Origin of the sequence: Streptomyces sp. NPDC047117, from assembly GCF_040643545.1 — a bacterium.
In the GTDB taxonomy this organism is placed as follows: Bacteria; Actinomycetota; Actinomycetes; order Streptomycetales; family Streptomycetaceae; genus Streptomyces.
In genome coordinates this window covers 1-55,832 of the sequence record NZ_JBEYUN010000011.1, presented here as the reverse complement: position 1 = coordinate 55,832, position 55,832 = coordinate 1, and the positions used below count along the sequence as shown (strand labels likewise).

53 protein-coding genes and 2 pseudogenes are annotated in these 55,832 nt (G+C 72.2%); 26 read left to right on the top strand and 29 right to left on the bottom strand.

Features of this window, described 5'->3' with window-relative positions; translation table 11 throughout:
* Window positions 1-428: 428 nt before the first annotated feature.
* From ABZ840_RS22020 to ABZ840_RS22005, 4 genes are all read right to left on the bottom strand, one after another.
* The gene (locus tag ABZ840_RS22020; RefSeq protein WP_361561775.1) at window positions 429-1,346 is read right to left on the bottom strand and encodes an AraC family transcriptional regulator; all 918 of its coding nucleotides are present in this window, start codon (window positions 1,344-1,346) and stop codon (window positions 429-431) included.
* 108 nt (window positions 1,347-1,454) lie between these two features.
* The gene (locus ABZ840_RS22015; RefSeq protein ID WP_361561774.1) at window positions 1,455-2,363 is read right to left on the bottom strand and encodes a zinc-binding dehydrogenase; all 909 of its coding nucleotides are present in this window, start codon (window positions 2,361-2,363) and stop codon (window positions 1,455-1,457) included.
* A gap of 672 nt (window positions 2,364-3,035) precedes the next feature.
* Window positions 3,036-3,959: an SDR family oxidoreductase gene (locus ABZ840_RS22010; protein ID WP_361561773.1), complete on the bottom strand. Its 924-nt coding sequence runs from the start codon at window positions 3,957-3,959 to the stop codon at window positions 3,036-3,038.
* Window positions 3,960-4,045: 86 nt separating this feature from the next.
* Window positions 4,046-4,822: an SDR family oxidoreductase gene (locus tag ABZ840_RS22005; RefSeq protein ID WP_361561772.1), complete on the bottom strand. Its 777-nt coding sequence runs from the start codon at window positions 4,820-4,822 to the stop codon at window positions 4,046-4,048.
* 87 nt (window positions 4,823-4,909) lie between these two features.
* On the opposite strand from ABZ840_RS22005, the gene ABZ840_RS22000 reads away from it, so the two are divergent.
* The 5 genes from ABZ840_RS22000 to ABZ840_RS21980 all read left to right on the top strand — a co-directional run bounded on the left by ABZ840_RS22000 (window position 4,910) and on the right by ABZ840_RS21980 (window position 9,496).
* Window positions 4,910-5,725 (top strand): enoyl-CoA hydratase family protein, encoded by an 816-nt coding sequence (locus tag ABZ840_RS22000; RefSeq protein ID WP_361561771.1) that lies wholly within the window; start codon window positions 4,910-4,912, stop codon window positions 5,723-5,725.
* Window positions 5,722-6,591 (top strand): CoA-transferase, encoded by an 870-nt coding sequence (locus tag ABZ840_RS21995; protein WP_361561770.1) that lies wholly within the window; start codon window positions 5,722-5,724, stop codon window positions 6,589-6,591. The genes ABZ840_RS22000 and ABZ840_RS21995 overlap by 4 nt, the downstream gene beginning before the upstream one ends.
* Window positions 6,588-7,349: a CoA-transferase gene (locus tag ABZ840_RS21990; protein WP_361561769.1), complete on the top strand. Its 762-nt coding sequence runs from the start codon at window positions 6,588-6,590 to the stop codon at window positions 7,347-7,349. Before ABZ840_RS21995 ends, ABZ840_RS21990 begins: the two co-directional genes overlap by 4 nt.
* On the top strand, window positions 7,346-8,434 hold the full coding sequence (locus tag ABZ840_RS21985) for a nitronate monooxygenase (protein ID WP_361561768.1): 1,089 nt from the start codon (window positions 7,346-7,348) through the stop codon (window positions 8,432-8,434). Before ABZ840_RS21990 ends, ABZ840_RS21985 begins: the two co-directional genes overlap by 4 nt.
* Window positions 8,435-8,566: 132 nt before the next feature.
* The gene (locus tag ABZ840_RS21980; RefSeq protein ID WP_361561767.1) at window positions 8,567-9,496 is read left to right on the top strand and encodes a tyrosine-protein phosphatase; all 930 of its coding nucleotides are present in this window, start codon (window positions 8,567-8,569) and stop codon (window positions 9,494-9,496) included.
* Window positions 9,497-9,513: 17 nt separating this feature from the next.
* On the opposite strand, the gene ABZ840_RS21975 is transcribed toward ABZ840_RS21980, so the two are convergent.
* Complete coding sequence (locus ABZ840_RS21975; RefSeq protein WP_361561766.1) at window positions 9,514-10,416, bottom strand: EamA family transporter; 903 nt, start codon at window positions 10,414-10,416, stop codon at window positions 9,514-9,516.
* Between the two features lie 69 nt (window positions 10,417-10,485).
* On the opposite strand from ABZ840_RS21975, the gene ABZ840_RS21970 reads away from it, so the two are divergent.
* On the top strand, window positions 10,486-11,349 hold the full coding sequence (locus ABZ840_RS21970; RefSeq protein ID WP_361561765.1) for a LysR family transcriptional regulator: 864 nt from the start codon (window positions 10,486-10,488) through the stop codon (window positions 11,347-11,349).
* Window positions 11,350-11,363: 14 nt separating this feature from the next.
* Here ABZ840_RS21970 and ABZ840_RS21965 read toward each other — a convergent pair whose 3' ends face one another.
* From ABZ840_RS21965 to ABZ840_RS21950, 4 genes are read right to left on the bottom strand one after another with little or no spacing between them, the layout of a single operon-like run.
* Window positions 11,364-12,521: an acetyl-CoA C-acetyltransferase gene (locus ABZ840_RS21965; RefSeq protein ID WP_361561764.1), complete on the bottom strand. Its 1,158-nt coding sequence runs from the start codon at window positions 12,519-12,521 to the stop codon at window positions 11,364-11,366.
* A gap of 39 nt (window positions 12,522-12,560) precedes the next feature.
* Entirely contained in the window at window positions 12,561-13,175 is a 615-nt protein-coding gene (locus ABZ840_RS21960; RefSeq protein ID WP_361561763.1) for a TetR/AcrR family transcriptional regulator, read from the bottom strand.
* Between the two features lie 21 nt (window positions 13,176-13,196).
* Window positions 13,197-13,982 (bottom strand): SDR family oxidoreductase, encoded by a 786-nt coding sequence (locus tag ABZ840_RS21955; protein ID WP_361561762.1) that lies wholly within the window; start codon window positions 13,980-13,982, stop codon window positions 13,197-13,199.
* The gene (locus ABZ840_RS21950; RefSeq protein ID WP_361561761.1) at window positions 13,979-15,145 is read right to left on the bottom strand and encodes an acyl-CoA dehydrogenase family protein; all 1,167 of its coding nucleotides are present in this window, start codon (window positions 15,143-15,145) and stop codon (window positions 13,979-13,981) included. Before ABZ840_RS21950 ends, ABZ840_RS21955 begins: the two co-directional genes overlap by 4 nt.
* Before the next feature lie 46 nt (window positions 15,146-15,191).
* Between ABZ840_RS21950 and ABZ840_RS21945 the strand changes: the two genes are divergently transcribed.
* From ABZ840_RS21945 to ABZ840_RS21930, 4 genes are read left to right on the top strand one after another with little or no spacing between them, the layout of a single operon-like run.
* On the top strand, window positions 15,192-16,043 hold the full coding sequence (locus tag ABZ840_RS21945; protein WP_361561760.1) for an enoyl-CoA hydratase: 852 nt from the start codon (window positions 15,192-15,194) through the stop codon (window positions 16,041-16,043).
* Window positions 16,043-17,221: an acyl-CoA dehydrogenase family protein gene (locus ABZ840_RS21940; RefSeq protein ID WP_361561759.1), complete on the top strand. Its 1,179-nt coding sequence runs from the start codon at window positions 16,043-16,045 to the stop codon at window positions 17,219-17,221. The genes ABZ840_RS21945 and ABZ840_RS21940 overlap by 1 nt, the downstream gene beginning before the upstream one ends.
* Window positions 17,221-18,267, top strand: a complete 1,047-nt coding sequence (locus ABZ840_RS21935; protein ID WP_361561758.1) for an acyl-CoA dehydrogenase family protein — start codon at window positions 17,221-17,223, stop codon at window positions 18,265-18,267. Before ABZ840_RS21940 ends, ABZ840_RS21935 begins: the two co-directional genes overlap by 1 nt.
* The gene (locus ABZ840_RS21930) at window positions 18,264-19,334 is read left to right on the top strand and encodes an acyl-CoA dehydrogenase family protein (protein WP_361561972.1); all 1,071 of its coding nucleotides are present in this window, start codon (window positions 18,264-18,266) and stop codon (window positions 19,332-19,334) included. The genes ABZ840_RS21935 and ABZ840_RS21930 overlap by 4 nt, the downstream gene beginning before the upstream one ends.
* On the opposite strand, the gene ABZ840_RS21925 is transcribed toward ABZ840_RS21930, so the two are convergent.
* Window positions 19,331-19,999, bottom strand: a complete 669-nt coding sequence (locus ABZ840_RS21925; protein ID WP_361561757.1) for a GPP34 family phosphoprotein — start codon at window positions 19,997-19,999, stop codon at window positions 19,331-19,333. The two genes, ABZ840_RS21930 and ABZ840_RS21925, sit on opposite strands and share 4 nt — an antisense overlap.
* A 240-nt stretch (window positions 20,000-20,239) precedes the next feature.
* On the opposite strand from ABZ840_RS21925, the gene ABZ840_RS21920 reads away from it, so the two are divergent.
* The gene (locus ABZ840_RS21920; protein WP_361561756.1) at window positions 20,240-20,980 is read left to right on the top strand and encodes a MerR family transcriptional regulator; all 741 of its coding nucleotides are present in this window, start codon (window positions 20,240-20,242) and stop codon (window positions 20,978-20,980) included.
* 18 nt (window positions 20,981-20,998) lie between these two features.
* On the opposite strand, the gene ABZ840_RS21915 is transcribed toward ABZ840_RS21920, so the two are convergent.
* Entirely contained in the window at window positions 20,999-21,625 is a 627-nt protein-coding gene (locus tag ABZ840_RS21915; RefSeq protein ID WP_361561755.1) for a PadR family transcriptional regulator, read from the bottom strand.
* Between the two features lie 207 nt (window positions 21,626-21,832).
* Between ABZ840_RS21915 and ABZ840_RS21910 the strand changes: the two genes are divergently transcribed.
* The 5 genes and pseudogenes from ABZ840_RS21910 to ABZ840_RS21890 form a co-directional block, all read left to right on the top strand.
* Window positions 21,833-23,446: a FadD3 family acyl-CoA ligase gene (locus ABZ840_RS21910; protein ID WP_361561971.1), complete on the top strand. Its 1,614-nt coding sequence runs from the start codon at window positions 21,833-21,835 to the stop codon at window positions 23,444-23,446.
* Window positions 23,447-23,489: 43 nt separating this feature from the next.
* The gene (locus ABZ840_RS21905; protein ID WP_361561754.1) at window positions 23,490-24,134 is read left to right on the top strand and encodes a PadR family transcriptional regulator; all 645 of its coding nucleotides are present in this window, start codon (window positions 23,490-23,492) and stop codon (window positions 24,132-24,134) included.
* A gap of 177 nt (window positions 24,135-24,311) precedes the next feature.
* Complete coding sequence (locus ABZ840_RS21900; RefSeq protein WP_361561753.1) at window positions 24,312-25,259, top strand: alpha/beta hydrolase; 948 nt, start codon at window positions 24,312-24,314, stop codon at window positions 25,257-25,259.
* 544 nt (window positions 25,260-25,803) lie between these two features.
* A complete protein-coding gene (locus ABZ840_RS21895; protein WP_361561752.1) occupies window positions 25,804-26,004 on the top strand; it encodes a hypothetical protein in 201 nt (66 codons plus the stop codon).
* 419 nt (window positions 26,005-26,423) lie between these two features.
* Window positions 26,424-26,597, top strand: a pseudogene (locus ABZ840_RS21890) (site-specific integrase); the annotation flags it as partial.
* A 101-nt stretch (window positions 26,598-26,698) separates the two neighbouring features.
* Here ABZ840_RS21890 and ABZ840_RS21885 read toward each other — a convergent pair.
* Window positions 26,699-27,046 (bottom strand): hypothetical protein, encoded by a 348-nt coding sequence (locus ABZ840_RS21885; RefSeq protein WP_361561979.1) that lies wholly within the window; start codon window positions 27,044-27,046, stop codon window positions 26,699-26,701.
* A gap of 383 nt (window positions 27,047-27,429) precedes the next feature.
* Here ABZ840_RS21885 and ABZ840_RS21880 point away from each other — a divergent pair, with 383 nt between their 5' ends.
* Window positions 27,430-28,386, top strand: a complete 957-nt coding sequence (locus tag ABZ840_RS21880) for an alpha/beta hydrolase (protein WP_361561751.1) — start codon at window positions 27,430-27,432, stop codon at window positions 28,384-28,386.
* Between the two features lie 61 nt (window positions 28,387-28,447).
* Window positions 28,448-28,771: an immunity 53 family protein gene (locus ABZ840_RS21875; protein WP_361561750.1), complete on the top strand. Its 324-nt coding sequence runs from the start codon at window positions 28,448-28,450 to the stop codon at window positions 28,769-28,771.
* 183 nt (window positions 28,772-28,954) lie between these two features.
* On the opposite strand, the gene ABZ840_RS21870 is transcribed toward ABZ840_RS21875, so the two are convergent.
* Window positions 28,955-29,518 (bottom strand): hypothetical protein, encoded by a 564-nt coding sequence (locus ABZ840_RS21870; RefSeq protein WP_361561749.1) that lies wholly within the window; start codon window positions 29,516-29,518, stop codon window positions 28,955-28,957.
* A 108-nt stretch (window positions 29,519-29,626) separates the two neighbouring features.
* Window positions 29,627-30,343 carry a TetR/AcrR family transcriptional regulator gene (locus ABZ840_RS21865; protein ID WP_361561748.1) on the bottom strand — a complete coding sequence of 239 codons (717 nt, stop codon included), beginning with the start codon at window positions 30,341-30,343 and terminating at the stop codon, window positions 29,627-29,629.
* A 249-nt stretch (window positions 30,344-30,592) separates the two neighbouring features.
* Between ABZ840_RS21865 and ABZ840_RS21860 the strand changes: the two genes are divergently transcribed.
* Window positions 30,593-32,104 (top strand): APC family permease, encoded by a 1,512-nt coding sequence (locus ABZ840_RS21860; RefSeq protein ID WP_361561970.1) that lies wholly within the window; start codon window positions 30,593-30,595, stop codon window positions 32,102-32,104.
* 101 nt (window positions 32,105-32,205) lie between these two features.
* Complete coding sequence (locus tag ABZ840_RS21855; RefSeq protein WP_361561747.1) at window positions 32,206-33,858, top strand: amidohydrolase; 1,653 nt, start codon at window positions 32,206-32,208, stop codon at window positions 33,856-33,858.
* Between the two features lie 21 nt (window positions 33,859-33,879).
* On the opposite strand, the gene ABZ840_RS21850 is transcribed toward ABZ840_RS21855, so the two are convergent.
* Window positions 33,880-34,950, bottom strand: a complete 1,071-nt coding sequence (locus tag ABZ840_RS21850) for a glutathione S-transferase C-terminal domain-containing protein (RefSeq protein ID WP_361561746.1) — start codon at window positions 34,948-34,950, stop codon at window positions 33,880-33,882.
* A gap of 134 nt (window positions 34,951-35,084) precedes the next feature.
* Window positions 35,085-35,882 carry a putative protein N(5)-glutamine methyltransferase gene (locus ABZ840_RS21845; RefSeq protein ID WP_361561745.1) on the bottom strand — a complete coding sequence of 266 codons (798 nt, stop codon included), beginning with the start codon at window positions 35,880-35,882 and terminating at the stop codon, window positions 35,085-35,087.
* Between the two features lie 520 nt (window positions 35,883-36,402).
* Here ABZ840_RS21845 and ABZ840_RS21840 point away from each other — a divergent pair.
* The 4 genes from ABZ840_RS21840 (at window position 36,403) to ABZ840_RS21825 (ending at window position 38,118) form a co-directional block, all read left to right on the top strand.
* Complete coding sequence (locus ABZ840_RS21840; protein ID WP_361561744.1) at window positions 36,403-36,807, top strand: rodlin; 405 nt, start codon at window positions 36,403-36,405, stop codon at window positions 36,805-36,807.
* Window positions 36,808-37,000: 193 nt separating this feature from the next.
* Window positions 37,001-37,420: a CBS domain-containing protein gene (locus ABZ840_RS21835; RefSeq protein ID WP_361561743.1), complete on the top strand. Its 420-nt coding sequence runs from the start codon at window positions 37,001-37,003 to the stop codon at window positions 37,418-37,420.
* Between the two features lie 180 nt (window positions 37,421-37,600).
* Window positions 37,601-37,876, top strand: a complete 276-nt coding sequence (locus tag ABZ840_RS21830) for a hypothetical protein (protein WP_361561742.1) — start codon at window positions 37,601-37,603, stop codon at window positions 37,874-37,876.
* A gap of 50 nt (window positions 37,877-37,926) precedes the next feature.
* Window positions 37,927-38,118, top strand: a complete 192-nt coding sequence (locus ABZ840_RS21825; protein WP_361561969.1) for a hypothetical protein — start codon at window positions 37,927-37,929, stop codon at window positions 38,116-38,118.
* A 70-nt stretch (window positions 38,119-38,188) separates the two neighbouring features.
* On the opposite strand, the gene ABZ840_RS21820 is transcribed toward ABZ840_RS21825, so the two are convergent.
* The 3 genes from ABZ840_RS21820 to ABZ840_RS21810 form a co-directional block, all read right to left on the bottom strand.
* Window positions 38,189-38,917, bottom strand: coding sequence for an FCD domain-containing protein (locus ABZ840_RS21820; RefSeq protein WP_361561741.1), 729 nt, complete (start codon window positions 38,915-38,917; stop codon window positions 38,189-38,191).
* A gap of 97 nt (window positions 38,918-39,014) precedes the next feature.
* The gene (locus tag ABZ840_RS21815; RefSeq protein ID WP_361561740.1) at window positions 39,015-40,760 is read right to left on the bottom strand and encodes an IlvD/Edd family dehydratase; all 1,746 of its coding nucleotides are present in this window, start codon (window positions 40,758-40,760) and stop codon (window positions 39,015-39,017) included.
* Between the two features lie 151 nt (window positions 40,761-40,911).
* A complete protein-coding gene (locus ABZ840_RS21810) occupies window positions 40,912-41,703 on the bottom strand; it encodes an N-acetyltransferase (protein WP_361561739.1) in 792 nt (263 codons plus the stop codon).
* A 435-nt stretch (window positions 41,704-42,138) separates the two neighbouring features.
* On the opposite strand from ABZ840_RS21810, the gene ABZ840_RS21805 reads away from it, so the two are divergent.
* Window positions 42,139-44,421 carry a glycosyltransferase gene (locus tag ABZ840_RS21805; protein WP_361561738.1) on the top strand — a complete coding sequence of 761 codons (2,283 nt, stop codon included), beginning with the start codon at window positions 42,139-42,141 and terminating at the stop codon, window positions 44,419-44,421.
* A gap of 84 nt (window positions 44,422-44,505) precedes the next feature.
* Here ABZ840_RS21805 and ABZ840_RS21800 read toward each other — a convergent pair whose 3' ends face one another.
* From ABZ840_RS21800 to ABZ840_RS21785, 4 genes are all read right to left on the bottom strand, one after another.
* A complete protein-coding gene (locus ABZ840_RS21800) occupies window positions 44,506-45,534 on the bottom strand; it encodes a hypothetical protein (RefSeq protein WP_361561737.1) in 1,029 nt (342 codons plus the stop codon).
* Window positions 45,535-46,052: 518 nt separating this feature from the next.
* Complete coding sequence (locus ABZ840_RS21795; protein WP_361561736.1) at window positions 46,053-46,568, bottom strand: GNAT family protein; 516 nt, start codon at window positions 46,566-46,568, stop codon at window positions 46,053-46,055.
* A gap of 88 nt (window positions 46,569-46,656) precedes the next feature.
* Complete coding sequence (locus tag ABZ840_RS21790) at window positions 46,657-48,345, bottom strand: AMP-binding protein (protein WP_361561735.1); 1,689 nt, start codon at window positions 48,343-48,345, stop codon at window positions 46,657-46,659.
* Between the two features lie 82 nt (window positions 48,346-48,427).
* Window positions 48,428-49,192: a crotonase/enoyl-CoA hydratase family protein gene (locus ABZ840_RS21785; protein ID WP_361561734.1), complete on the bottom strand. Its 765-nt coding sequence runs from the start codon at window positions 49,190-49,192 to the stop codon at window positions 48,428-48,430.
* Window positions 49,193-49,423: 231 nt separating this feature from the next.
* Here ABZ840_RS21785 and ABZ840_RS21780 point away from each other — a divergent pair, with 231 nt between their 5' ends.
* Window positions 49,424-50,494, top strand: coding sequence for an MBL fold metallo-hydrolase (locus ABZ840_RS21780; RefSeq protein WP_361561733.1), 1,071 nt, complete (start codon window positions 49,424-49,426; stop codon window positions 50,492-50,494).
* A 9-nt stretch (window positions 50,495-50,503) separates the two neighbouring features.
* Here the strand turns inward: ABZ840_RS21780 and ABZ840_RS21775 are convergent, their stop codons facing one another.
* The 6 genes and pseudogenes from ABZ840_RS21775 to ABZ840_RS21750 form a co-directional block, all read right to left on the bottom strand.
* Window positions 50,504-51,676 carry a thiolase family protein gene (locus ABZ840_RS21775; RefSeq protein ID WP_361561732.1) on the bottom strand — a complete coding sequence of 391 codons (1,173 nt, stop codon included), beginning with the start codon at window positions 51,674-51,676 and terminating at the stop codon, window positions 50,504-50,506.
* Window positions 51,677-51,724: 48 nt separating this feature from the next.
* Entirely contained in the window at window positions 51,725-52,483 is a 759-nt protein-coding gene (locus ABZ840_RS21770) for an SDR family NAD(P)-dependent oxidoreductase (protein WP_361561731.1), read from the bottom strand.
* A gap of 120 nt (window positions 52,484-52,603) precedes the next feature.
* Window positions 52,604-53,761, bottom strand: coding sequence for an acyl-CoA dehydrogenase family protein (locus ABZ840_RS21765; RefSeq protein ID WP_361561730.1), 1,158 nt, complete (start codon window positions 53,759-53,761; stop codon window positions 52,604-52,606).
* A gap of 545 nt (window positions 53,762-54,306) precedes the next feature.
* The gene (locus ABZ840_RS21760) at window positions 54,307-54,849 is read right to left on the bottom strand and encodes an SUKH-4 family immunity protein (protein ID WP_361561729.1); all 543 of its coding nucleotides are present in this window, start codon (window positions 54,847-54,849) and stop codon (window positions 54,307-54,309) included.
* 155 nt (window positions 54,850-55,004) lie between these two features.
* Window positions 55,005-55,610 carry a TetR/AcrR family transcriptional regulator gene (locus ABZ840_RS21755; protein WP_361561728.1) on the bottom strand — a complete coding sequence of 202 codons (606 nt, stop codon included), beginning with the start codon at window positions 55,608-55,610 and terminating at the stop codon, window positions 55,005-55,007.
* A 127-nt stretch (window positions 55,611-55,737) separates the two neighbouring features.
* Window positions 55,738-55,832 (bottom strand): annotated as a pseudogene (locus tag ABZ840_RS21750) (2-hydroxy-3-oxopropionate reductase); the annotation flags it as partial.

Here is a 55,832-nt window from a genome sequence, read left to right as displayed (position 1 = left end):
ACAGGGTGGCGGCGGCGATCAATTCGCGGCTTGCCGGACCTTCTCCACGGCCTGGGCAGTGAGGGACTCCACCAGCTGGGCGCCGTCGCCCGCGGCCCCATGAACGTGACCACCGTGACGTTGGACCCGACCCGGATGAGGTACTCATCGATGCGCTTGCCCGCAATCTTCATTCGGGCCCCCACCGTCTCGTCACCAACCTTCGGCGCGCTGAGCACTCCGTAGGACACGTCATCTCCCTGGACCCTCGCCTGACTGCAGTGCTGCTGGAGCTGCCGCGCCCCCTCAAGGCTCTGGAGGGCGACCCGCGCGCCAGAAGGCCGACGCCCCCGAACCCCGCCCGCCCCCCGGATAGAGGTGCGTCGGCCTTCCCCACCCGCCCGGACCGCACTTGTGCTCGAGTGTTGCCGGTGATCGCCTGCCTGCGATCACTTGCGAAGTCGAGAACGGTACTCGCCCGGGGGCATGCCTCGGGCACGTCGGAAGGCTCGGCTGAAAGCGTGCGGCGAGGCGTAACCGACCGCGCCGGAGATCGACTCGACCGGCTCGTCGGTGTCGCGGAGCCGGACGGACGCCAGGTCCATGCGCCACTGCGTCACATATGCGCCCGGCGTCTGTCCGAGGGCGGACCGGAAGTGCCTGGACAGCGTCGTCCGGGAGACCGCCGTCGCGGCCGCCAGGGACTCGGTGGTCCAGGGGTGTTCCGGTCGGGCGTGGACACACGCCAGGGCGCCGCGCACGATCGGATCACGCATCGCGCCCAGCCATGAGCCGGACCGCCCCTCCGGGTGGCGGGCCAGCCAGACGCGTACGAACTGGATGAGCAGAAGGTCGACGATGCTGTTGATGGCGGCGGTGGTGCCGATCTGCGGCTGTGCGAGTTCCGCCGTGAGAAGCTCGACGGTCTTTCTGAGCTGTGTGTTCTCCCGGCTCGTGACGTGCATCGGCTGGGCGAAGGAGGTGAGCACCGGCGTGCTCACCTCCGGGTCCTGTTCGTAGCGCAGGACGAGCACTTCGGTCTGCGCCGGCGTCGAGCCCAGGTGCAGGGCGCTGCCGTCGGCGAGGGCCCGCACCGTCGCCTTCCGGTCACAGGGGCCCATCGACGTACTGGGCCCGCCGGCTATCCCGTGGGCGGTGCCCGGCGACACCAGGACGGCGTCTCCGGCCTGCATCTCCAGGGGTTTCCCGCCCGGGACATGGAACCACATCGTGCCACGGGACACCACGTGCAGTGCCGCTCCCGGGGAGGAGTCCAGCCACAGGCCCCAGGTTCCTCCGGCCTTCAGTACGACCCCGAGCGCCCTTCGCGCACCGGATACACGCAAGGCCTCCGCGAGTACGTCCATCGTTCCCTTCTCGTCGACGGGCGGCAGGCCACGACTGATGTCAGGCCACGCCGGGTCTCAGGCCACGCCGGGTCTCAGGCCACGCCGGGTCTCAGGCCACGCCGGGTCTCAGACCACGTCAAGCACGATCTTCCCGTGCACCTTCCGCGCGAACAGTGCCTGGACGGCGTCGTCCACGTCCCGCCAGTCGCCCCGCAGTCCGACCGGCGCCGAGAGCCTCCCGGCGGCCATGAGGCCCAGCAGGTCCGTCAGCTCCCCGCTGGTCGGCGTCATGTCGCCGTAGGTGGCGATGGAACGGGGTTCGCCGAACCCGAACAAGGACCCTGACGGGAACGTGGTGTCCTGCCCCGAGGAGTAACCGACCACGTGGATGGTGCCGCCCTCGGCGAGGGAACTCCACGCCTGGGCCGTCAGCGGCCCACCGACCGTGTCCAGGACGAGGTCGAACCGGCATTCGGCCCCGGCCAGGTCGGTCAGGACCTTGTCGGCCCCGAGTTCGCGGAGCCCGGCGGCCCGGTCCGGCGAACCCACGAGTGCCGTCACCCGGGCGCCCGCCAGCGCCGCCAACTGGACGGCGAAGTGCCCCACACCCCCGCTGGCGCCGGTGACCAGCACGTCGCGCGCCAACAGGGAACGCTTGCGCAGCACCCGCAGCGCGGTGACTCCGGCGATCCCCAGCGCGGCACCGTCGGCCAGGTCCACGCCCTCGGGAACAGTGCCGAGCGAGGCGGGCCTGACCGCCATCCGCTCCGCCCACGCGTGGGCGGACATCCCCACCGCGACCCGCGTACCTTCGGGTGGCCCCGAGCCGTCGGCCGCGGCACGCACCACGACACCGGCCGCGTCGTGGCCGTGCACAGCGCCGGCCGGCCACTGCTCCACGTAGTTCAACTCTCCGAAGTTGAGACCGATGTGCCGTATCTCGACCAACGCCTCGTCACTGGACGGCACGGGCTCATCGACATCGGCGAACCGGACGGGTCCGGCCTCGCCGTGATCGACCACAAGGGCGCGCATGGGTGTGTTTCCTTCTCTCGTGGAGGCGCCTGAACACTCGGCGCGGCAAGGGACGGAGTGCGCGAATGCCGCGCTGCCGCCTCCTTGAAACCCTACGCAGGACCAGCACAGCGACCAGTCCCGTGAGAGTCGATCAGTTGACGATCTGTATCAGTGCGACTCGCGCGCGGCGTCGAACTCTGCACACATCCGGTGGATGACGCTGTGACGGGCACGGCAACACCCTGGCGGGGCGGCAGAGCACAGCAGCCCTCACTCCCGATTTGCCCTCACCCCGAGTCAGCGACTCGCCGGGCACGTTGACTACGGAGGGCTACTCGTCGTGGGCGTCCCACCGGACCGGCTCGTCGGTCGGGCGAAGCGGTGGGCCCAGGCCTCCGTTGGGTCTCCGTACCGGGGGGGTGTGCTCTTTCCGGGAGTGGAGCTGCCACCGCTGCTCTCCGGGCACCCGGACCACATCACCAGAGGTACGAGTCCTGGGCACTGTAGTGCTGTCCGCCACCGTCAAACCCGGTGCCGATACTCCCCGGCGGCCTACCTCGGGTGCGGTAGGTCATGTTCGAGTTCGGCATCGGGCCTCTGGCCGCGCATGGGCATGAAGTCGCCGTAGGGAGCGAACTGGCGGGGATGTCCTGAAAGCGGCGCCGACACGCTCACCGTTCGCCCGCCGCGTCACTGTGCCCCGTACACCGGCTGCGGGGGCTCGGCCTCGGCGAGGAGCTTGCGGGTTGTTTCGCCTGCTTCTGTTGGGGTCCAGCGGGCGTTTTTGTTGACGGTGGGGCCGGGGCGCCAGCCTTCCATGACGGTGATGCGGCCGCCCTCCGCTTCGAAGACCCGGCCGGTCACGCCGGCGGAGTCGGCGGAGCCGAGCCAGACGACGAGCGGGGAGACGTTCTCCGGGGCCATCGCGTCGAAGGTGTCCTCGCCCGGCGCGGCCATGGTCTCGGCGAAGGTCTCCTCGGTCATGCGAGTGCGAGCGGCCGGCGCGATCGCGTTGACCTGGACGCCGTACCGGGCCATCTCCGCGGCGGCGACCAGGGTGAGGCCGACGATGCCGGCCTTGGCGGCCGCGTAGTTGCCCTGGCCGACGCTGCCGAGCAGGCCGGCGCCCGAGCTGGTGTTGATCACCCGGGCCGTGGGGGTACGGCCGACCTTGGCCTCCGCGCGCCAGTGCGCCGCGGCGTGCCGCAGTGTCAGGAAGTGGCCCTTAAGGTGGACCCGCATGACGGCGTCCCAGTCGTCCTCGTCGAGGTTGACCAGCATCCGGTCGCGGAGGAACCCGGCGTTGTTGACGAGGGTGTCGAGCCGGCCGTACGTGTCGAGCGCGGCGGCGACCAGGGAGGCGGCGCCGTCCGTGGTGGCGATGTCGCCACCGTGCGCGACCGCCTCGCCGCCGCGGGCCCGGATCTCGTCGACGACTTCCTGGGCGGGGCCGGCGGCTCCTCCGCTGCCGTCCAGGCCGACGCCGAGATCGTTGACGACGACGCGGGCGCCCTCGGCGGCGAGCGCGAGGGCGTGCGCGCGGCCCAGGCCGCGGCCCGCTCCGGTGACGACGGCGACGCGTCCGGTGCAGAGTCCGGTGCGCAGTCCGGTCATGGTGATCCTGCCTTTCGAGACGTAGGGAGGGGGTGGAACGGGGAGATTTTCAGGAACGGGAGCGGGTCGGTCCGTAGCCGGTACGGTCAGTTGTTGACAGTCGCAGCGTCCAGGAATGCCGGGCGTTCGCCGCCGCCGTGTGCGTGCAGGCTCGCGCCGCTGATGTACGCGGCTCGGTCCGAGGCGAGGAAGACGCAGGCGTCGCCGATCTCGGTGGGTTCGGCGAGCCTGCCGAGCGGGACGGTGCGGCCGACCGCGGCCACGCCGGCCTCGTCCCCGTAGTGCAGGTGGGACAGTTCGGTGCGGACCATGCCGAGGACCACGGTGTTGACCCGTACTTCCGGGGCCCACTCCACGGCCATCGAGCGGGCCAGGTTGTCCAGGCCCGCCTTGGCTGCCCCGTATGCCGCCGTGCCGGGCGACGGGCGGGTGCCGCTGACGCTGCCGATCATGGTGATCGAACCGCCGGCGGGCCCTGCGCGCAGCAGGTCGTACGCGGCGAGCGAGGCGTTCAGCGGCGCGGTCAGATTGAGTTCGACGACGCGGGCCGCGTGCCGACTGCCGCCGTCGGCGAGGGTGCGGAACGGGGTGCCCCCGGCGTTGTTGACCAGCGTGTCCAGCCGACCGTACTCGTCGCCGACCCGCTGGAAGAAGGCACCGACGGCGTCGGGGTCGCGCAGGTCGACGGGGAGGAAGCGGGCGGTGCGCCCGGCCGCCCGCACGGGTTCGTCGGGGGGCCGCCGGGCGCAGGTCACCACCTCGGCCCCGGCCTCCAGCAGGGCGCGGCCGATTCCCGCGCCGACGCCCCGTGTTCCGCCCGTCACGACGGCGACGGACCCGGTGAGATCGATGATCGCTGGCATTGAGCACCTCCCGCGGCGCGCCGACCGCTGCTACCTTGCCTGCACGCTCCCTAACAAACGTTTGGTGGAAAGGTAGCTGATCTGCTCATGGGTGTCTCCACCTCCACGCCCGAAGAGGGCATCGCGGTCGTCACCGTGGACTTCCCACCGGTGAACGCCCTCCCCGTACAAGGCTGGTACGACCTGACCGCAGCGGTACGCGCCGCCGGGGCTGATCCGAAGGTGCGCTGTGTCGTCCTTGCCGCCGCCGGACGCGGTTTCAACGCCGGTGTGGACATCAAGGAGATGCAGCGCACGCCCGGTCACGACGCGCTGCTCGGCGCCAACCGGGGCTGTTACGAAGCGTTCGCTGCCGTGTACGACTGCGAAGTACCGGTGGTCGCGGCCGTGCAGGGTTTCTGTCTGGGCGGCGGCATCGGGCTGGTGGGCAACGCGGACGCCATCGTGGCGAGCGACGACGCGACGTTCGGCCTGCCCGAGCTGGACCGCGGCGCGCTGGGGGCGGCCACCCATCTCGCCCGGCTGGTCCCACAACACCTGATGCGTGCGCTGTACTACACCTCGCGCACCGTCACCGCCGAGGAGCTGCGGCAGTACGGGTCCGTCTGGCGCGTCGTACCGCGTGAGCAACTCAACGACACAGCACGGAAGTTGGCGGGCGAGATCGCCGCCAAGGACGGGACTCTGATCCGCCTCGCCAAGGCCGCCATCAACGGCATCGATCCGGTCGACGTACACCGCAGCTACCGCTTCGAGCAGGGCTTCACCTTCGAGGCCAACCTCAGCGGCATCGCCGACCGCGTACGCGACACCTTCGGCAGCGACCGCAGCGAAACCAGCAACAGCAACAGCAACAGCAACAGCAACAACGGAACCAGTACAGCAAAGGAGCAGCGGTCATGAGCGCGGACAAGACGATGACCGCCGACGAGGTGGTCGGCCGCCTCTCCAGCGGCATGACGCTCGGCATCGGCGGGTGGGGTTCGCGGCGCAAGCCGATGGCGCTGGTGCGCGCACTGCTGCGCTCGGACATCACCGACCTGACGGTGGTGTCCTACGGCGGCCCGGACGTCGGGCTGCTGGCGGCCGCCGGGAAGATCCGCAGGCTGGTCACCGCCTTCGGCACGCTGGACTCCGTCCCGCTGGAGCCGCACTTCTGCGCGGCCCGGCAGGGCGGCGGCCTCGAACTGACCGAGCTGGACGAGGCGATGGTCATGTGGGGGCTCACCGCCGCCGCGCACCGGCTGCCGTTCATGCCGATCCGGGCCGGGCTCGGCTCGGACGTGATGACGGTCAATCCGTCCCTGCGCACGGTCACCTCGCCGTACGAGGACGGTGAGGAGCTGGTCGCCGTGCCGGCGCTGCGGATGGACGCGGCGCTGGTGCACCTCGACCGGGCCGACGCGCGCGGCAACGGCCAGTACCTCGGCCCCGACCCGTACTTCGACGACCTGTTCTGCCAGGCGGCGGACGCCGCGTACCTGTCCTGCGAGCGCATCGTCGACACCGCGGAGCTGCTCAAGGCCGCCGGGCCGCAGTCGCTGCTGGTCAAGCGGGCGTTCGTCACCGGGGTGACCGAGACGCCGAACGGTGCGCACTTCACCTCCTGCGAGCCGGACTACGGGCGCGACGAGGCGTTCCAGCGGGCGTACGTGCGGGCCGCCAAGGACCCGGAGGCCTGGCAGGGCTTCGTGCGGCGGTTCCTGTCCGGCGACGAGCAGACGTATCAGGCCGCGGTCGCGGCGTTCCACGAGGAGGGGTCCGCATGACCACGGTGAAGGCGACCCGGGCCGAGTACTGCGTGCTGGCCTGCGCGGAGGTCTGGCGCGACGCGGGCGAGGTGCTGGCCAGCCCGATGGGCACCGTCCCCTCGATCGGTGCCCGGCTGGCCAAGCTCACCTTCTCCCCCGATCTGCTGCTGACGGACGGGGCAGCGCTGCTGATGGCGGACGTGCCGGCGGTCGGGGCACGGTCCGAAGTGACCGAGGGCTGGCTGCCGTACCGGCAGCACCTGGCGCTGGTGGCCACCGGGCGGCGGCACGTGATGATGGGCGCGAGCCAGCTCGACCGGTACGGCAATCAGAACATCAGTTGCATCGGTGACTGGGAGCGGCCGAAGCGGCAGCTGCTGGGGGTGCGGGGAGCTCCGGTCAACACCCTTAATAATCCGACCAGTTACTGGGTGCCGCGGCATTCGCGGCGGGTGTTCGTGGAGCGGGTCGACATGGTGAGCGGGGTCGGGTACGACCGGGCTGCCGCGGCCGGTCCTTCCGCCACTCGGTACCACCGCATCCCGGAGGTCGTCACCGACCTGGGCGTCTTCGACTTCGAGACCCCGGACCGCACCCTGCGGCTGCGCTCACTGCACCCCGGTGTCACGGTCGACCAGGTCCGCGAGGCCACCGGATTCCCGCTCGACGTCCCCGCCCCGGTGCCGTACACCCGCGAACCCACGGCCGCCGAACTGCGCCTGATCCGCGAGGTCATCGACCCCGACGGGCTGCGGGACCGGGAGGTTCCCGCATGACGGCACCGGAGGGCCTCCGCGCGGCGGACGCCACGCTCGCCACGCCGTTCACGCGGCTGGTCGGTGTGCGGCACCCCGTCGTGCAGACCGGCATGGGCTGGGTGGCGGGCCCCCGGCTCGTCTCGGCCGCGGCGAACGCGGGCGCGCTGGGCATCCTGGCGTCGGCCACCATGACCGTGGACCAGTTGCGCGCCGCCGTCCGGGAGGTCGCCGCGCGCACGGAAGCGCCGTTCGGGGTGAATCTGCGCGCGGACGCGGGCGACGCGGCCGACCGCGTCCGGATCATCATCGAGGAGGGCGTACGGGTCGCCTCCTTCGCCCTCGCGCCGTCCCAGGAGCTGATCGCCCGGTTGAAGGACGCCGGGGTGCTCGTCATGCCGTCCGTCGGCGCCCGGCGGCACGCGGAGAAGGTCGCCGCCTGGGGTGCCGACGCCGTGATCGTGCAGGGCGGCGAGGGCGGCGGCCACACCGGGGAGGTCGCCACCGGCGTACTGCTGCCGCAGGTCGTGGACGCGGTGGACATCCCGGTGGTGGCGGCCGGCGGGTTCCGGGACGGGCGGGGGCTGGTGGCGGCGCTGGCGTACGGCGCCGCCGGCATCGCCATGGGCACCCGCTTCCTCCTCACCTCCGACAGCACCGTCCCGGACGCGGTCAAGGCCCGGTACCTCGCCGCGACCGTCAAGGACGTCACCGTCACCACCGCCGTCGACGGCCTCCCCCACCGGATGCTGCGCAGCGAACTGGTCGACGCGCTGGAACGCTCGGGCCGGGCCGCCGCGCTGCTGCGCGCGGTGCGCCATGCCGCGGCCTTCAAGCGCGAGTCCGGCATGAGCTGGCGCCGGATGGTCCGCGACGGCCTGGCCATGAAGCACGGCAAGGACCTGACCTGGAGTCAGGTGCTGCTGGCCGCCAATACGCCCATGCTGCTCAAGGGGTCGATGGTGGACGGCCGTACGGATCTGGGCGTGATGGCGGCCGGGCAGGTCGCGGGGCTCATCGACGACCTGCCCTCCTGCGCCGAACTGGTCGACCGCGTCATGGCGGAGGCCCATGCCACGCTCCGCGCACTTCCGTCGGCGGACTGAGCCCGGTCCGCTCCGTTGCCCGTCACGGGCCGACTCCGGCGCGCACCGGCCGGGCGGCCCCGCGCTTCCCCCTCCCAAGGAACTTCCGGCACACCGCACCCCGGACATCCCCTCTCCCCCTTGGAGTGACCCATGCGCGCCACTCATCTCCGCCGTACGGCGGCAGTGCTGCTCACCGCCGCCCTCGGCTTCCTCCCCGCCTGTGCGGCGGACCCGGCCCCCGACCGGTCCGCCGCCTCACCCACCACCTCACCCCGCCCGGCCGCCGAGACCGTCCACCGGGTCGAGCTCCGGGGCGCGGTCAACGTGCGCGACCTCGGCGGCTACCGCACCCGCGACGGGCACCACGTCCGGTACGGCCGGGTGTTCCGGGCCGACGGGCTCGGAAAACTGACCCCCGCGGACGGCAAGAGACTCACCGGCCTGGGCCTGCGCACCGTCGTGGACCTGCGCGTCCCCGCGGAGACCGCGCGCGACGGCGCCGACCGGCTGCCGCGCGGCATGGAGCTGGTCTCCCGGCCCGTGGCGGACCGCCGGCTGAACGACACGACCAACGAAGCACTGGGCAGCAAAAACCCGGACACACAGCGCAGGCTGCTCGGGGGCGGCCGGGCGGAGCGGCTGATGCGCGCCACGTACCGGTCGTTCGTCACCGACGCGCAGAGCCGCCGCCAGTTCGCGGCGACCGTGCGCGACCTCGCGGACGGCAGGGGCACCCCGTTGCTCTTCCACTGCACCGCGGGCAAGGACCGCACCGGCTGGCTGAGCTACGTACTGCTCCGCGCCGTCGGCGTACCGGACGCCACCGCGACCGGTGACTACCTCCTCTCCAACGACCTGCGGGCCGCGGCCGACCGCCGGACCCGCGCGGGGCTGGAGAAGAGCGGGCGGATGCGGGACGCGGACCTGCTCACCCCGCTGCTGGCCGTCCGCGAGGACTACCTCCGGGCCGCCGTCGACCAGGCCCGGCGGGACTACGGCGGCCTCGACGGCTACCTCACCGAGGGGCTGGACCTGGACTCCCGGACCCTGGCGAGGCTCCGCTCCCGCCTGGTGGACTGAACCGCGCGGCCGAGCCCTCAGCTCCGGCCCGTGCGTACCGCTCCCGCACTCGCCGCGACCACCATCCCGATCGCGGCGCACTGCGGCAGCGTCAGCCCCTGGTCCAGTACGAAGTAGCCGGCCGCCGCCCCGACGGCCGGCGCCAGGCTGGTGAGCACCGCGAACGTGGCGGCGGGCAGCCGGCGCAGGGCGAGCAGTTCCAGGGCGTAGGGCACGCCCGAGCTCATCACCGCGATCACCACGCCCATGCCGAGGACCGCCGGGTCCAGCAGCTTCCCGCCCGAGGCACCGATGCCCAGCGGCAGGGCGACCAGCGCGGCGACGGTCATGGCGATCGCCAGGCCGTCCAGGCGCGGGAAGCGGGCGCCGGCGCGGGCGTTGAGCACGATGTACGCCGCCCACATCGCCCCGGCGGCGAGCGCGAAGGCCACGCCCGGGGGAGCGAGCCCGTGGAAGCCGCCGTCGCTCAGCAGGTAGACCCCGGCCAGCGCGAGTCCCGCCCACAGCAGACCGGCGACGCGGCGCGAGACGAGGACGGACAGCAGCAGCGGTCCGAGCACTTCGAGGGTGACCGCCGCGCCCAGCGGGATCCGGTCGAGCGCCTGGTAGAAGAGGATGTTCATGCCGCCGAGCGCCAGGCCGTAGCCGATGACGGCGGCCCAGTCGGCGCGCCGGTAGCCGCGCAGCCGGGGCCGGGTGACGAGCAGGAGGAGCACGGCGGCGAGCGCGATGCGCAGGGCGACCGTGCCGAGCGCACCGGCCCGGGGGAACAGCAGCGCAGCGACGGCCGATCCGAACTGGACGGACAGCGTGCCGACCAGCACCAGGCCGACGCCGGCGAGACTGCCGCGCCCGGGGGCGCCGCGTACGTGGCCGGGCGTGGTGGTCGTCGCGGAAGAGGTGCGTACCGTGGAGGACATGGCCTTCACGCTAGGAGCCGGGCCGGCGCGCGTGAAATGCCGATTCTCCAGTGGTTATGCTCCTGCGTAATGACCATTGAGCTGCGGCACCTGCGCGCCTTCCTCGCCATCGCCGAGGAGGGCAACATCACCCGCGCCGCCGCCCGCCTCCACCTGGGCCAGCCCGCGCTCTCCCGCACCCTGCGGCGGCTGGAGGAGCACCTGGGCAGCCGCCTCGTGGACCGCTCCACGCACCACCTGGAACTGACTCCGGCGGGGCGTACGTTCCGCGACAAGACCGCAGCGGCGCTCGCCGCGGTCGACGCGGCGCTCGATCCCCGGGGGCTGACGTCGTGGCCGTTGCGGGTCGGCCATACCTGGGCGGCGTTCGGCGACCACACCGTTCCGCTGCTGCGGCGCTGGGACGAGACGCATCCGGACGTCCCGCTGGAGCTGCGCCGTGTCGACGAACGCACGGCCGGTCTCACCCAGGGCAGGGTGGACGCGGCCGTGCTGCGCGGCGCCGTCACCGCACCCGGGCTGGTCACGGAACTGCTGCTGTGGGAGGAGCGGGTGGTGGTCATGCCGTCCGACAGCCCGCTGGCGGGGCTCTCCCGGGTCACCCTGGCAGACCTCGCCCGTCATCCGGTCGCCCTCAACACCGTTTCCGGCACCACCACACTGGACATGTGGCCGCCGACGGCCCGCCCGGTGGGGACCATCGAGGTGAGCAACACCGACGAGTGGCTCGTGGCGATCGCCGCGGGCCGTGCCGTGGGGATCTCCACCACGGCCACCCCGCGCAACCACACCCATCCGTCGGTGGTCCACCGCCCGCTCGCGGACGCCCCGCCGGTCCCCGTCGTCTTCGCCCGCCGCGAAGGCCCGGGCCATCCGGCCGTCCCGGACCTGCTGGCACTGGCCCGCGAGGTCGTGGCCGCCGGGGAGGACTGATCCCCCGACCGGGGTCAGAGCCGTTCGATGACGGTCACGTTGGCCTGGCCGCCGCCCTCGCACATGGTCTGGAGGCCGTAGCGGCCGCCGGTGCGCTCCAGTTCGTGCAGGAGGGTGGTCATGAGCTTGGTGCCGGTGGCGCCGAGGGGATGGCCGAGGGCGATGGCGCCGCCGTTGACGTTGACCTTGTCCGGGTCGGCGCCGGTCTCCTTCAGCCAGGCCAGGACGACCGGCGCGAACGCCTCGTTGATCTCGACCAGGTCGATGTCGTCGATGGTCAGACCGGTCTTCTTCAGGGCGTGTGCGGTGGCCGGGATCGGCGCGGACAGCATCCGGATCGGGTCCTCGCCGCGTACGGAGAGGTGGTGGACGCGGGCGCGCGGGGTCAGGCCGTTTTCCCGTACGGCCCGTTCGGAGGCCAGAAGCATCGCCGAGGCGCCGTCGGAGACCTGCGAGGAGACGGCCGCGGTCAGCCGACCGCCCTCGACCACCGGCTTGAGCCCGGCCATCTTCTCCAGTGAGGTGTCCCGGCGCGGTCCCTCGTCGGCGGTGACGTCCCCGTACGGCACGAGTTCGCGTTCGAAGCGGCCCTCGTCGATGGCGCGGACGGCCCGCCGGTGGGAGCGGTACGCGAACTCCTCCATGGCCTCGCGGGTGATGCCCCACTTCTCGGCGATCAGTTCGGCGCCGTGGAACTGGTTGACCGGCGCGTCGCCGTAGCGGGCCCGCCAGCCCTCGCTGCCCGCGTACGGCCCTTCGGTCAGCCCGAGCGGCTCGGCGGCCTGCCGGCTGGCGAAGGCGATCGGGATCATCGACATGTTCTGCGTGCCGCCCGCGACGACCAGGTCCTGCGTGCCGGAGAGCACCCCCTGCGCGGCGAAGTGGATCGCCTGCTGCGAGGAGCCGCACTGCCGGTCGACGGTGACACCGGGCACCTCTTCGGGGAGCCCGGCGGCCAGCCAGCACGTGCGGGCGATGTCACCGGCCTGCGGCCCTACGGTGTCCAGGCAGCCGAAGACCACGTCCTCGACGGCGGCCGGGTCGATGCCGGTGCGCGTCACGAGCGCCTTGAGCACGTGGGCCCCGAGGTCGGCCGGGTGGACGGCGGCGAGCCCGCCGTTCCGCCGTCCGACGGGCGTGCGTATCGCGTCGATGATGTAGGCCTCGGCCATGGCTGCTGCTCCTCGGTCGGTAACAGGGGCGCGTGGGGATTACGTGCGTACGGCGACGCCGTCCAGGACCATGGACAGGTACTGGCGGGCGATCTCCTCCGGGCTGTGCTGTCCGCCCGGGCGGTACCAGCTCACCGCGACCCAGACGGTGTCGCGGATGAAGCGGTAGGTGAGCCGGATGTCGAGGTCGGCGCGGAACACTCCCGCGGCCACTCCGCGCTCCAGCGTGCCCAGCCACGCCTTCTCGAACTTCACCTGCGAATCGGCGAGGTAGGAGAAGCGCGGCTGCGCGGCGAGGGCCCGGGCCTCCTTCTGGTAGATGGCGACCGCGGCGCGGTGCCGGTCGATCTCCCGGAAGGACTCGGTGACCAGGGCCTCGATGGTTTCCCGGGGGCCGAGGCCGGCGTCGAGCACGGTGTCGTAGCCGGTCCACAGCTCGTCCAGGAAGGTGGCGAGGATCTCGTCCAGCATCGATTCCTTGGAATCGAAGTGGTAGTAGAGGCTGCCGGCCAGCATGCCGGCCGCGTCCGCGATCTTCCGTACGGTGGTGGCGTTGTAGCCCTGCTCGGCGAACACCTCGGCGGCGGTGTCCAGCAGTTCGCGGCGGCGCTCGGGGGACGGGCTCACGTTCGACTTCTTCTTGGCGGTTGGCACCGCACCATTGTCGCCCGCCCCTCACGCGCGCTGGCTGCTGACCGGCACGACCTCGCCGGTCATGTACGACGCGTAGTCGCTGGCGAGGAAGACGATGACGTTGGCGACCTCCCAGGGCTCCGCGTACCGGCCGAACGCCTCGCGCTCGGTCAGCTCCGCCAGCAGTTCGGGGGTGGTGACCTTCGCCAGGTGCGGGTGCATGGCCAGGCTCGGCGACACGGCGTTGACCCGGACGCCGTACTCGGCCGCCTCCACCGCTGCGCAGCGGGTCAGGGCCATCACGCCGGCCTTGGCGGCGGCGTAGTGGGCCTGGCCGCGCTGGGCACGCCAGCCGACGACCGAGGCGTTGTTGACGACGGCACCGCCCTGTCCGGCGGCCTTCATGCGGCGCAGCGCGGCGCGGGTGCAGCGGAAGGTGCCGTTGAGGGTGACGTCGAGGACCCGGTCCCACTGCTCGTCGGCCATGTCGACCAGGTCCGCGGTGCCGCCGAGCCCGGCGTTGTTCACCACGATGTCGAGGCGGCCGTGGCGTTCCTCGGCGAGGTCGAGGAGCGCGGTGACCTGGTCCTCGTCGGTGACGTCGCAGGGCAGCGCGGCGACCCGGTCCGCGCCGAACTCGGCGGCGAGCGCCGCCTCGGACTCCTTGAGCCGGCGGGCGTGCGCGTCGGAGACGACGACGCCGGCGCCCTCCTCCAGGAGGCGGCGGGCCGTGGCGCCGCCGATGCCCGCACCCGCAGCGGCGGTGACCACGGCGGTGCGGCCGGCGAGGAGGGCGTGGCCGGGGACGTACGGGGGCGGCGGGGTCACGGGCGTGCCTCCTTGGGCAGGCCGAGGACGCGCTCGGCGATGACGTTGCGCTGGATCTCGTTGGATCCGGCGTAGATGGTGTCGGCGCGGGAGAAGAGGAACAGCCGCTGCCAGTCGGTGAGGTCGTACGGTTCCCCGGCGGCCAGCATGCCGTCGGCGCCGCAGATGTCCATGGCGAGTTCGCCCAGCTCGCGGTGCCAGGTCGCCCAGACGATCTTTCCGATGGAGGCCTCGGGTCCGGGCGCCCCGGAAGCGACGCCGTCGAGCATCCGCAGGGCGTTGCAGCGGATGGTCTCCAGTCCGGTCCAGGCGCGGGCGATCCGGTCGCGGATGAGCGGGTCGGCGGCGGCGCCGTTGACCTTGGCCAGTTCGGTGACGGCCGTCAGTTCGCGGCGGAATCCGACCTGCTGGCCGAGGGTGGAGACGCCCCGTTCGAAGCCGAGGGTGGCCATGGCGACGCGCCAGCCGTCGCCCGGTTCGCCGACGATGTTCGCCGCGTCGGTGCGCGCGCCGTCGAAGAAGACCTCGTTGAACTCCGAGGTGCCGGTGAGCTGGGTGATGGGCCGGACCTCGACGCCCGGCTGGTCCAGCGGCACCAGCAGGTAGGACAGGCCGTGGTGGCGGGTCGAGCCGGGCTCGGTGCGGGCGACGACGAAGCACCAGTCGGACTCGTGCGCGAGCGAGGTCCAGATCTTCTGCCCGGTGACGAGCCAGCCCTTGTCGTCCCGCTCGGCCCGGGTCCGTACGTTGGCCAGGTCCGAGCCGGCGTCCGGCTCGCTGTAGCCCTGGCACCACAGCTCCTCGACCGAGACGATCCGCGGGAGGAAGCGGTCCCGCTGCGCGGGGGTGCCGAAGGCGATGAGGGTGGGTCCGAGCAGCTGCTCGCCGATGTGGTTGACGCGCGCGGGGGCGTCGGCGAGGGCGTACTCCTCGTGGAAGGCGACCTGTTGGGCGAGGGTCGCGCCGCGGCCGCCGTACTCCTCGGGCCAGCCGACGCAGGTCCAGCCCGCGGCCGCCATGTGCCGTTCCCAGGCGAGGCGTTCGGCGAAGGCCTCGTGCTCCCGGCCCGGCCCGCCACGGCCGCGCAACTCCGCGAATTCGCCCGTCAGATGGTCCCGCAGCCAGGTGCGGACCTCGGTGCGGAACTCCTCGACGCTGCTCATGCCGCTAAGTTAACCTACCAAACACTTGTTAGGGAAGGAGTCGCAGATGCCCGCTGTGCCCGACGACGAGCCCGTACGCTACGAGCGGCAGGGACCGGTGGCGACGGTCACCATGAACCGCCCCGCCTACCGCAACGCCCAGAACTCCGCGATGACCTACGCCCTGGACCGCGCCTTCTACCGCGCGGCCGACGACGACGAGGTCAAGGCCGTGGTCCTCGCGGGCGACGGCAAGCACTTCTCCGCCGGCCACGACATCGGCACCCCCGAACGCGACGCGCACCTGCCCTTCGACCGCAGGGCCGGCCTGTGGTGGGACCACAGCGACAAGGAGGGCGCGGAGAGCCGCTTCGCCCGCGAGTCCGAGGTCTACCTCGGGATGTGCCGCCGCTGGCGCGAACTGCCCAAGCCGGTGATCGCGAGCGTGCAGGGCGCCTGCGTGGCGGGCGGCCTGATGCTCGCCTGGATCTGCGACCTGATCGTGGCCTCCGAGGACGCGTTCTTCGCCGACCCCGTGGTCCGCATGGGCATACCGGGCGTGGAGTACTTCGCCCACCCCTGGGCCATGCCACCCCGCATCGCCAAGGAATTCCTCTACACCGGCGACCGGATGACGGCACAGCGCGCGTACCAGATCGGCATGATCAACCGGGTCGTGCCGCGCGAGGACCTGGCCGACACCACACAGCAGTTGGCTCTCCGGATCGCCGAGATGCCGCGCATGGGGCTCGCCCTCACCAAGCGCGCGGTCAACCAGGCGGAGGACCTCCAGGGCCTGCACACCGGCCTCGACTCCGTCTTCGGCCTGCACCACCTCGCCCACGCGCACAACGCCGAGACCGCGCGGGACTCCCTCGGCGGCATGGACGTCCGGGGCATGAAGGAGGCGTCCTCCTGATGGACCTGGACCTCTCCCCCGCGGACGAGGCGTTCCGGGCGGAGGCCCGCGCCTGGCTCGCCGCACACGTGCCGCGCACCCCGCTGCCCTCCCTGGAGACCGCGGAGGGCTTCGCCGCCCACCGGGAATGGGAGCGCGAACTGTCCGACGGGCGCTGGTCGGTGGTCTCCTGGCCCGAGGAGTACGGCGGCCGGGGCGCGTCCCTGCTGCGCTGGCTGCTCTTCGAGGAGGAGTACTACGCCGCCGGGGCGCCCGGCCGGGTCACCCAGAACGGCATCAACCTGCTGGCCCCCACCCTCTTCGAGCACGGCACCCCGGAACAGCTCGCCCGCATCCTGCCGGCCATGGCGAGCGGCGGGACCGTCTGGGCCCAGGCGTGGTCCGAGCCGGAGGCGGGCTCGGACCTGGCGTCGCTGCGCTCGACGGCGGTACGGACCGACGGGGGGTGGCTGCTCAGCGGCCAGAAGACCTGGTCGTCCCGGGCCGCCTTCGCCGACCGGGCCTTCGGCCTCTTCCGCAGCGACCCGTCCGGCGCCGCCGAGGGCAAGCCGCACCGGGGACTGACGTACCTGATGTTCCCGCTGAACGCGCCCGGGGTGACCGTGCGCCCCATCGGGCGGCTCGACGGCAAGCCCGCCTTCGCCGAACTCTTCCTCGACGAGGTGTTCGTGCCGGACGCGGACGTGATCGGGGAGCCGGGGCAGGGCTGGCGGGTGGCGATGAGCACCGCGGGCAACGAGCGCGGGCTGACGCTGCGCAGTCCGGGCCGCTTCAGCGCGGCGGCCGACCGGCTGGTGGCGCTGTGGCGCGAGCGGGCCGACCCGGCCGACACCGCGCTCCGCGACCGGGTGGCCGACGCGGTGATCGGCGCCCGCGCCTACCAGCTCTTCACCTACCGCAACGCGTCCCGCATCGCGGCCGGAGGAGACCTGGGGTCCGAGTCCAGCCTGAACAAGGTCTTCTGGTCCGAGTACGACATCGCGCTGCACGAGACGGCGCTCGACCTGCTCGGCCCGTACGGCGAACTGGCGGACACCGCCGGTGACGCGCCGGGGCACGGCGGCTGGGCCGAGGGGTACACCTTCGCGCTCGCCGGGCCGGTCTACGCCGGCACCAACGAGATCCAGCGCGACATCATCGCCGAGCGGCTGCTCGGTCTGCCGAAAGGACGCCGGTGATGCGGTTCCTCCTCGACGAAGCGCAGCGGGACTTCGCCCGTTCCCTGGACGCCCTGCTCACGGCGGCCGGCACGCCCGCGGTGGTCCGGGCCTGGTCGGCCGGGGACACCGGACCCGGCCGCGCGCTGTGGTCCCGGCTCGCCGACGCCGGCGTCTTCGCCCTCGCCGTACCGGAGAAACACGGCGGCATGGGCCCCCTGCCGGTCGAACTAGCTGTATCTTTCGCAGAGTTGGGCCGTCATGCGGTGCCCGGTCCGGTCGTGGAGACGGTGGCCGCTGCGGCCTTCCTGGACCGGCTGGGCGACGAGCCGACGGCAGCGGAGCTGCTGCCCGGCATCGCCTCGGGCGCGACCGTCGCCTCGTTCTGCCTGCTCTCCCCCGCCGGCGGCATCGGCGGCGGCCCGTACGCGCTGGACGCCGACGCCGCCGACCTGGTGCTCGCCGTGTCCGGGGAGGCCGTACGGCGGGCCGGGACCACGGGGCCCGTCCAGCCGTCCGCCGATCCGGCGCGCCGGCTGGCCGAGCCGGTCGGCGGCTCCGTACTGGCGCACGGGCCCGAGGTGACCGCGGCGGCCGCGTACGCCGCCGACGTCGCCGCGCTCGCCACGGCGGCGCAGGCGCTGGGCCTGGCCCGCGCGCTGCTGGCCCGCACCGTCGCATACGTCCGGCAGCGGACCCAGTTCGGGGTCGCCGTCGGATCGTTCCAGGCGGTGAAGCACCGGCTGGCCGACACCCTCATCGGCATGGAGTTCGCCGAGCCGCTGCTGTACGGGGCTGCGCTGGGCATGGCCGCAGGCGACCATGCGGACGTGCCCGCGGCGAAGGTCGCCGCCTGCGAAGCCGCGTACGCCGCCGCCCGCACCGCCCTCCAGCTGCACGGCGCGGTGGGCTACACCGAGGAACTCGACCTCTCCCTCTGGATCCGCAAGGCCAGGGCCCTGCGCTCGGCCTGGGGCACCCCCGCCGCCTGCCGCGCCCGGGTCCTCGCCGCCGCGGCCGCCGGAGCGGAGCACGCGCCGGAAGGGGCCGGGGCATGCGGGAACTGACACCGACGGAGGAACAGGAGGAGCTGCGGTCCGCGGTACGGGCGCTGCTCGCGCGCCACGAGGGCGCGGCGGCCTGGCGCCCGCTGACGGCGCAGATCGGCGTCGCGGGGCTCGCCGTTCCCGAGGAGTACGGCGGGGCAGGGTGCGGGGCGCGCGAGGTCCACGTCGTCATGGCCGAGCTGGGCCGGGCGCTGTCCCCCGTGCCGTACCTCGGGTCGGCTGTACTCACCGTTCAGGCCCTGCTGGCCTCGGGCGACCGGGCGGCCTGCAAGGAACTGCTGCCGCGGCTGGCCGAGGGGCGGGCCGTCGGGGCCCTGGCGTGGGCCGAGCGGGGGTCCTGGGACCCGGCGGCGGTTCGGACACAGGCCGAGCGGCAGTCGGACGGGGCGTGGGTTCTCACCGGATCCAAGGAGTACGTGCTGGACGGCGCCGCGGCCGAGGTGCTGCTCGTGGCGGCACGTACCGAAGCCGGGGTGTCGCTCTTCGAGGTGGCGGCGGACGGCGCGGGCGTGCTGCGCGAGGCAGCGGTGCCGATGGACCAGTCGCGGGCGCTGGCGCGCGTGGTCCTCGAAGGTGCGCGGGGGCGGCTGCTCGGTGCGGCGGGCGACGGCGAACGGGTCCTGCGGCAGGTGCGGGACGCGGCCTGTACCGCGCTGGCCGCCGAGCAGGTCGGCGCGGCCGAGCGCTGCCTGGAACTGACCGTCGCACACGCCAAGGACCGCGTGCAGTTCGGCCGCTCCATCGGTTCCTTCCAGGCGGTCAAGCACCGGCTGGCGGACGCGTACGTGCTGGTGGAGTCGGCACGGTCGGCCGCGCTGGGGGCGGCGTTCGCGGCGGACGCGGGGGGCCCGGAGGCGGGCCGGGCCGCGGCCGTCGCGAAATCGGTCTGCTCGGAGGCGTTCTCGGCGGTGGCGGCCGAGATGATCCAGCTGCACGGCGGCATCGGCATCACCTGGGAGCACGAAGCACACCGGTACTTCAAGCGCGCGCACGCCACCGGACAGCTCTTCGGCCCGCCGGCCGAGCACCGCGCCCGGCTCGCCGCCGAACTGGAGCTGTGGGGTTAATCGGTGACAGCGGCGGCGGTTCCCGCGGAGACCGCCGCCATGGTGCGCAGTACGGCCGCGTTCACCGCTTCGGCACCCCAGCTGCCCTGCTCCAGCTCCTTCGCACGCCGGTAGACCTTGCCCGACCACGGCACGGTGCGGTGCAGGCTCGGCAGGGTGCCGCTCGCGGAGAGCAGCCCCACCAGCGCCGCGGTACGGGCATCGGGCTCCGCGTGGTCCACCAGGACGGCACGGACCTGCTGGAGCAGGGCCTTCTTGCGCCCGGTGTCCGCGACCGACAGCGACGTCGAGGGGAAGACACCCAGCGTCTTCTTGCGCTCCCGGTGCAGCGTGCCCCGCTCGACGAGCCGGTCGAGCACGGTCCCGCGCAGTGCCGGGCCGATCTCGGCAAGGAGCGTCTGGACGCCCCGTACGCGCTCGGCGACCTGCTCATGGGCGCTCCGGAGCAGCGGGTCCTGCGGCGAGGCACCGGTCACCGCACGCACCTTCAGACCGGTCAGCCCCACATCGCGGGCGTCGACCCTGACGTACCCGCCGAGACCGAGCTCGACGAGCACGGCCCCGCCCAGGGTGTAGTACAGCGTGCCTTCCCCCGCGATCGCTCCCGACGTGTCGTCCATCATCAGCAGGAGCAGGTCCTCGACGATGAGGGGCTCGTTCGGCATGGCGTCTTCTCCTCGGAACAGGGCGGGTCGGAACAGGGCGGGCGGGGGCAGCGGGTGCGGCGTGACGACCGACCCGGGCACATGTCGGGCCAGGTACAGGGCCGGCAGCTTCCGGGAGGACGACCGCTCCCACCGCACACTGTGCCGTCGCGGCACAGTCAAGCCGTCCGTGACACGGATCACCCGCCGTACGGCGGCAGGGTTCGACCATGCCGCTACGGCATGGTGTGCACTGGTCACATGGCCTGGAGCACCCGAGAGATCGCCGAGCTCGCCGGCGTCAGCCTGCGGGCGGTCCGGCACTACCACGAGGTCGGGCTGCTGGCCGAGCCCGAGCGGCGCACCAACGGCTACAAGCAGTACCGCGTCGCGCACCTGGTCAAGCTGCTGCGCATCAAGCGCCTGACCGACCTCGGGTTCTCGCTGCCCCAGATCGCCGCCATGGGAGAGGTCGAGGACCACCCGGAGGAGGCGCTGCGCACGCTCGACGCCGAGCTCGCGGCCACCATCGAACGTCTCCAGCGGGCCCGTGCCGAACTCGGTCTGATCCTGCACCGCTCGCTGCCGGCCGACCTGCCGCCCGAATTCGCGCCGGCCGGCCGGGCGCGGCTGTCCGAGGCCGACCGCTCCCTGTACACCGTGCTGTCGCGCGTCGCCGGGCCCGCTCCGCGGCGGACCTACGCCGAGCTGATGCGGACCCATGCCGACGACGAGGTGAACGGGGAGTTCGACGCGCTGCCCGCCGATGCCGACGAGCGGACCCGCCAGGACCTCGCCGAGCGGATGCTGCCCGGCGTCCGAGAACTGTTCGCGGAGCACCCGCACCTGAAGACGCCGCACGCCGACGCCCCTCGGGGCGAGGCCTTCGCCAAGAAAACGGTCGGAAAGGCCCTCAGAGACCTGTACAGCCCCGCACAACTCGACGTGCTGCAGCGCCTCAACGCCCTGCTCGCGCAGCCTCCTGAGACCGAGCAGGGGTAGCCGTCCGCGGGAGATGTCTCAGGGCCTGCCGCCCTCCTCCCGGTCCCGCAGCTCCGCCAGGTCGGCGAGCATCTCGGCGGTCCGGTCGCACTCGGCGGCGTAGTACCGCTCGGCCCATTTCAGGGTGAGCGCGGTGTACGCCCAGGCGTCCTCCGTGCCGGCGCCCTCGGCGTCCGCCGCGGCCCGCCGCCGCATGGTCTCCGCGTACTCCTCGTGCCGGCCGAGCACCTCGCGCAGCCGGTCCGGGCCCGTCAGGTGCCCGAGCCAGAGGCGCAGCATGACGCCGTGCTTCAGTACGGGCGGTTCGACCGGTGCCTCCCGCGCCCAGGCGCTGACCGCCGCGCTGCCCTCCTCGGTGATCCGGTACACGCGTTTGCCTCGCCCGCCGTTCTCCGGCACCACGATCCGCGAGGCCGCGTAACCGGCCTTCTCCAGCCGCTTGAGCTCGCCGTAGATCTGGCTGTACGACGGGCTCCAGTAGAAGAACCCCAGCGACCAGTCCGACCAGTTCTTCAGGTCGTAGCCGGACAGCTCCTCACCGAAGGAGAGCAGTCCGAGCACCGCCCAGCTCGTCGCCGGGAGCCGCCGCGCCGCGCCGTTGTCCCGCTCGTCCGCCGCCCCGGCAGTGTTTCGCTCTTCCGCCACTCCGGCAGTGTAGGGAGCGGCCGTCCCGCTTCTCCCACTGGACGGGACTTCGCCGTAGCCACAGCCGGCGGGCGACGTGTGTGATGGCCCGCACGACAGCGGCGGACGCCGCGGAACGCGGCGGAGCGGGAGGGCGTGAGCGTGGTCGAGGTCGAGGCGGACAGCCTCCGAAAGACGGGCAGCCCCCGAGGACGGCAGCCGGATCCGGTGCGGCCCGGCACGGTCGCGCAGCTGGTGGACCGTGCGGCGGACGCGTTCGGCGCGGCCGAGGCACTGGCGGACGGCGAGGTGCGGTGGAGCTTCACGCGGCTGCGGGACGAGGTGCACGCGGCCGCGCGGGCCGCCATGGCCCACGGTGTGGCGCCCGGTGACCGGGTGGCCGTCTGGGCGCCGAACAGCAGGCAGTGGATCGTGGCGGCGCTCGGCGCGGTCGCGGCGGGGGCCGTGCTGGTACCGGTGAACACCCGCTACAAGGCGGCCGAGGCCGCCGACATCATCCGCCGAAGCGGTGCCCAACTCCTCCTCACCGAGCGGGACTTCCTCGGTACGGACTACGTGGCGATGCTGCACGGCTCGGGCGCGGACCTCGGCGCACTGCGGCACACCGTCGTACTGCGCGAAGGCGCCGCACCCACCGGCCCGGAGTACGGCGCGTTGCCCTGGGACGCCTACCTCACCGCGGGCGCGGCGGTACCGGACGCCGAACGGGCCGCGCGCACCGCCGCCGTACGCCCGGACGACCTCTCCGACATCCTCTACACCTCCGGCACGACGGGCCGGCCCAAGGGCGTGATGATCACGCACGGGCAGACCGTCCGGGTCTACGAGACCTGGTCCCGTACCGTGACACTGCGCCCCGGCGACCGCTATCTGCTGGTCAACCCGTTCTTCCACACGATGGGTTACAAGGCGGGGGTGCTCGGTTGCCTCCTGCGGGGCGTGACGATGCTCCCCGAGCCGGTCTTCGACACCGGCCGCGTCCTGCGCCGGATGGCGGCGGAGCGGGTGAGCGTGCTGCTCGGCCCGCCGACCGTCTTCCACAGCCTCGTACGGCACCCCGAGCGCGACCGGTACGACCTGTCGGCGCTTCGGCTGGCCGGTACCGGCGCCGCCATGATCCCCACCACGCTGATCGAGGAGATCCGCCGGGACCTCGGCGCCACGGACGTCTTCACCGCGTACGGGCTCAGCGAGTCGACCGGGGTGGCCGCGATCTGCCCCGCGGACGCCGACGCCGCGACGGTGGCCCGCACCGTCGGCGTCGCACTGCCCGGCACGGAGCTGCGCGTCGTCGCCCCGGACGGGCAGGTGCTGCCGCCCGGCCGGGCCGGCGAGGTGGTCACCCGCGGCTACCACGTCATGGCCGGCTACCTCGACGACCCGGAGGCCACCGCGCGCACCGTCGACGCCGACGGCTGGCTGCACACCGGCGACGTCGGCGTGCTGGACGCGCACGGCTACCTGACCCTCACCGACCGCCTCAAGGACATGTACGTCGTCGGGGGCTTCAACGCCTACCCGGCGGAGGTGGAGAACGTCCTCGGCACCCATCCCGGCATCGCCGAGGTGGCCGTCGTCGGGGCGCCGGACGAGCGGCTGGGCGAGGTCGGCGTCGCCTTCGTCGTGCCCGATCCCGTGCGGCAACCGCCCGCCCCGGAGGCGCTGACGGCCTGGGCCCGCGAGCGCCTCGCCAACTTCAAGGTCCCCCGCCGCTTCCACCTCGTACCGGAACTCCCGCGCAACGCGAGCGGCAAGGTCCTGAAGACCGAACTGCGCCGGGCGGCCCGGGAAGAGCTGCGGGACGAGCCCGGTTCCGGCTGACGCACCGCCGCTCACCTGCGGCATCGGTCCTATACTCGCGCCCGTGACCGAGTCCACCGCACCCTTCGACCCTGCCGGCCTGCCGCCCACCAGCTGGGCGGTACTGGGGCTGCTCTCCTTCGGGGAGGAGCTGTCCGGCTACGACCTGAAGAAGTGGGCCGACGCGAGCCTGCACTTCTTCTACTGGAGCCCGTCGGCCAGCCAGGTCTACGGCGAGCTCAAGCGCCTGGAGAAGCACGGTTACGTCACCTCGCGGACGGTGTCCCAGGACGACGGCGTGCGCGGCAAGCGCATGTACAGCATCACCGCGAGCGGCAAGGAGGCCGCCGCCCGGTGGGTGAGCGAGGCGCCGGTCGAGCCGCCGGTGCTCAAGCACGGGGTGATGCTGCGGCTGTGGCTCGGCCACATGACGGAGCCCGAGCAGCTGCGGGACATCCTCGAACAGCACCGCGCGTACGCCGAGAAGATGACACACCGGGCCCGCGCCACGGCCGAGGGCTCGGCCAAGGAGCCGTCCTGGGCGTACACCGAGCTGGTCCTGCGGTGGTCGGAGAAGTACTACGAAGCGGAGCGGGAGTTCGCCGAGTCGGCGCTGCGCGACCTCGACGAGGTGGCGGCAACGGTACGCGCGGCCGAGGAACCCGCGTCCGGATCGGGCCCGCGCAAGCGCGGCAAGAAGACGGACTGACGCCCACGGACGGGGCGTTGGTCACGTCTCAGCATGGAACGACGCGGGGCGGCACGGCACGGCGCGCCTCCGGAAGCATTGACATTCCGATCAGCACTATTTCTAATCGAAATAGCGCGTCCGGGCGTCACTCCCGGACACCGCTTCCGGCTCGACCACGACGAGGTGAGAGCGCACGTGCCGTTGGATCCCGTGGCCAAGGCAATCATCGACCTGACCGAGGCGCGTTTCCCGCGCCTGGGCACCGAGGTGCTCGACGCTGCCGAGGCGCGCCGCATCCTCGCCGCCCAGCCGGCCCCGCCGACCGAGCCCGTGCCGGTCGCGCGCGTCGAGGACCGGCGGCTGCCCGGCCCGGCCGGCGCCCCCGACGTCCCGGTACGCCTCTACTGGCCACGGCCGGCGGACGACACCCCCCTCCCCGTGGTGGTGTTCTGCCACGGCGGCGGCTTCGTGATCTGCGACCTGGACTCGCACGACCGGATGTGCCGGGAAATGGCCAACGCAACGGGCGCACTCATCATCTCCGTGGACTACCGGCGAGCACCCGAAGACCGCTTCCCGGCAGCGGCCGAGGACGCGTACGCGGTGCTGTGCTGGACCGCCGCGCACGCCGCGGAACTGGGCGGCGACCCCACCCGCATCGCCGTGGCCGGCGACAGCGCCGGCGGCAACCTCGCCGCGGTGCTCCCACTGATGGCCCGCGACCGCGGCGGCCCGATGCCCGTCTTCCAGCTCCTCATCTACCCGATGCTCGACCCCGCGCAGAACACCCCGTCCTACCGCGACAACGCCCACGGCTACTTCGTCACCGCCGACCACCTCCGCTGGTACTGGCAGCAGTACCTGGGCGACCCGGCCGACGCCGCCCACCCCTACGCCTCCCCCCTCGCCGCCCCCGACCTCACCGCCCTCCCCCCGGCCCACATCCTCACCGCCGAATACGACCCCCTGCGCGACGAGGGCGAAACCTACGCACTGCGCCTACGGGAAGCCGGCGTCCCCGTGGACATCCACCGCTACAACGGCGTCTTCCACGGCTTCTTCGGCATGCCAGGCCACCTCACAGCCGCCACGAAGGCAAACAACGCGGCGCACTCAGCACTGCGCGCCGCACTGAAGGGCTGAGAGGCGCCCTCGTAAACCGGCGCAGAGGGTTTCTGACAGATCTCCGTGGCGCAAGGAGGGGCGTCGTGGTGGGTGTTGTTCCGGCAGGTGGCGCCGCCCACGGAGGTCTGAGTTCCGGGGTCAGTTGCCTCGCCTGCCACATCGGTGGCGCTCGCCAAGGTGCGCACAGCCACAAGACAATGGCGCCTCACACCAGACAAGGTTCGCCAGGACGATGGCTCGCGCGGCCCTTCCCTCGCAGCCCCTTCGCACTCCTGCCCGAGAGGGCCACTCTGCACTACCGGGAAATCACTGAGGCCACGGTTCGAGCCCCGGATCTGAGTGGAGAAAGAGCAAGGGTCGATCCGCGCAGACGGCCAGCTCTAGAACCTCCTCGAAAGTGGAGCCCATCTCCCAGATCCACCCGAGACCGGCAGCGACCACCCTCCCACGGGCCTCCACGAAAACGCTCGAATAGCTGACCCATTCACCGATCGGGAAGTATTCTCCGCTCAGGACTTCTTCGATCTCGACAACCCACCTCCGTTGCCCCGTCCCAGCCGCGATGGGGTCGATTGATAGGTTCGTCGTTGGTGAATTTGAGGCCGGATACATTGACCGGCTCAACGACCAGTCCACCACCCAGCGCAGCGAGGATCTCGTTGGCCTGCAAATTGGGGCGATGCCCTTCCTGCCGCAAGGGATCGATCCACGGGCCGGCGGTCACACGACTGATTCGCCGAACAGCCTGATGGTCAGCCGCTGAGCTTCCTCCGGATCGCCGTCCCACACCCTGACTCGACAGCGACCTGCCGGTAGCGTAAAGCGTTCACAGAATGAGTCGCCCACAAGGTCCGCGATCCCAACAAGGCCGTTGGGCGCCTCAATCATTCCGTCAAAGACACTTACTCCCTCACTCTCTCCGTTTTCGAGGTCGACCGAGACATTTACCGACCCGATGTCATCGTGCACAACCGCTAGAACGACACACCCAGGATTGCTCTCTGCGGGGCTCACGATTGGGTCGATCTCGGAGATACCGTGCGGAGACCCTTCCCCCTCGACTCGCACTACACCCCACGGGACTCCCACACTGAAATTCTCAGTGGTTTCCTTGGCGTACCAGTACGTGGCGACGTCGCCCTGGGCTCTCACCACCAGGTTCAGGCCGGAGTAGGCTCCGCCCGCATCCGCTTCCACGACCTGCACCACTCGACGACCACCCCGCTCCTGGGGCGAGGCGTCGACCTCGCCGTGATCAAGGAGGGGCTTCTCGGGCACGCCCACAGAGGCGTGACTCCCAGCGTCCGGCTCCGCCTCCGGCGCCAAGCCATCGACACCGCCCCCTCAGCCCTTAGCAGTTGGCCGCTCACGTTTCCGTCACCGTTACCGTCAAAGGCCTGGAGGCCCCGATGGAATCTCCTCCGTCAGGGCCTCCAGGATTTCGCGCGAGCAGAGTGCTATGCCTGTTCTATTCGACTGATCCATCGCCGGCACACGTCAACGGTGATCGGATCGAACAATTCTGGGCCAGACAACTCGAAGAGGAATTGAGTCAGCGGCTCGACATCCTCTTCATCGATATCAATGCGCTCCAGCATGTGAACCACGCCTGCCCACCGCGGCAAATCCAAGATGTCTACTTCTCCGGAGAGGCACCGCTGAAGTACCTGCCTTGCCGCTTCACGATCCAGGCGAACGGAAGGACCCTCGTGTCGATCGCATCGGTTGGCGGCGTTGATCAGCTCGTCCAGCGGAGATTCCCATCTGATCAGGCTGACCAGCCCCTGACAGGCATCCGAGTCCACTACCCTCATCCTCACTTGAACTTGATATGCACAATGCTGCCATCGGAGAGGAGCATCGTCTTGTAAGCCAACTCCGTGACAGCGGCGGTAAACGTACGACAAACGAAGCATCAACTGCCGAGCAAAGGGCGTAAGTTGAGATGCCAAACACGACGATGTACGCCTCAATGGCAACAAGTCAGCAGCTCTCTTGAGAAGTAGGTAGAAAAACCACATTCCGCCTGTCGTCATTGACATGGCACTTCTCCTCCTGGCTATAGTTCCGCTCGCTCGAACCAAGCAGGCGTTCGAGCTCCCCCCACACTCTGTTCGCGCTGCTCGCTTCCACGGGCGTGCGCCCAGGTCCTACGGGTGCCTGCTCAACAGGTGGAGGGCAGTTTTCTATGCGCCGGAAAATCCGGAACTTGGCGTTACCAGCGTTCTGTGCCGTGCTCGTCGCGGCGTTCCTCACGGTCGACACCGGCCGCAGTCAGGCATCGGCTCGCGACAGCAGCACGGTCTTGGCTGCGTCGACCGCCGCTCGGCCGGCGGCAGCCACTCGCGAAGAGGCCACGTACTCATACGGTTCCCACGTCCGCCAGCGGCTGGACGCCTACTGGAACCCGAGCGGTGAACCGCAGCCGGGCGTCGTGATTCTGCACGGGGGCTACTGGTACGAGGACTCGGGCTGGGCGACCTGGTCCCGAACGTTCGCCGACGCCGGGTACGCCGCCTTCTCCGTGGACTACCGCCTCAACTTCGACGCTCCTTGGCCCGCCCAGCGCGACGACGCCCTTTCCGCCCTCGCCTGGATCAAGTCCAACGCAACCCGCTTCGGCCTCGATCCGAAGCGAATCGTCATCCTGGGGTCGTCCGCCGGCGGACAGATCGGCACGTCGTTGGCGACCTACGGCTCCGGTGCCGACCGGGTGAAGGGCGTCGTGGGTCTCTCCCCCGCTGCCTCCCCGTACCGCGCCTGGAACGACGGCAACCACGACACCAGCACCGCCAATGAACGCAAGGTACGCGACAACGCCGCCGTCCTGACGCGCTGCTACCCGGACCCCTCGGACGTCGCCACATCCATGCATCCGAGTTGCTGGGACACATGGAAGGACACCGTCGTCAAGAACCGCGCCTCTGGCTCCAACGACGCCCCCATGTACCTCCTCCACTCCACCGACGACTTCGTTCCCGTCGCCCACTCCACCGACCTCGAACGCGCCGAGGAGGTCGACCACGACATGCCGTCGAATGGCGTGACCGTCGAGACCATCCCCGGATCCGCCCACGGCGGCGCAATCCTCGACGCTCCCGGCGTCAAGGAGAAGGTGCTGTCCTGGATCGCTGCGCACACGTGATGCCGTGACCGGGGAGGTTCGCCAGATCGGCTCAGATGCGGCTCGCTCAGCATCTGCAGCCATGTCCGCGTCGGAGTACGAGCACGTCCTTGACTGGTTGCAGAGCTGGTACGCCTCTCAGTGCGATGGCGACTGGGAACACGGATGGGGCGTAACGATCGAGACGCTCGACAACCCCGGTTGGACTGTCAAGATCGATCTCGAAAAGACAGCCCTGGCGAACCGGAAGTATCCCGAACAGCGGGTCGCTCGAGGTGAGCAGGACTGGGTGACTGCCTGGACGGCCGAGGGGGCGTTTCACATCGCATGCGGACCCGGCAACCTGACCGAGTCCCTCACCTTGTTCCGGGTCTGGGCTACGGCGGACGCCCAGAATGTGAGGTGATGGGCGAGGCCGTCGCGCTGCGAACGCGGCCGGCCCCTCCATCGGAAGCCCTATCGCTGAGAAATCGGGCGTGTTTGAGCCCGGCGACCATGATGTCGGCGTGGGTGCAAGTGTTCCTGTTCCGCCAGCACGGGCAGGTACAGCCCTGAGTACCAGTCATCACCGCCGTGTCACGCGAGGCCGTCAAGCAGTTTCCTCACGAGGATCGGCTGCCCATATGCGTTCCGCCAGCCCGCTGTACGGAACGCTGCTCCCGGCATGGCGGCGTACCGTCGAATAGCTCATGCTTTTCTGGGCCAGGCGCTCCATCACCGGGCGGCCGAGGACAGAGAACTCCCACTGGGTGATGTCCAGCGGGTCGTATTCCTCGTGCGTGCGCGCCGTCTGTACGGCGAAGACGTATACGTGTGCGTTGTACGTCTCCTCGTCGGCGTAGCCGGTGCGGGGGTTCCAGCGCTTGCTGCGGAGGCCGGTGAATTTGATGGCCGAGAGCCGGCGTTGCTCCCATGCCTGGAGGTAGGCGCTCGTCTTTACCTCGATGCGCAGCCCGTCTTCGGTTTCCACGTCGTGGCTGTGCCACTCCACGCGGGATTGCGAGGATCCCATGGCGCGATGGACGAGGAACTCGGCCAAGTAGCCGCGTGCGTTGTTCATTTTGAAGTCGGGCAGCGCGAAGCGCCAGAAGTCGGCGATTGTCGCGCCGTCCAGCCCCGCGAAGAGCTCATGGCCACGGAGCGGCGGTGACACCGGTGGACTCTTCCAAGTCTCCTCGGGAGAATTGCCTGATGATGCCTCGCACATCCGCGCCCTCACTCCTCACGTTGGAATGGAATGTCTGAACTGTTGGTCGGCCGGCTAGGCCGGCGCCTGTGCCCGTAGGGCCGTCAGTAGTAGGTCCATGGTGTGTTCGACGGCGGGGGTCGCCATTGTGGGGAGGTGGGGGCGTACCGCGTGGAGGTGGGGGAAGTCTTCGGCGGGGAGTTCGGCGTAGGCCTCGCTCCAGGCCTGGGCGTCGCCCGCCCGCTGGTCCTCCGGGAGGCGCAGGACCGCGGCGTCCAGTGCCGCGTGGCCGAGGACGGTGTCGATGAAGGCGTGGTAGTGGCGTACGGCGGTGGCGTCGTCGAAGCCGGCTCGGCGGAGTAGGCCGATGCCCGTTTCCACCGCGCGCTGTTCGTTGGGGCGGCGGGTGACGCGGTAGGTGCTGAGGGTGGCTACGCGCGGGTGGTGCAGCGCCGCGCGGTAGGCGCACCGGCCGAACTCCCGCAGGGCTTCGCCCCAGTCCTCGTGGTCGTCGGACCGGAAGGCGTCGAGGGCCTCGCCGATGAGCCGGTCCCCCAGGGCCAGCAGCAGGTCCTCGGCGCCTCGGTAGTAGCGGTAGACCGCGCTGGGGTCGGCGCCGAGGGCGGTGCCGAGCCTGCGGATGGTGAGCGCCTCGGCGCCGTGTTCGTCGAGGAGTTCACGCGCCTTGTCGAGGATCATCTCCGCCGACAGGACCACGCCGCTCTTGGTGGGGCGCCGTCGCCGGCGTTCGGCGGTGACGCGGTCGGGTGTGACGCGGTCGGGTGGTGCCACGGTCGGTCAGCCCTTCGTCGTCGGAGCCGGGCGGTGCCCGGGTGCGCGGACCAGTCAATCACCTACCTGTGACCTCATTGCGGGCGACTTACGTCAACATCATTGACATACGACTGCCGCGGCTGTTTCATCGGCGCACGCGGTGCTCCACCGCTCCTGGCCCCCGGTCACCGGGCGCCCCTCCTTCCCCCGTCCAAGGAGCGTGTCCCCGTGCCTTCAGCTGTGCCGCCCGCTCCGCCGGGCACTCGTATGCGCCGCTCGCTCGGCGTCAAGGACGGCGTGGCCATCGCCGCCTCCAGTACCGCCGCGACCACCAGCATCGGCATCGGGATGGGCACCCTCGCCGTGTACGCGGGCCGCCAGACGCCCGCCCTGCTGGTCCTGGCGTTCCTGCCGATCCTCGGCATCGCCCTCTCGTACGCCCGCCTCAACCGCTCCGAACCCAACTGCGGCAATGGCTACACGTGGGTCGGCCGCTCCATCGGACCCTGGCCGGGTTTCCTCACCGGCTGGGTCGTCATGGTCGGCAACGTCGTCTTCATGGCGTACACCGGGGCGATCACCGGGTCGGTGATTCTGCAGTTCCTCAATAAGGTGGGCGTGCGCACCGTGTTCGGTGTCGTGCTGGATCCCAACTCCACGGCGACCAGTACCGTCATCGGTCTCGTCGCGCTGGTTGTCGTGACGGTCACTGCTGTCACCGGTGTCCGCTCCGCCACCCGGTTGCAGCTCTGGCTGCTGGTCTTCGAGTACGCCGTGCTGCTGGCCTTCTGTACCTGGGGGCTGGTTGTCGGCGATCAGCCGTTCTCCTTCGCCTGGCTGAACCCGTTCGAGATCGGCTCGGCCACCTCGCTCGCCCAGGGCCTGATCCTCGCCGTCTTCATCTACTGGGGCTGGGACGCGGCGTTCACCGTGAACGAGGAGACGAAGAGCGCCGGGGACGCGGCGCGCGGCGGGCTGATCGCCCTCACCGTCATGCTGGCGCTGTTCGTGTTCGCCGCCGTCTCCTTCCAGCGCGTCATGAGCGACGGCGAACTGGTGCGCAACGGCCCGCAGGCGCTCACCTTCCTCGGCGCGCACCTGGCCCCCGAACCCTGGGCGTCGCTGCCGCTGGCCGCCCTGATGTGCTCCGCCTTCGCCTCCTTGCAGTCCAGCATCATCCCCACCGCGCGCGGCGCGCTCGCCATGGGCCGCGACCGCACCCTCGGCGACGTCTGGACGAAGGTCAGCCCCCGCTTCGGCACGCCCGCCGTGGGTACGGTCCTCATCATGGCCATCGCCGCGGCCGTCGCCGTCCTCGCCCTCGGCATCCCCAAGCTGAACGAAATGATCCTCGCCGCGGTCAACTCGATCGGGCTGGTCGTCTCCCTCTACTACGGCCTGACCGCGCTGGCCTGCGCGCTGCGCTTCCGCGCCGACGTGCGTGCCGGCGGGCGCGCCGCGCTGACCGGCGTGGCGATCCCCGCCGTCAGCGGGCTGACGCTCTTCGGGCTGGGCGGCTATCTCGCCCACCACTACGCGACCATGAGCGACCACTTCGAGGCCCGTCCGGACAACGGCTGGTTCATGCTCCTCGTGCCCGGCCTGATCGTCGCCTCCGGGCTGGTGGTCGCGGCGCGGGCCAAGTGGGGGCGGCGCTCACCGTACTTCCTCACCGGGCGCGGCACGGACTCGGAAGCCATCGATCTGGCCGGAGGCCGCAGCGGGGCGGGGCCGGCCGGAGCCGGACCCGCCGCGGCGCCGACCGAACCCGCCCGCTGACCACCGCCCCCGCCCCGCTCCCCCATACGACTCCGGACCACCCCGCACCCCCCATACGCCTCCGTACGACATCACCGCCCCACCGACCCAGGAGCCCGGTCATGCCCCACTCGCACCCCGCCGACCTCGTCTTCACCGGCGGCCCCGTGCACACCGTGGACCCGGCGCGCAGTCGCGCCACCACCGTCGCCGTACGCGGCGAACGCATCGTCGCCGTCGGCCACGACGAGGTACGCGCGCTCATCGGCCCGCGCACCGAGGTCGTGGACCTGCGCGGGCGGCTGCTCATACCCGGCTTCCAGGACGCGCACGTCCACCCGGTGGGCGGCGGCGTCGAGTTGGGGCAGTGCGACCTGAGCGGCGCGGTCACCGCCGAGGACTACCGGCGCCGCATCCGCGCGTACACCGACGCGCACCCGGACGCCGAGTGGATCACCGGTGGCGGCTGGTCCATGGAGGCGTTCCCCGGCGGCACGCCCACCCGCCAGTTCCTCGACGCGCTGGTGCCCGACCGCCCCGTCTACCTGGTCAACCGCGACCACCACGGCGGCTGGGCCAACACCCGCGCGCTGGAACGCGCCGGGCTCGACGCCCGGACGCCCGACCCGGCGGACGGGCGCCTGGAGCGGGAGGACGACGGTCACCCCACCGGGATGCTTCAGGAAGGCGCCATGACCCTGGTTGCCGCCGTGGTGCCGGAACCGAGCCTCGACACGCTCACCGAAGGGCTGCTGCGGGCGCAGGCGCTGCTCCACTCGTACGGCATCACGGCCTGGCAGGACGCGCTGCTCGGCAACCACGCCGGGATGGCCGACCCGGCCCCCGCCTACGCGGCCGCCGTCGGCGCCGGCCGGCTGACCGCCCGGGTCACCGGCTCGCTGTGGTGGGACCGGGCCCGCGGCACCGAGCAGCTGCCCGAACTCCTGTCAAAGCGCGAGGAGTTGACGGCCGGGCGGCTGCGCGCGACGACCGTGAAGATCATGCAGGACGGCATCGCCGAGAACCACACGGCCGCCCTCCTGCACCCCTACCTGACCGCCTGCGGCTGCGCCTCCGACAACAGCGGCATCTCCTTCATCGAGCCCGGGGCGCTGCGCCGGTACGTCACGGAGCTGGACGCGCACGGCTTCCAGGTGCACTTCCACGCGCTGGGCGACCGGGCCGTACGGGAATCCCTCGACGCCGTCGCGGCGGCCCGCGAGGCCAACGGCTGGACGGACAACCGGCCGCACCTCGCGCACCTGCAGATCGTCCACCCCGACGACGTGCCGCGCTTCCGCCGGCTCGGCGCCACCGCCAACATCCAGGCGCTCTGGGCCGCCCACGAACCGCAGATGGACGACCTGACCATCCCGTTCCTGGGCGCGGAGCGGGCCGCCCTGCAGTACCCCTTCGGCGACCTGCACCGCTCCGGCGCGACGCTCGCCGCCGGCAGCGACTGGCCGGTCAGCAGCCCCGACCCGATGGCGGCGCTGCACACCGCCGTCCACCGCCGCCAGCCGGGCGCCGGCCCCGAGGCACCGGCGTTCCTCCCCGAGCAGCGCCTCGACCTCGGGGCCGCGCTCGCCGCGTACACCGCCGGCAGCGCCTACGTGAACCACCTCGACGACACCGGCACGATCCGCGCCGGCAACCTCGCCGACCTCGCCGTCCTCGACCGCGATCCCTTCGAGGGTCCGGCGGACATCGCGACGACCCGGGTCCTTCAGACGTACGTCGGCGGCGTCCGCGTGCACACGGCCGACGACGCCTGAGGTCCACGCGTCCCGGAGACGTCAGGGCCGCCCGGCGGGCGGCACCTCCTCGCCGGGCGGTACCGGTCCCGGCGGGGTGCCGTCGCCGAAGGGGCGGCCGCCCAGCTGCTCGCGGTGGTGCGGGGTGAGCCAGCCGGCGAGGTCGGGGCCGCGGGGCACGACCTGCGTCGGGTTGATCCCCGTGTGCACCTGGTAGTAGTGGCGCTTGATGTGGTCGAAGTCGACGGTGTCGCCGAACCCGGGCGTCTGGTAGAGGTCGCGCACGTACGCCCAGAGCACCGGGTCCTCGGCCAGCTTGTAGCGGTTGCACTTGAAGTGGCCGTGGTAGACGGGGTCGAACCGCACCAGCGTGGTGAAGAGCCGGATGTCCGCCTCGGTGAGGGTGTCCCCGACCAGGTAACGGCGGTCGGCGAGCCGCTGCGACAGCCACTCCAGGCGGCGGAAGACGTCCTCGTACGCCGCCTCGTACTCGCGCTGCCCGGTCGCGAAGCCGGCCCGGTACACGCCGTTGTTGACGTCCCGGTAGACGCCGTCCATGACCTCGTCGATCTCGGCGCGCAGCGGCTCCGGGTAGAGGTCGGGCGCGCCGGGGCGGTGCAGCGCGGTCCACTCGGTCGCGAGATCGAGGGTGATCTGCTGGAAGTCGTTGGTGACCAGCTTGCCGCTGGGCACGTCCACGATCGCGGGCACGCTGACGCCGCCGGGGTAGCCGGTCTCGCGCGCGTCGTACGCCTCGCTGAGGTAGCGGATGCCCAGTACGGGGTCGCGGCCGTCCGGATCCAGGGTGAAGCGCCAGCTGCGGTCGTCCTGGATCGGGTCGGTGATCGCCAGCGACAGCGCGTCCTCCAGCCCCAGCAGCCGGCGTGAGACCAGGGCGCGGCTGGCCCAGGGGCAGGCGCGGCTGACCACCAGGCGGTAGCGGCCGGGCTCGACGGGCCAGCCGTCCCGGCCGTCGGCGGTGATGCGGTCGGCGAAGTGGCTCCGGGACCGCTTGAAGGACTTCCTGCCGTACTCGGTGTTGCCGTCGGATGCGCTCCCTGGTGCTTCGTCGTCCTGGTGTGTGCTGGCGTCGGCGGAACGGTGCGCGGTCATCGCGGTCCGTCTCCTTCCCGTGTGCGGGTGGCCGGTCTCTGGGGGGAGGGTTCCCGCCATGATCCGATCCTCACCGCACATCGGCCCGTGTGGCGCGACCGGCCGCTCCGGGCGCGCCGTGGGGCACCGGGGGCTCAGGCGGCGGGGGTGCCGATGACGACGGTCGCGTACTGCTCCGCCGACGTGACCACCTGCGGCGTCAGGCCGCTGCGGCGGAACACCCCGGCCGCCGACGCCGCCTGGCGTGCGCTCGTCTCGACGAGGAGGTGGCCGCCCGGGGCCAGCCAGCGCGGCGCCCCGGCCGTCACCCGGCGCAGGATGTCCAGCCCGTCGGCGCCGCCGTCCAGGGCGACCAGCGGCTCGTGTTCCCGGGCCTCCGGCGGCAGCAGCCCGACCTCGTCCGTGGGGACGTACGGAACGTTGGCGACGAGGACGTCGATCCGGCCGCGCACGGTGTCCGGCAGCGCCTCGTACAGATCGCCCCGGCTCACCGTGCCCACGGTGCCGGGGATGTTGCGGCGGGCGCAGCGGACCGCTGCCGGGTCGATGTCGGCCGCGTACAGCTCCACGCCGGGGGCCGGGACCGCGGCGGCCAGCGCGGCACCCACCGCGCCGGAGCCGCAGCACAGGTCGACCACGACCGCGCGGGCGCCGGGCGGGGCTGCGGTGGCGAGCGCGACGGCCCGTCCGGCGAGGAACTCGGTACGTCTGCGGGGCACGAAGACGCCGGGGGCCACGGCCACTCGCAGGCCGCAGAACTCCGCCCAGCCCAGCACCTGTTCGAGCGGCAGGCCGGCGGCGCGCCGCTCCACCATGGCGTCGAGGTCGGCGGGGGTGGCGGCGGTGGCGAGCAGCAGGTCCGCCTCGTCCTCGGCGAAGACCGAGCCGGTTTCGCGGAGGCGGCTGACGGCGGCGGAACGGAGGGAGCGCATACGGGGAGAAACGAGAAGCGACACGGGAAGCCTTTCGGGTGCCTGGCGGATGCCGGGCGGGCTCCCTCCTCCGGTCGCTACGGCAGGGGTGCCGCGGGGACCGTGCGGACGCGAGCAGGGAGGACCCGTCCTGTTGCAGCGGTAATGGGTCTCACCTCCTCGGTCCTGGGCCGGCATGATCACCGGCGACGGCCAGATTACCCGATGCCGGCCCGCCCGCACGACGAATTCCGGCCGTCGCCGGGGGATCTGACGGGCAGGCGGGGCGGGGGGCCGGCGGGCCGCGCGGCCACCTGGCTACGGGGTCTGGGTGGCGTGGTGGTGCGGCGGCCCGCCGGTTCGGTCTCCGGTGTCGCCGACACTGTGAGACACGGTGTCACCACTGCCCAGGTATCCATGTCGGCATACCAAGGGACACGAACGCGGACACGCCGATGAACGGGTGAATAAGACAGGACAGTACGCGCATGGGGATGTACTGGGGCCTTCCTCCCTTCCTTATGTTGTCCATAGGAGAGAAATGCGCATCCGTGCCACCCTGGCCGCCCTGACCTTCGCGACCGCCGGCCTCGCCGCCAGTGCGGGCAGTGCCGTCGCCCTCGGTCACGACGACGGGGCCACCAACGCGAGCGGCAACGGCGCCTCGACGTCGTACGGCAACTCGGCCACCGGCGGTAACCTCAGCCCGCAGGCGGGCCTGGTGCAGAACTCGCTGAACGACCTGTGCGTCGGCCTTCCGGCGAAGGCCAACGTCGGCGCGCTGATCGGCCTCGTGCCGATCGCCGTGCAGGACGTCAACGTCCTGTCGAACCCGCAGAACCAGCAGTGCACCAAGAACTCCACGCAGAACAAGGGCGACGAGCCGCTGTCGCACATCGTGGACGACCTGCCGATCCTGTCCGGGAACGGCCAGGGCAACGGCTGAGCCGTATCCGCAGCACTCCGCGGGGCACCACCGTCACGGCGACGGGGGTGCCCCGCGGGGCGTTCCGGTCCGGACGGCCCACGGGGTACCCCGGGCGGACATGCGGGGGCGCCGGCCGAGGACGAAAATGGGAGGGCCGGGACCTGCGGCGCGTCCGGCGTCGCGCCGGCCGTCCGGCATGGGAGGTATCTCCATGACCACTGCCGGAGACATCATGCATCCCGGCGCCCAGTGGATCCCCGAGGACGTGACCCTGGACCGCGCGGCGCAGCTGATGCGGGAGCTCGACGTGGGCGCCCTGCCGATCAGCGACGCGGACGAGCGGCTGTGCGGCATCCTCACCGACCGCGACATCGTGGTCGGCTGCGTCGCCATGGGCCACGATCCGACCCGCGTCACCGCGGGCGAGATGGCGCAGGGCACGCCCCGCTGGATCGACGCGACCGCCGACGTCACCGAGGTGCTGGACGAGATGCAGGGCCACCGGATCCGCCGGCTCCCGGTGATCGAGAACAAGCGGCTGGTCGGCATGATCAGCGAGGCCGATCTGGCCGGTCACCTCACCGATGACCAGATGGCCGACTGGACCCAGAGCATCACGGCACAGCGCTGACCCGTCCCCTCCCCCTGCACCGTCTCCCGCCCGCCGTGGACCCGTACCGCGGGTCCACGGCCCTGCCGCGCCGTACGGCTGCCCAGGGGCCCGGGGTCTTGCCGGTACACGGGACACGACCGGGTCCGATGGGCGTACGGTGGTCACCGGCGCGACGAAGGTCGCGCGAGGAGGTCGGCCGTGGAAGCGACGTTGAAGACGGTGATCGGCGGCGAGGTCGTGGAGCTGCCCGGCACCATTGCCGGTATCCGGGCCGTTCTCGACGAGGAGCAGGCACGCGCGTTCGACCAGGAGATCCCGCATGTCCCGGCCGCCGAGCTGCCCGCCCGGCTGGCCCGCTGGGCCCTGGGCGGCACCGGCGCCGAGCTGGAGGACCAGGAGCTCTTCGAGCGCCTGGAGCGGGGCGAGGACATCGGTGCCGTACCGGCCGACGACAGCCGGCCGGAGGTGGCGTGAGCCGTCGCCGCCTGCAGTACGCGCCGCCGGCCGACCAGGCCCGCGATGCCATGGACACCTCCTTACGGACCCGCTTCGACGCGGGAATGCGCCGGCTCGCCGACGATCCCTACGGACACGGCTCCGCGTCGATCGACAAGGAGCGGGAGCGGCGGGAGGCGACCGTCGCCGGCGTCGTGATCCGCTACTACGTGAGCGAGAGCGTGCTGACGGTCACGGTCGTACGCATCGTCTACTTCTGAGCGTCTGCTTCTGCGACTACTTCTGAGCGTCTGCTTCTGGGCGACGCCCCGCGCCTCGGGCCGTCCGGGCTCAGCCCGGGTACGCGCACGCCCCCGTGGCCCCGCTCTCCAGCAGCCGTTCCACCTCGTCACGGGCCGCGTCGAGGACACGGACGACGGCCTGCGCGGCATCGGTGGGGCGACCCTCGGCGACCGCGTCGGCGACCTCCTGGTGGCAGCGCACGGCGGCCGGGTCCGGGGCGGTCGGCATCAGCGCGAGCTCCCGCCGAGACACCAGCAACTCCTCGGTCACCTCGGCCAGTTGGGCGAACATGCCGTTTCCGGAGGCGGTGAGCAGGGCGCGGTGGAAGGCCGCGTCGGCGGCGACGAAGGCCGCGCGGTCGCCGGTCCGGGCGGCGACCGCCATGGCGCGGGCGTGCCCGGTCAGCGCGGCGCGGGCGCCGGGTGGCGCGCCGGAGGCGGCGAGGGCGGCGGCGGACGGCTCGACGGCGGCCCGCAGTTCGGCCAGTTCGCGCAGCTGGGCCTCGCGCCGGGGCGAGGCCAGCCGCCAGCGGATGATCTGCGGATCGTAGAGGTTCCACTCGGCGAGCGGGCGTACGGTGATGCCGACGCGGGGGCGGCTGGTGACCACCCGCTTGGACTCCAGGACGCGGACCGCTTCGCGCGCCACCGTGCGCGAGACGCCGTACCGCTCCTGTACGTCCTCCAGGCGCAGGACCTCGCCCGCGCGGATCTCGTCCGCGGCGAGCGACCGGCCGATGCGGTCGACCACCTGCCCGTGCAGGCCCTGAAGTTCCACGCCGTTCCCCGTCTTCTCGTGTGCCCCGCCGCGGGACGGCCGGCCGGTTGCCGCCCCGCCGATTGTCACACCTTCCGCGGCTCCCGGCGGGCCGGGGTCAGAACGCCTGGCGGGGCGGCGCCGATTCGCTGGCGCCGCGCAGGAAGTCCAGGTCGACGCCGGTGTCGGCCTGGGTGACGTGCCGGTCGTAGAGGTAGCGCCAGCCGCGCTCGGCATGCGCGCGCGGCGGCTGCCAGGCGGCGCGGCGGCGCTCCAGCTCGGCGTCCTCGACCAGGAAGTCGAGCCGGCGCCCGGGCACGTCCAGGCGTACCGGGTCGCCGGTGCGGACGAGGGCGAGCGGGCCGCCGACGGCCGCCTCTGGGGCGACGTGCAGGACGCAGGTGCCGTACGCGGTGCCGGACATGCGGGCGTCGGAGATCCGCACCATGTCGCGCACGCCCTCGTCGAGCAGCTTCTTCGGCAGCTGCACGTTGCCCACCTCGGGCATGCCGGGGTAGCCCTTCGGCCCGTTGTTTCGGACGACGAGGACGGTGTCGGCGGTGACGTCGAGGGCGGGGTCCTCGGCGACGGCGAGGTAGTCCTCCAGCGAGTCGAAGACCAGCGCGGGCCCGGTGTGGGCGAGCAGCGCGGGGTCGGCGGCGGACTGCTTGATGACGGCGCCGCCGGGTGCGAGGTTGCCGCGCAGTACGGCCGTGCCGTTGCCGGCGGGCTGGACGGGCCGGTCGAGCGGGCGGATGACCTCGCGGTCGTACACCTCGGCGCCGGCGCAGTTGTCCAGCAGGCCGCGGCCGGTGACGGTGACGGTGTCGCGGTGCAGATGACCGGCGATGTCGTTGATGAGGGCCGGCAGTCCGCCCGCGTACGCGAACTCCTCCATCAGGAAGCGGCCGGAGGGCATCAGGTCGACGAGCAGCGGGAGTTCGGCGCCGAGCCGGTCGAAGTCGTCCAGGGCGAGGGGGACATCGAGGCGTCCGGCGAGGGCGAGGAGGTGGAGGACGGCGTTGGTGGAGCCGCCGATGGCGGCGTTGACGCGGATGGCGTTCTCGAAGGCGGCGCGGGTCATGATGCGCTGGGGGGTGAGGTCGCTGCCGGCCAGCGCGACGGCGCGGACGCCGGTCTCCTCGGCGAGGGTGCCGCGGCGGGAGTCGACGGCCGGCAGCCCGGAGCCGCCGGGGAGCATCATGCCGAGCGCTTCGGTGAGACAGGCCATGGTGGAGGCGGTGCCCATGGTCATGCAGTGGCCGGCGCTGCGGTTCAGCGAGCTCTCGAACTCGGTGAACTCCTCCTGGGTGATGGTGCCCGCGCGCAGTTCCTCGGTCATCCGCCACACATCCGTACCGGAGCCCACGTCACGCCCCCGGAAGCGGCCGTTGAGCATCGGGCCGCCGGTGAAGACGATCGCGGGCACACCGGCACTCGCGGCACCCATGAGCGCCGCGGGTGTCGTCTTGTCGCAGCCGGTGAGGAGGACGACGGCGTCCATCGGGTTGGCGCGGATCTGCTCCTCGATCTCCATGGCCGCGAGGTTGCGGTAGAGCATGGTGGTGGGCCGCATGATCGGCTCGCCCAGCGACATGGCGGGGAACTCCAGCGGAAAGCCGCCGGCCTGGAGCACGCCGCGCTTCACGGCATCCGCGATGAGCTGCAAGTGGCCGTTGCAGGGATTCAGTTCGGAGTAGGTGTTGCAGATGCCGATGACCGGCCGGCCGTCGAAGTTGTGCCCGCCGCGGCCCATGCCGCGCAGCGCGTGCCGGGTGATGAAGCCGTTCTTGCCGCCGTCGCCGAACCAGGCCCGGGAGCGGAGCGGGGCCGCTGCGGGCTGCTGCCGGTCGTGCACGGTCATGTGACGTCCTTCCGACGCGGTCCGGGGTGGCCGCGGCCGAGTCGCCCCCTCACCACCCGTCCAATGGTGCTATCAAAGCACGATAGAACCCGGCCGCGTCCATACCCGTGCACCGCCCCGTCCGGGCGGCCGACGGCCCCCTGGCGGCCCGTCAGCCGTCCGCCGCCTGCCGTTCTCCGGCGGGGCGCGGCCGCAGATCGTGCCGCACCCACACGTTGGGTTCGACGTAGACGGCGTGGTTTTGCGTGGTGTCGCAGTGGACGGGGGTCAGCGCGCCGGGGACGTCGACGTCACCGTCGCGGTCGAAGGGCAGGCCGGTCCACTGGCGCCACTGGGCCAGCGAGCCGCTGACGGTCATCGAGGCGGGCGCGATCCGCTCGATGGTGCCGCCGGCCTTGACGTGGACGCGCAGCCACGGGTCGGCGGGCAGGCCGTCCGCACGCAGCCGGCCGACGTACTCGGCCATGGGGACGCGGGGCTCCAGATGCTTGGCCGTCGGGCGGACCGGGGCCATCAGTACGTCGTGGCCCTGCCGGACGGCCGCGTCGCGCAGCGCGGCCAGCATCCGGTACGACAGGCCGCGGCCGAGGTACGCGGCGTCCACCGTGATCTCCAGGGCGCTCGCCGCCGTCGGGGGGCGGCCGTGCCGCCGGTCCTCGAAGGCCCACCCCAGCACCCGGTCCCACCCCTGCTCCGGCGCCGCCGCACGCCCCTCGCCCGCCGCGTCGAAGGGCACGGCGAGGCCCCGCGCCACGATCCGGTCGCCGTCCGTGGCCACCACGCAGTACTCGGGGAAGTCCACCAGGACCCGGCTCAGCAACGCGCCCACGACCGGCTCGTGCGCGGTGAACACCGGCCAGGTCTCGGCTATTTCGTAAACCCGGGCGCCCAGCGACGGGCGCTCCGAGAGCGGGGTGATACGGATGTCGTCGATGTCTGTCACGGCCGGACTTTCGCACACCGTGGCCAGGGTGACCACGGGTTTTCCGCCGCGGCGCATATCTGCGCAGCCGCCTTCCGGACGCCGGACGGCGTGCCCGGGTGGCCGAGGAGCAGCTCCTGGCGCCGGCCGCCGCGGGCCCGATTGTCCGGGACGCGCCGCACCTCGGCGCGACCGCCCGCACCGTGCGCACCACGCCCTCCGGGTTCTCCCAGCGGCCGGGTCGATCCCTCGTGCACCCCCTGCCACCAGGCCCGATGCTTATAGGCCGTTTGGGGGGCCGCTTTGCGACACGCGGCCGCGAAAACTCATAGAGTCACAATTAGCGTCATATTCTCCAGTTCTGTGCAGAAGCGTGACGACGTGGTCGTGTCAGGCATGGTTCCCGAAGCGGCGGCGTGTCCAGCGCCCCCCGTATCGGCAGCACGCCGGCTGAAGGTGTGCTTCCTTCTTTTCAACCTCTACGGCATCGGCGGCACCATCCGCTCCACCGTCAACCTCTCCGGCGCACTGGCGGAGGCCGGGCACGACGTCGAGATCGTCTCGATAATCCGGAGCCGCGCGGAGCCGTCCCTGCATGTCCACCCGCGGGTACGGGTCGTGCCGCTGGTCGAGGCCCGCAGGGATCAGCCCGGCTTCGACCCCGCGCACGACCCGAAGGGCAACCCCTCGCGCGTCTATCCCGCCTGCGACGGCCCGTACAAGATGTGCAGCGCGCTGGTCGACGAGCGGATCGAGCACTACCTCGGCCGCACCGACGCGGACGTGATCATCGGGACCCGTCCCGGCATCAACGTCTACCTGGCCCGCTTCGGGCCCGCCCGGGCCCTCCTCGTCGGCCAGGAACACCTCACCCACGACATGCACGGGCCGGACCAGCGCGCGGCGCAGAACGCGGCGGTGGCGCACCTGGACGCGTTCATCACGGTCTCCCGGCAGGACGCCCGGATCTACCGCGAGGCGCTGCCCGACGTCGCCACCGAGATCCGCTGCATCCCCAACGCGGTACCGCAGCCGGACGTCTCGCCCTCCACCGGCCGGAACAAGCTCGTGGTCGCGGCCGGCCGGCTCATCCGGATCAAGAACTACCGGCTGCTGATCGACGCCTTCGCACGCGTCGTGGAGCACCGGCCGGACTGGAAGCTGCGGCTGTACGGGCGCGGCCCGCAAGCTCCGGCGCTACGGGCCCGCATCCACGAGCTGGGGCTGTGCGAGCAGGTGACGATGATGGGCGCGCACGCGCCGATCGAACCGGAGTGGGCCAAGGGCTCGATCGCGGCCGTCTCCTCGGACGGCGAGTCCTTCGGCATGACGATCGTGGAGGCGATGCACGCGGGACTGCCGGTGGTCTCCACGGACTGCCCGTTCGGGCCCGGCGAGATCATCGCCGACGGGGTGGACGGGCTGCTCGTCGAGCCGGGGAACGCCGACGAGTTCGCGGCCGCGCTGCTGGACCTGATCGCGGACGACGAGCGGCGGGCCGCGATGGCCGCGGCCGCCCGCGCCAAGGCGCTGGACTACGCGCCCTCGGCGATCGCGCACGCCTACGTGAAGCTCTTCGAGGACCTCGCCGCGCGCACCGGCAAGGGCGGCGGCGCACCGCGGGCGCGGCAGAAGCCCCACGGGTCGCACGCGCTGCGCGGCGGCGCCGGGCCGGCGCTGCACGACCGGCTGCTGCGCGCCGGCCGGGAGCTCGCCGGGCGCGCGGTACGCCCCCTCCTCCAGCGGCCCGCCACGGCCGGACCGCTGCTCGGCGTGGTGCGGCGGATCTCTCCCGCCGCTGCCGCGCGGGCCGACGGCACGGCCCGCAAGCTGCGTCCCGTGGCGCGCTGCGCGGCGGCCGAGGACGGTGCGCTGGAACTGACCTTCCCTGCCGCGGGGCTGGCCGGCCCCGCCGACCTCGTACTGCGCCGCCGCGACTCCGCCGAGGAGATCCGGGTCCCGCTGCCGCCGCCCGCCCGGGAGGGCCGGGGCGGCCCGTACCGGACCCGGCTGCGACTGCCCCGGATGTCACTCGCCGAGGGCTACTGGGAGGTGTGGGTACGGCGGCGCGCCGACGGGGTGCAGCGGCACGTGCGCACGCCGATGGTCGAGCGGGCCGCGCTGGTCGGCCGGGCCCCGGAGGTGACCGCCGACGCCGTGCGGTCCTGGATCCCGTACGCCACCGACAGCGGCCGGCTGGTGCTGCGCGTGTGGCGGCGGGCCGCGCACGCGGAGGCGGTGTGGGTCGCGGTCGGGCCCTCGGTCACCTACGTCGAGGCGGAGCTGCTGGGCGCCGTGCTGACGCCGGGCGCGGTGGTGACGGCGACGCGCCGCGGCGACCGGCCCACGGTGCTGCGGCTGCCCGCGACGGAGCTGGGCGCCGGCCGGTTCTGCTGTCTGCTGCCGCACGTGGACTTCACCGGGCACGTGACCGGGGCGACGCCGCAGGACCGGGAGTTCTGGGACCTGCGGCTGGTGCTGCCGGACGGCATGGCCGTACGGATCGGGCGGATCGGCGGGGACATCGTCGCCCGCAAGGACATCGACACCCACCCGTCGGCGTACCGCGGCGAGGGCGCGGCCCGTGCGCGGGTCCGCCCCTACTTCACCGACGCCAACGACCTGGCCCTGGTCACCGCCCCGGCCCCGGCCCCGGACGCCGCGGCCGCCCACGCGGCGGCACCGCGGTGCGCGCATCTGCAGGAAGTCGGCGACCTGCCGGCCGGGGACACCGCCTGACGGTCCGTAGGAGCGGTGCCCCGGCGGCCGCAGCGCTGTCCATGCGGGCGCGCGGCAGGCCGGCGGGTGCCCCGCCGGCCTGCTTCACCGTACGGGCGACCGGGTCGCGCCCGCGAAGACGGACCAGGTCACCGGGCGGGTCGTGAAGGGGCCGAAGGTACGGACGCGCGGGCTCGGCGCGCTGCCCCGGCGCGCCGCTCGGTGCCCGGTGCCGCCGACCTGTTCAGCGTCGTAGGCCGTGGCCGGGAAGGGCGCCCCGAACACGCCGTGCCAGACGCGGATCGCGCCCTCGTGGTCACCGGACCGTTCCCGGCGGCGGGCCTCGGCGGCCTGCGCGGCGAGCGCGGCCAGTACCTCGGCGCGGGCCCGGCGCTGCTCCCGCGACCAGCCCTCGGTCAGGTCCGTGGAGCCGGTGGGGTCCAGGACGGGGCCGGAGACGGCCTGCGCGGCGTGCGTGAGCGCCGTGGCGACCGCGTCGGTGTGCTGCCGCGGCCCCGAGACCGCCTCGTACGCGAGCGCCTCCCACAGCAGCCCGCGCGTCTCGCGCAGCGCCGGGTGGCCGTTCCTTAACGCCTTCAGCATCCGGACCTGGTGGACGAAGCGGCCGTCGGTGGCGTGGTCGTGCCTGCCTATGACGCGGTTGAGCGTGCGGACGGCCGACCGCTCCCAGGAGTCCCGCTCCCAGTCGGCGGTGAGCAGGTCGGTGCAGCGCGGGTCGGCGAGCGCCGGGGTCAGGCCGAAGGTCACGTCCAGGTCGGCGAAGGTGACCTGGAGGGCGCGGGAGGTGCGGTCCTCGTCGCCGAACCGGGAGCCGGGGAACGCCTCGGTGACCGCGTCGCAGAGCATCGCCATGGCGTCGGCGGCGCCGCCGGGGCGCTTGACGAGGCGGGCGAAGCGCCGGTGGAAGACCATCACCATGCCGACGTCGTCCAGCGGGGCGATACGGGTCTTGCGGGCGAAGCTGCCCTGCAGACAGCTGCTCTCGATCAGGCCCGCGTTCTTCAGCCCCGCGGTGATCTGGCGGTGCCGGCGCCGGGCCCTCTCGTAGCGGCCGGGTTCCAGGGCAAGAGCCTGGTCGAAGTAGCCGAAGGCGGTCCTGGCGGTGTGCGTCATCGCGCGGGGCTCGTTTCTCTCGACGTCAACGGGACGAGGGGGCATTCCGGTTGGGCGCCGACGGCCGGGCCGACGGCGTCCGGGGACCAGCGAGCGTAGCGGGGAATCGTTTCAGCGGAAGGGGTCGAACGTGTCACATCATGCACGGGAAAAATCGTTCCTCTCCGCGCCCGGCCGACGACCGGGCAGACCGCCGCAGTTGCCTCGCGCCACTCCGCGTCACTTCCGCCCGACGGGTTCCGGTTCCCCGCGCGCACGCCGGTCCGACCGGACGGCGACACGCCCTCCGGCGAGCGGTGTGGCGCTCTATTCAACTACGCATATATCTGTCGCGGAGCACCGCGAAACAGCTCGTCCTGATCGATGATGAACTTAATTCCCCTCTCCCCGACCGAAGTCGACGGCGTATATTTCACGCCCTGTCGCCATCTCGACCGCTTCCGACCGCCCACCGAGGCGTTCCGGCATATGCCAGAGACCTGAGGCGAACTACCCCTCCGAGCGATCAACGACACCGTTCAGCCCGTCAGATCGTCGGCCAGCAGATCCATCAGAAGCGAGTCGTGCCAGGTGCCGTCGGGTCCGCGCTCGTACCGGCGCATGATCCCGACCGGCTGGAACCCCACCTTCCGGTAACTGCGGATGGCCGCCCCGTTGTCCGCCGCCGGGTCGATGGTGATCCGGTGGTGACCACGCTCCGTCAACAGGTGGCGTGCGAGCGTGCGCACGGCGTCCGTCCCCAGCCCCCGGCCGTGCAGCGCGGACGTCAGATAGATGTCGATATTCGCATGCCGATAGTCCGGATCCGACTCCTGAGACCACTGGATCGCGCCAATGATCCGGGCTCCGTACTCGATCGCGTACGCGAACTCGCCGGACGAGGCGAGGTCATCGGCGACCGCGGCCGCCAGATCGTTTCCGCCCCGCCACCACGCGTACACCTGGGGTTCGGCCCGGATCGCGGCCAGGGCCGGGATGTCGTCCGACGTGGCGGGACGCAGCACCACGTCGGCGCCGTACAGAGTCGTCTGCATACGCCATGACGCTAGCGGCCGGGCACCGCCGCCGCACCGGTGCCGCCCGGCCGCCGTGATCTTCACGGCACGGGGTCCGGCGCGGGGTCTACTCGGCGCTCCGGGCGGCATGCCGCTCCCGCAAAGAGGTCTTGAGCACCTTGCCCGCCGCCGACACCGGCAGCGCGTCGGTGAAATGCACCTCGCGCACCCGCTGGTACGGCGCGACGCGCTCGGCGACGTACGCCATCAGCTCTTCCGCCGTGGCCGTCGCGCCGTTCCGCAGCACCACGTAGGCGGCCGGTATCTCGCCCGCGTCCGCCGCCGGCGCGCCGATCACGGCGGCCGCCGCCACCGCGGGATGCCCGGCCAGGATGTCCTCCAGGTGCAGCGGATAGACGTTGTATCCCTTGTAGATGAGCATGTCCTTGGCACGCCCCGACAGGAAGAGGTGGCCGCGCTCGTCCAGCCGGCCGATGTCACCGGTACGCAGCCAGCCGTCGGCGTACTGCTCGGCGGTGAGTTCCGGGTGCCCCTCGTACCCGTCGGTGATCTGCGGGCCGCGCGCCCACAGCTCGCCGGTCTCCCCCACCGGCAGCTCGCGCGCCGGGTCGAGCAGATCACGGATGGACAGCCGGGTGTCGGGGAGCGCGACGCCGACCGTGCCGTGCGGGGTCCCGGCCTCGGCGTCCAGCGGCCACATCGCCAGCGCCATGGTGGCCTCGGTGAGCCCGTACCCCTCGGTGAACAGCGCCTCCGGGAAGAGCCCGGCGAGCCGCCGCCGCGTCTCCGGGTCCATCGGCGCGGCCCCGGAATTGATGTGGCGTACGCACTTCAGGCGCCGCCCGGTGCTCGCCGGAGAGGCCAGCAGGGCCCGGTACATGGTGGGTGAGCCGCCCACCGAACCCACCTGGTGCGCCTCGATGTCGTCCAGGTAGCGCACGGGGTCGAAGCGGTCGTGCAGCACGGCCGTGGTGCCGATGGCGGTGTGAGCGGCCATGCCTATCAGGCCCATCGCATGGAAGAGCGGGGCCACCGAGAGCGTCGTGTCGGCGCCGTGCACGGAGTGGTGCGGGGTGGCCGCCGCCTCGTCGCGGAGTACGCCGACCACCCCGCCGTCGTCGTACAGCCGCCCGGCGGCCCGTACCCACACGGTCTGCGCGACATTGGCGATCACATTGCGGTGCAGCACGCGGACGGCCTTCGACCGGCCGGTGGTGCCGCCGGTGAACGCCAGGTGCGCCAGATCCCCGGGGGCCCGGCGCACGGGCTCGGCCGGGCCGTACGCCAGGAGGTCGTCGACGGCCAGCACGGTCCGGCCCGCCGGGGCTTCGGGAACGGCGGCCGGTGGTCCGTCACCGGCCGGGCCCCCGGAGTCCTCCGGTCCCGGTACGACCGCGGTGAAGCGCACGCCCGGCGCGTCGGCGGCGTACACGGACGGCAGCGCGCCCGCGTACGCGATCACGGCGCGGGCGCCGGAGTCGGCGAGCTGCGCGGCGAGCGGGACGGCGGGCTGAGCGGGGTTGGCCGGGCTGACGACCGCGCCGGCCAGCAGCGTGCCCCAGTACGCCACCGGGAACCACGCGCAGTTGGGAATCATCAGCAGCACGGTCTCGCCCGGCGCCACGCCGTGCTCGCGCAGCCCGCGCGCGAACCGCAACGCCCGGTCGTACAGCTCGGCATACGTCAGGCCCGCGCGCCCGTCGGTCAGCGCGAGCCGGTCGGGGAAGCGCCGCGCGGCCCCGGCGAGCACGGCTCCGGCGGGCAGGGAAGGGTAGGCCAGTGCGGTACGCGACACGGTGCGACTCCTCGGGGTGTCGGTCTCTGCGGGCGCCTGCTACGGGCGGCGGTACTCAGCGGCCTCAGCGGCCCCGCCCGCCTCAGCGCCCCGTCCAGCGCGGCGGGCGTTTCTCGGCGAACGCGCGGGCGCCTTCCTTGGCGTCCTGCGAGGCGAACACCGGCTCGACGAGGGCCCGCTGCCGCTCCGCCGTCTCGTCCGCCGGCCAGGACGGCGCCCCGGCGATCACCTGCTTGGAGACCCGGACGGCCAGCGGCCCGTTGGCGGCGACCTCCCGGGCCAGCTCCCGTGCGCCGGCCAGCGCCCCGCCGGGCTCGGTGAGCCGGTTGACCAGTCCGTGCGCGTGGGCCTTCGGGGCGGGCAGGAAGGCGCCGGTCAAAGCGAGTTCCATGGCGACCTGGTACGGGAGCCGCTGCGGCAGCCGCAGCAGTCCGCCGGCCGCGGCGACCAGCCCGCGCTTGACCTCGGGGAGGCCGAACTTCGCGTCCTCGGCGGCCACTACGAGGTCGCAGGCGAGGACCACCTCGCAGCCGCCCGCCAGCGCGTACCCCTCGACCGCGGCGATCAGCGGCTTGCGGGGCGGCGCTTCGGTGAGCCCGGCGAAGCCCCGCCCCTCGATGCTGGGCCGCTCACCGGCCAGGAACGCCTTGAGGTCCATTCCGGCGCAGAAGGTGCCGCCCGCGCCCGTGAGGACTCCGACGGCGAGGTCGTCCCGGGCGTCCAGCTCGTCCAGGGCCGCGGCGACGCCTTCGGAGACGGCCAGGTTCACCGCGTTGCGGGCCTCCGGGCGGTCGATCGTGATGACGGCGACGCCGTCGGCGTACTCGGTGCGGACCACATCGGACATGAGGGCTCCTGACGGCACGGCGGGCACGGAGATCACACGCAGACGAACGATCGTTAAGCTAAGACGGCACACCCGGCCCTGTCCAGGTCCCGTCGGAAGGTCCAAAAACCTTCACCTGCCCGCGATTCCTCCGTGGCCGAGATGATCCTTACCCCTGCCCCGCCCGATGGTTGGCCTGTAAACTTAACGCTCGTTCGCCGTCGTTGGGGCACATCGAAGGGACCGACTGCTGTGACAGCCGACGCAACAGCCGAGATCACCGGCCACGTGCAGTGGCGGGCCTGGCAGGACGGAGTGCTGCCGCCCGTCGAACGCGTCCGCGACGGCCTGTGGTCCCTCCCCGTACCCATTCCCGACAATCCGCTGCGCTACGTCCTGGTCTACGCACTCGAACTCCGCGACGGACTGGCCCTGATCGACGCGGGCTGGGACGCCGACATCTCCTGGCAGGCCCTCAACGACGGCCTGGCGAGCGTCGGATACGGCGTGTCCGACGTCCGGGCCGTGCTCGTCACGCACAACCACGCCGACCACCTCGGACTCGCCGGCCGGGTCCGCGAGGCCTCCGGCGCGTACGTCGCCCTGCACGAACTGGACGCCCGTACGGTCGGCCCGGAGCTGGACACGTACGAGAAGTGGCGGCGCGGCTACGTCGGCCACCTCACCCGGCACGGCATGGCGCTCGCCGACGCGAACGCCACCGCCGACGCGATCGACCCCGACCGGCTGCTCCGCGCCCCGCGTCCGGACGTCCTTCTCCAGGACGGCGAGCGCATCACCCTGCCCGGCCTGGACCTGCGGGTCGTCTGGACGCCGGGCCACAGCCCGGGGCACTCCTGCTTCTACGCGCCCGACCGGCAGCTGCTGTTCTCGGGCGATCACGTGCTGCCGCGGATCACCCCGTCGATCGGATACATGCTGCAGAGCACCGGCGACCCGCTCGCGGACTTCCTGCGCTCGCTGGACAAGCTGACCGGCTACGACGTCGACGAGGTGCTGCCCGCGCACGAGTACCGCTTCGGTCAGCTGGACCAGCGGCTCGCGCACATCGCCCGGCACCACACCGAGCGGCTGGCCGAGACCCTGGCCGCGGTCACCGCGTCCCCCGGCGCCACCGCCTGGCAGCTCGCCGCGGACCTCAAATGGTCACGCAGCTGGCAGGAGTTCGGCCTCCAGCAGCGCCGCTTCGCCCTGGCCGAGACCCTCGCCCACCTCAAGCTCCTCGCCACCCGCGGCGAGATCACCGAACACGCCGGAGCGCCGGGGCGGCCGGTCGCCTGGGCCCCGGTCGCACCGGCCTGACCGCCCCGGTCAGAGCAGTTCGAGCACCGTGGCGTTGGCCATGCCGCCGCCCTCGCACATGGACTGGAGGCCGTAGCGGATGCCCTGGTCACGCATGTGGTGGACCAGGGTGGTCATCAGGCGGGCGCCGGAGCCGCCGAGCGGGTGGCCCAGCGCGATGGCGCCGCCGTTGACGTTCAGCCGCCCGTAGTCGGCGCCGACGGTGCGCTGCCAGCCGAGCGACACCGAAGCGAACGCCTCGTTGATCTCGAAGGCCCCGATGTCGCCGACCGACAGACCGGAGCGCTTCAGCGCCTTCTCCGTCGCCGGGATCGGGCCCTTGAGCATGGTGATCGGGTCGACGCCGGCCAGTACGGCGGTGTGGATCCGGGCCATCGGGGTCCAGCCGTGCTGTCGCGCGATCTCGCCGGTGGTGATCAGCAGCGCGGCCGAGCCGTCGGAGATCTGCGAGGCGTTCCCCGCGGAGATGACGCCGTTCTCCTTGAAGGGGGTGGTGAGGCCGGCCAGCTTCTCCAGGCTGCCGCCGCGGCGCACCCCCTCGTCGGTGTCGACGACCCGCTCGCCGCCGTCGCCGTCCGGGACGGTGACGGGCGCGAGCTGTCCGGCGAAGCGGCCCTCGTCGATGGCGCGGGCGGCCTTGGCGTGCGAGTCGAGGGCGTGCTGGTCCAGTTCGGTACGGGACAGCCCGAACTCCTCGGCGATCATCTCGGCGCCGACGCCCTGGTTGAAGCGGACGTGGTCGTAGCGCTCGGCGACCAGCGGCCCGAACGGCCTGCCGTACTCGTTCCCGGCCCGCGCGGCACCCATCGGGACCCGCGACATCGCCTCGACGCCGCCCGCCACCGCGATGTCGTACTGCCCCGCGATGACGCCGGCGGCCACCTGGTGCACGGCCTGCTGCGAGGACCCGCACTGACGGTCCACGGTCAGCCCCGGAACCGACTCGGGCCAGCCGGCCGCGAGCACGGAGTACCGGCCGACGCACCCCGCCTGCTCGCCGACCTGGGAGACGCAGCCCCAGACCACGTCGTCGACCAGGGCGGGGTCCAGGCCGGTGCGCCGGGCCAGCGCGTTGAGGACATGGGCCGACAGATCGACGGGGTGGACGCCGGAGAGGGCGCCGCCCGGCTTGCCCTTGCCGATGGGGGTACGTACGGCGTCGACGATGACGGCGTCGCGCATGGGGAAGCTCCGTCCTGGAGGAGGCAGGGGGAAGGGACCGTGGGACCGCTACTTGGGGGACATGCGGATCGCGCCGTCCAGGCGGATGACCTCGCCGTTGAGCATCGGATTGGCGATGATCGCCTCGACGAGCCGGGCGTACTCGGCGGCCGTGCCGAGCCGCCGCGGATGCGGCACCTGCTTGCCCAGCGCCTCCCTGACGTGCTCCGGCGCGCGGCCGAGCAGCGGGGTGTCGAAGAGTCCCGGCGCGATGGTCATCACCCGGATCGCGCGCGCCGCGAGGTCGCGGGCGAGCGGCAGGGTCATGCCGACGATGCCGCCCTTGGAGGCGGAGTACGCGTGCTGGCCGATCTGGCCCTCGTACGCGGCGACGGAGGCGGTGTTGATGATGACGCCGCGCTCGCCGTCGACCGGTTCGGTCCGCGCCATCTCGGCCGCGGCCAGGCGCAGGACGTTGAACGTGCCGATGAGGTTGACGTGGACGATCCGGCTGAAGTGTTCGAGGGTGTCGACCGTGCCGTCCTTGCCGACGACGCGTACGGAGCCGCCGATGCCGGCGCAGTTGACGGTGACGCGCAAGGGGGCACGCGCGGCGGCCGCGGTCACGGCCTCGGCGGCGCTGTCCTCGCTGGTCACGTCGCCGGGGACGAAGGCCGCGCCGATCTCCTTGGCGACCGATTCGCCGTCGGAGGACGGCAGGTCGAGCAGGACGACCTCGGCGCCGCCGGCCCGCAGGCGCTGGGCGGTGGCCAGGCCCAGGCCCGAGGCGCCGCCGGTGACGACGGCGGAGATTCCGGTGGTCTGCATGCGGGTGCCTTTCTGGATGCCCTTCGCGGCCGGAAGGGAGCGGGCTCGTGGTCCGGGGGAGGGAGACAGCGGGAGGGGGCCGGCGGAGGCAGGCAGCCGGAGGGGCCGGGCGGCCGGGAGTCAGAGGCCGAGCGACTTGGCGATGATCGTCTTCATGACCTCGCTGGTGCCGCCGTAGATGCGCGAGACCCTGGTGTCCGCGTACAGCCGGGCGATCGGGTACTCGGTCATATAGCCGTAGCCGCCGTGCAGCTGAAGGCACTTGTCGATCACCCGGCCGGCCACCTCGGTGCAGAACAGCTTGGCCTTGGCGGCGTCGGCGACGCTCAGCTCACCCGCGTCGTTCAGCTCCAGCGCCCGGTCGGCGAAGGTCTGCGCGGCCTCGGTCTCGGCGGCGCACTCCGCGAGCACGAACTTGGTGTTCTGGAAGGCGGCGACGGGCTTCCCGAAGACGGTGCGGTCCTTGACGTACTCGGTCGCGAAGCGCACCGCCGCCGTCGCCGCCGCGGTGCTGCCGAGGGCGATGGTCAGGCGTTCCTGCGGAAGGTTGTGGGTGAGGTAGGCGAAGCCCTGGCCCTCCTCGCCGAGCAGGTTCTCCGCCGGGACCCGCACGTCGGTGAAGGAGAGTTCGGCGGTGTCGGAGGACTTCAGGCCGATCTTGTCCAGCTTGCGGCCGACGGCGAAGCCCTCGCTCGCGGACTCCACGCACAGGATGGACAGGCCGGCCCTGCGGTCGCCGGGGTCGGGCGGCGAGGTGCGGCAGACCACGAGGACCAGGTCGGCGAGGGCGCCGCCGGTGATGAAGGTCTTGGCGCCGTTGAGCACGTAGTGCCCGCCGTCGGCGGAGAGTGCGGCCGTGGTCCGCATGCCCGCGAGATCCGAGCCGGTGCCCGGTTCGGTCATGGCGATGGCGGTCATCATCTCGCCGGCGGCGAAGCCGGGCAGCCAGCGGCGCTTCTGCTCCTCGGTGGCGTACGCGAGGAGGTAGGGCAGGATGAGGTTGGAGTGCACGGAGTGGCCGCCGAAGGAGACCCCGGCGCGGGCGGCCTCCTCCATCACGACCGCGTTGAACTTGAAGCTCGCCTCGCCCCCGCCGCCGTACTCCTCGGGCACCTGGATGCCGAGCACGCCCAGCTCGCCGAGGCGGCGGTAGAAGTCCCGGTCGGGGTGGCCCTGTTGCTCCCAGGAGGGGAAGACGGGGACGACTTCCTTCGCGATGAAGCTCCGCAGCGTCTCCCGGAACGCCTCGTGGTCCTCGTTGAACACCGTCCGCCGCACCCCTGGGCCCCTTCCGTCGCACCTCCGTGGTGCGCCCGTGTCCCGGGCGCGCCCCGCTGACGAACGATCGTTAAGTTACGGCTGCACGGAAGTCCTGTCCAGGGCGCGGGCGGAAGCCCCGCCAGCCCCGTCCGGCGCGGGCGGCGGCCCCACCTCCGTACGGCGGCCCGGCCCGGCACCTCCGCAGGCGGGCCGCTGTATCACGTACGCCGCACCCCGGGCCGCGGCGGCCCATCCGCACCATGCGCCACACAGCTTCCCGGTGTGGCGCTCGCACATCCGCGGCCGCTGCCGTACCCGCCGCACGCGGCCCGGCCGAGATCCGGCCCGCTGCCCGGCCATGGGGCAAAGCCGCTGGTCGGCGCGGGTGAACGGTGAGTTGACCGGCCCGGACGGTACGGGCGGCCGGGCAGCGGGCCACCACGGCGGCGCCGGAAAACCGACCGGCAAGTCGGCGCAAAGAGACCGCTAATGGTCCGAGACCGATCGGCCGGTCCTCGCCCGCACCCGGGCCGCCCGAGCCCCGTCAGCGCCTCTGTGGAGGCTCACCAGAGCCATCTCTCCAGGAACTCGACCCAGATGTAGCCGACGAACCCGTCGAAGGCCGGCGGGTCGATGGCCTTCAGCTGCACGGCCAGCCGGCCCAGCTCGGCCACGGCGGCGTCCTCCTCGCCGTGCGGATCGTTCAGGATCGCCGACCTGCTGACGTGCAGCCCGTAGTGGTGCAGCGTACGAAGCCACAGCTCTATCGAGGAGTTGGCGAACCACGCCTCGCCGTCGGGCAGTACGTAGTACACCGCGCCGGAGTCGGGATCGACACCGAATGCCCAGGTCAACGCGGACGAACGGCTGCCGTGCGTATTCTGCGTCAGCCGGTACAGCAGCCGGCCGTCACGGGTGCGCAGCTGCGGTTCGGGCTCGTACTGGAAGGACGCCGTACCGATGAGGTTGTCCACCACCGGTATGCCGGTGGTCACCAGTAACTCCTTCTGCCGCTCCGGTATCCGCCACCCCGCCACGGCGTCCGGCTCGGCACGGACGACGTGCCCGGCACCGGCCCACGCCACCAGCTCTTCATATTTCGGCACAGGAGCCCCTCCCCCACGGCTGATCGCACGCGGCGGGACTCTACCGGGAACAACCGTCCGGCGAGTCGGACATCTGACCAGTCGGCACGGCGCGAAGGAGCAGATTGGGGCGGGAAAGAGAGTTGAACGGTCGTTAAGTGGGGCCCCACGGAAGGTCAGCGGGACCGGCGCGGCAGGCTGCCCGCCGGCCGGTACTCGACCAGAACGAGCGCCAACTCCACGTACCGCTCGGCGAGTTCGTCCACTCCGACATCGCCGCCCTCGTGATACCACTGTGCCACCGCGTTGCACATGGCGATCACGCCGCGCCGGGCGTCCTCCGGATGCGGCGTACGGAAAACTCCTTGCGACACGCCGGCGTCGACCACTTCGTGAAAGAGCCGCGAGCCGTCGTACTGCCGCTGCCGCGCCTCCTTCAGCCGGTCCTCGGACAGATGGCGCCACTCGGTGAGCAGCAGACTGCTCTCCAGCCGGCGTTCGGCGCGGTAGCGGACGGTCGCCCGGACCAGCGCCGCCAGCCGCTCCCCCGCGTCCTCGCCGGACCGCGCCAGCTCCTCGTCGCAGGAGGCGAAGTACCGCAGGCTGCTCTCGTGCAGCAGGGCGTGCAGCAGCTCCTGCTTGCCGGAGTAGTAGTGGTACATCGCGGAGAGGCTGACGCCGGCCCGCCGGGCGATGTCCCGGATGGACGCCGCGCCGTATCCGCGCCCGGCGAACTCGTGCCGGGCGGCATCGAGAATGGCCCTCTGACCGGCAGGCTGCACCGTCGCCCCCCCCAGGACTTAACGAACGTTGCATCAGTGTACGGGGCGGAGGGCGCGCCCACCCGCACACAGCAGAACGCCGCCCGGTGGCGCTACCGGGCGGCGTTCCGTCAGGTGTCCCCGTGGGTCAGCCCTGGGTGGGGAGGCCGGAGAGGCGCTCGACGCCGCGGAGGAGGGCGGAGTGGTCCAGGCCGCCGTCGCCCTGGGCGCGCAGGGAGGCGA

Excerpts from the sequence above, each read along its gene's own strand:
- ABZ840_RS22020 (WP_361561775.1), bottom strand. The coding sequence starts at position 1,346 with ATGGACGTACTCGCGGAGGCCTTGCGTGTATCCGGTGCGCGAAGGGCG.
- ABZ840_RS22015 (WP_361561774.1), bottom strand. The coding sequence starts at position 2,363 with ATGCGCGCCCTTGTGGTCGATCACGGCGAGGCCGGACCCGTCCGGTTC.
- ABZ840_RS22010 (WP_361561773.1), bottom strand. The coding sequence starts at position 3,959 with ATGACCGGACTGCGCACCGGACTCTGCACCGGACGCGTCGCCGTCGTC.
- ABZ840_RS22005 (WP_361561772.1), bottom strand. The coding sequence starts at position 4,822 with ATGCCAGCGATCATCGATCTCACCGGGTCCGTCGCCGTCGTGACGGGC.
- ABZ840_RS22000 (WP_361561771.1), top strand. The coding sequence starts at position 4,910 with ATGGGTGTCTCCACCTCCACGCCCGAAGAGGGCATCGCGGTCGTCACC.
- ABZ840_RS21995 (WP_361561770.1), top strand. The coding sequence starts at position 5,722 with ATGAGCGCGGACAAGACGATGACCGCCGACGAGGTGGTCGGCCGCCTC.
- ABZ840_RS21990 (WP_361561769.1), top strand. The coding sequence starts at position 6,588 with ATGACCACGGTGAAGGCGACCCGGGCCGAGTACTGCGTGCTGGCCTGC.
- ABZ840_RS21985 (WP_361561768.1), top strand. The coding sequence starts at position 7,346 with ATGACGGCACCGGAGGGCCTCCGCGCGGCGGACGCCACGCTCGCCACG.
- ABZ840_RS21980 (WP_361561767.1), top strand. The coding sequence starts at position 8,567 with ATGCGCGCCACTCATCTCCGCCGTACGGCGGCAGTGCTGCTCACCGCC.
- ABZ840_RS21975 (WP_361561766.1), bottom strand. The coding sequence starts at position 10,416 with ATGTCCTCCACGGTACGCACCTCTTCCGCGACGACCACCACGCCCGGC.
- ABZ840_RS21970 (WP_361561765.1), top strand. The coding sequence starts at position 10,486 with ATGACCATTGAGCTGCGGCACCTGCGCGCCTTCCTCGCCATCGCCGAG.
- ABZ840_RS21965 (WP_361561764.1), bottom strand. The coding sequence starts at position 12,521 with ATGGCCGAGGCCTACATCATCGACGCGATACGCACGCCCGTCGGACGG.
- ABZ840_RS21950 (WP_361561761.1), bottom strand. The coding sequence starts at position 15,145 with ATGAGCAGCGTCGAGGAGTTCCGCACCGAGGTCCGCACCTGGCTGCGG.
- ABZ840_RS21945 (WP_361561760.1), top strand. The coding sequence starts at position 15,192 with ATGCCCGCTGTGCCCGACGACGAGCCCGTACGCTACGAGCGGCAGGGA.
- ABZ840_RS21940 (WP_361561759.1), top strand. The coding sequence starts at position 16,043 with ATGGACCTGGACCTCTCCCCCGCGGACGAGGCGTTCCGGGCGGAGGCC.
- ABZ840_RS21935 (WP_361561758.1), top strand. The coding sequence starts at position 17,221 with ATGCGGTTCCTCCTCGACGAAGCGCAGCGGGACTTCGCCCGTTCCCTG.
- ABZ840_RS21925 (WP_361561757.1), bottom strand. The coding sequence starts at position 19,999 with ATGCCGAACGAGCCCCTCATCGTCGAGGACCTGCTCCTGCTGATGATG.
- ABZ840_RS21920 (WP_361561756.1), top strand. The coding sequence starts at position 20,240 with ATGGCCTGGAGCACCCGAGAGATCGCCGAGCTCGCCGGCGTCAGCCTG.
- ABZ840_RS21895 (WP_361561752.1), top strand. The coding sequence starts at position 25,804 with ATGGGGTCGATTGATAGGTTCGTCGTTGGTGAATTTGAGGCCGGATAC.
- ABZ840_RS21880 (WP_361561751.1), top strand. The coding sequence starts at position 27,430 with ATGCGCCGGAAAATCCGGAACTTGGCGTTACCAGCGTTCTGTGCCGTG.
- ABZ840_RS21875 (WP_361561750.1), top strand. The coding sequence starts at position 28,448 with ATGTCCGCGTCGGAGTACGAGCACGTCCTTGACTGGTTGCAGAGCTGG.
- ABZ840_RS21860 (WP_361561970.1), top strand. The coding sequence starts at position 30,593 with ATGCGCCGCTCGCTCGGCGTCAAGGACGGCGTGGCCATCGCCGCCTCC.
- ABZ840_RS21855 (WP_361561747.1), top strand. The coding sequence starts at position 32,206 with ATGCCCCACTCGCACCCCGCCGACCTCGTCTTCACCGGCGGCCCCGTG.
- ABZ840_RS21850 (WP_361561746.1), bottom strand. The coding sequence starts at position 34,950 with ATGACCGCGCACCGTTCCGCCGACGCCAGCACACACCAGGACGACGAA.
- ABZ840_RS21845 (WP_361561745.1), bottom strand. The coding sequence starts at position 35,882 with ATGCGCTCCCTCCGTTCCGCCGCCGTCAGCCGCCTCCGCGAAACCGGC.
- ABZ840_RS21840 (WP_361561744.1), top strand. The coding sequence starts at position 36,403 with ATGCGCATCCGTGCCACCCTGGCCGCCCTGACCTTCGCGACCGCCGGC.
- ABZ840_RS21835 (WP_361561743.1), top strand. The coding sequence starts at position 37,001 with ATGACCACTGCCGGAGACATCATGCATCCCGGCGCCCAGTGGATCCCC.
- ABZ840_RS21825 (WP_361561969.1), top strand. The coding sequence starts at position 37,927 with ATGGACACCTCCTTACGGACCCGCTTCGACGCGGGAATGCGCCGGCTC.
- ABZ840_RS21815 (WP_361561740.1), bottom strand. The coding sequence starts at position 40,760 with ATGACCGTGCACGACCGGCAGCAGCCCGCAGCGGCCCCGCTCCGCTCC.
- ABZ840_RS21800 (WP_361561737.1), bottom strand. The coding sequence starts at position 45,534 with ATGACGCACACCGCCAGGACCGCCTTCGGCTACTTCGACCAGGCTCTT.
- ABZ840_RS21795 (WP_361561736.1), bottom strand. The coding sequence starts at position 46,568 with ATGCAGACGACTCTGTACGGCGCCGACGTGGTGCTGCGTCCCGCCACG.
- ABZ840_RS21785 (WP_361561734.1), bottom strand. The coding sequence starts at position 49,192 with ATGTCCGATGTGGTCCGCACCGAGTACGCCGACGGCGTCGCCGTCATC.
- ABZ840_RS21775 (WP_361561732.1), bottom strand. The coding sequence starts at position 51,676 with ATGCGCGACGCCGTCATCGTCGACGCCGTACGTACCCCCATCGGCAAG.
- ABZ840_RS21770 (WP_361561731.1), bottom strand. The coding sequence starts at position 52,483 with ATGCAGACCACCGGAATCTCCGCCGTCGTCACCGGCGGCGCCTCGGGC.